At 39.0% G+C, this 57,671-nt stretch carries 50 protein-coding genes (1 of these 50 running past the window's edge); 33 read left to right on the forward strand and 17 right to left on the reverse strand.

Annotation, left to right across the window (positions count from 1 at the left end):
• Both KO513_RS00025 and KO513_RS00030 read right to left on the reverse strand, forming a co-directional pair.
• The coding region (locus KO513_RS00025; protein WP_215911765.1) for an Ig-like domain-containing protein at positions 1 to 5,213 on the reverse strand (5,213 nt) is incomplete at its 3' end.
• Positions 5,214 to 5,267: 54 nt separating this feature from the next.
• Positions 5,268 to 5,987: a hypothetical protein gene (locus KO513_RS00030; protein WP_215441328.1), complete on the reverse strand. Its 720-nt coding sequence runs from the start codon at positions 5,985 to 5,987 to the stop codon at positions 5,268 to 5,270.
• A 421-nt stretch (positions 5,988 to 6,408) separates the two neighbouring features.
• Here KO513_RS00030 and KO513_RS00035 point away from each other — a divergent pair, with 421 nt between their 5' ends.
• From KO513_RS00035 to KO513_RS00045, 3 genes are all read left to right on the forward strand, one after another.
• Positions 6,409 to 6,774 (forward strand): hypothetical protein, encoded by a 366-nt coding sequence (locus KO513_RS00035; RefSeq protein WP_215911766.1) that lies wholly within the window; start codon positions 6,409 to 6,411, stop codon positions 6,772 to 6,774.
• A gap of 189 nt (positions 6,775 to 6,963) precedes the next feature.
• On the forward strand, positions 6,964 to 10,107 hold the full coding sequence (locus KO513_RS00040; RefSeq protein WP_215911767.1) for a SusC/RagA family TonB-linked outer membrane protein: 3,144 nt from the start codon (positions 6,964 to 6,966) through the stop codon (positions 10,105 to 10,107).
• A 4-nt stretch (positions 10,108 to 10,111) separates the two neighbouring features.
• Entirely contained in the window at positions 10,112 to 11,569 is a 1,458-nt protein-coding gene (locus KO513_RS00045) for a RagB/SusD family nutrient uptake outer membrane protein (RefSeq protein ID WP_215911768.1), read from the forward strand.
• Between the two features lie 79 nt (positions 11,570 to 11,648).
• Here KO513_RS00045 and KO513_RS00050 read toward each other — a convergent pair whose 3' ends face one another.
• Both KO513_RS00050 and KO513_RS00055 read right to left on the reverse strand, forming a co-directional pair.
• The gene (locus tag KO513_RS00050; RefSeq protein WP_215911769.1) at positions 11,649 to 12,887 is read right to left on the reverse strand and encodes a hypothetical protein; all 1,239 of its coding nucleotides are present in this window, start codon (positions 12,885 to 12,887) and stop codon (positions 11,649 to 11,651) included.
• On the reverse strand, positions 12,887 to 13,354 hold the full coding sequence (locus KO513_RS00055) for a TlpA family protein disulfide reductase (protein WP_215911770.1): 468 nt from the start codon (positions 13,352 to 13,354) through the stop codon (positions 12,887 to 12,889). The genes KO513_RS00050 and KO513_RS00055 overlap by 1 nt, the downstream gene beginning before the upstream one ends.
• A gap of 272 nt (positions 13,355 to 13,626) precedes the next feature.
• On the opposite strand from KO513_RS00055, the gene KO513_RS00060 reads away from it, so the two are divergent.
• From KO513_RS00060 to KO513_RS19770, 3 genes are all read left to right on the forward strand, one after another.
• Complete coding sequence (locus KO513_RS00060; protein WP_215911885.1) at positions 13,627 to 14,361, forward strand: M15 family metallopeptidase; 735 nt, start codon at positions 13,627 to 13,629, stop codon at positions 14,359 to 14,361.
• Positions 14,362 to 14,398: 37 nt separating this feature from the next.
• Positions 14,399 to 15,163 carry a M48 family metalloprotease gene (locus tag KO513_RS00065; protein WP_215911771.1) on the forward strand — a complete coding sequence of 255 codons (765 nt, stop codon included), beginning with the start codon at positions 14,399 to 14,401 and terminating at the stop codon, positions 15,161 to 15,163.
• A gap of 208 nt (positions 15,164 to 15,371) precedes the next feature.
• Positions 15,372 to 15,539, forward strand: coding sequence for a DUF6747 family protein (locus tag KO513_RS19770; RefSeq protein WP_317195445.1), 168 nt, complete (start codon positions 15,372 to 15,374; stop codon positions 15,537 to 15,539).
• A 108-nt stretch (positions 15,540 to 15,647) separates the two neighbouring features.
• Here the strand turns inward: KO513_RS19770 and KO513_RS00070 are convergent, their stop codons facing one another.
• The gene (locus KO513_RS00070; RefSeq protein ID WP_215911772.1) at positions 15,648 to 16,040 is read right to left on the reverse strand and encodes an ankyrin repeat domain-containing protein; all 393 of its coding nucleotides are present in this window, start codon (positions 16,038 to 16,040) and stop codon (positions 15,648 to 15,650) included.
• A gap of 341 nt (positions 16,041 to 16,381) precedes the next feature.
• On the opposite strand from KO513_RS00070, the gene gpmI reads away from it, so the two are divergent.
• From gpmI to KO513_RS00085, 3 genes are read left to right on the forward strand one after another with little or no spacing between them, the layout of a single operon-like run.
• Positions 16,382 to 17,899, forward strand: a complete 1,518-nt coding sequence (gene gpmI, locus KO513_RS00075; RefSeq protein WP_215911773.1) for a 2,3-bisphosphoglycerate-independent phosphoglycerate mutase — start codon at positions 16,382 to 16,384, stop codon at positions 17,897 to 17,899.
• Between the two features lie 32 nt (positions 17,900 to 17,931).
• Entirely contained in the window at positions 17,932 to 18,750 is an 819-nt protein-coding gene (map, locus tag KO513_RS00080; protein ID WP_215441319.1) for a type I methionyl aminopeptidase, read from the forward strand.
• A gap of 42 nt (positions 18,751 to 18,792) precedes the next feature.
• Positions 18,793 to 19,563, forward strand: coding sequence for a class I SAM-dependent methyltransferase (locus KO513_RS00085; RefSeq protein ID WP_215911774.1), 771 nt, complete (start codon positions 18,793 to 18,795; stop codon positions 19,561 to 19,563).
• On the opposite strand, the gene KO513_RS00090 is transcribed toward KO513_RS00085, so the two are convergent.
• The 8 genes from KO513_RS00090 to KO513_RS00125 all read right to left on the reverse strand — a co-directional run bounded on the left by KO513_RS00090 (position 19,560) and on the right by KO513_RS00125 (position 27,155).
• The gene (locus KO513_RS00090) at positions 19,560 to 20,570 is read right to left on the reverse strand and encodes an FAD:protein FMN transferase (protein WP_215911775.1); all 1,011 of its coding nucleotides are present in this window, start codon (positions 20,568 to 20,570) and stop codon (positions 19,560 to 19,562) included. The genes KO513_RS00085 and KO513_RS00090 overlap by 4 nt on opposite strands.
• On the reverse strand, positions 20,563 to 20,931 hold the full coding sequence (locus KO513_RS00095; protein WP_215911776.1) for a Na(+)-translocating NADH-quinone reductase subunit F: 369 nt from the start codon (positions 20,929 to 20,931) through the stop codon (positions 20,563 to 20,565). Before KO513_RS00095 ends, KO513_RS00090 begins: the two co-directional genes overlap by 8 nt.
• A gap of 114 nt (positions 20,932 to 21,045) precedes the next feature.
• Entirely contained in the window at positions 21,046 to 22,353 is a 1,308-nt protein-coding gene (nqrF, locus tag KO513_RS00100) for an NADH:ubiquinone reductase (Na(+)-transporting) subunit F (RefSeq protein WP_215911777.1), read from the reverse strand.
• Between the two features lie 2 nt (positions 22,354 to 22,355).
• Positions 22,356 to 23,102: an NADH:ubiquinone reductase (Na(+)-transporting) subunit E gene (gene nqrE, locus KO513_RS00105; protein WP_215911778.1), complete on the reverse strand. Its 747-nt coding sequence runs from the start codon at positions 23,100 to 23,102 to the stop codon at positions 22,356 to 22,358.
• A gap of 21 nt (positions 23,103 to 23,123) precedes the next feature.
• On the reverse strand, positions 23,124 to 23,771 hold the full coding sequence (locus tag KO513_RS00110) for an NADH:ubiquinone reductase (Na(+)-transporting) subunit D (protein WP_215911779.1): 648 nt from the start codon (positions 23,769 to 23,771) through the stop codon (positions 23,124 to 23,126).
• Between the two features lies 1 nt (position 23,772).
• Positions 23,773 to 24,522 carry a Na(+)-translocating NADH-quinone reductase subunit C gene (locus tag KO513_RS00115; protein WP_215911780.1) on the reverse strand — a complete coding sequence of 250 codons (750 nt, stop codon included), beginning with the start codon at positions 24,520 to 24,522 and terminating at the stop codon, positions 23,773 to 23,775.
• Positions 24,523 to 24,524: 2 nt separating this feature from the next.
• Positions 24,525 to 25,799, reverse strand: a complete 1,275-nt coding sequence (locus KO513_RS00120) for an NADH:ubiquinone reductase (Na(+)-transporting) subunit B (RefSeq protein ID WP_215911781.1) — start codon at positions 25,797 to 25,799, stop codon at positions 24,525 to 24,527.
• A gap of 3 nt (positions 25,800 to 25,802) precedes the next feature.
• Complete coding sequence (locus KO513_RS00125; RefSeq protein WP_215911782.1) at positions 25,803 to 27,155, reverse strand: Na(+)-translocating NADH-quinone reductase subunit A; 1,353 nt, start codon at positions 27,153 to 27,155, stop codon at positions 25,803 to 25,805.
• 152 nt (positions 27,156 to 27,307) lie between these two features.
• Between KO513_RS00125 and KO513_RS00130 the strand changes: the two genes are divergently transcribed.
• From KO513_RS00130 to KO513_RS00150, 5 genes are all read left to right on the forward strand, one after another.
• On the forward strand, positions 27,308 to 28,552 hold the full coding sequence (locus KO513_RS00130) for a DUF5103 domain-containing protein (RefSeq protein ID WP_215911783.1): 1,245 nt from the start codon (positions 27,308 to 27,310) through the stop codon (positions 28,550 to 28,552).
• A 32-nt stretch (positions 28,553 to 28,584) separates the two neighbouring features.
• Positions 28,585 to 29,220 (forward strand): DUF3667 domain-containing protein, encoded by a 636-nt coding sequence (locus KO513_RS00135; RefSeq protein ID WP_215911784.1) that lies wholly within the window; start codon positions 28,585 to 28,587, stop codon positions 29,218 to 29,220.
• Between the two features lie 504 nt (positions 29,221 to 29,724).
• The gene (gene apaG / locus KO513_RS00140) at positions 29,725 to 30,111 is read left to right on the forward strand and encodes a Co2+/Mg2+ efflux protein ApaG (RefSeq protein ID WP_155597605.1); all 387 of its coding nucleotides are present in this window, start codon (positions 29,725 to 29,727) and stop codon (positions 30,109 to 30,111) included.
• Between the two features lie 208 nt (positions 30,112 to 30,319).
• Positions 30,320 to 31,948 (forward strand): L-glutamate gamma-semialdehyde dehydrogenase, encoded by a 1,629-nt coding sequence (gene pruA / locus KO513_RS00145; RefSeq protein WP_215911785.1) that lies wholly within the window; start codon positions 30,320 to 30,322, stop codon positions 31,946 to 31,948.
• Between the two features lie 118 nt (positions 31,949 to 32,066).
• Positions 32,067 to 32,579 carry a DinB family protein gene (locus KO513_RS00150; RefSeq protein WP_215441301.1) on the forward strand — a complete coding sequence of 171 codons (513 nt, stop codon included), beginning with the start codon at positions 32,067 to 32,069 and terminating at the stop codon, positions 32,577 to 32,579.
• A gap of 541 nt (positions 32,580 to 33,120) precedes the next feature.
• On the opposite strand, the gene rsmG is transcribed toward KO513_RS00150, so the two are convergent.
• A complete protein-coding gene (rsmG, locus tag KO513_RS00155) occupies positions 33,121 to 33,756 on the reverse strand; it encodes a 16S rRNA (guanine(527)-N(7))-methyltransferase RsmG (protein ID WP_215441300.1) in 636 nt (211 codons plus the stop codon).
• 107 nt (positions 33,757 to 33,863) lie between these two features.
• Between rsmG and KO513_RS00160 the strand changes: the two genes are divergently transcribed.
• On the forward strand, positions 33,864 to 34,967 hold the full coding sequence (locus KO513_RS00160; protein ID WP_215441299.1) for a fatty acid desaturase family protein: 1,104 nt from the start codon (positions 33,864 to 33,866) through the stop codon (positions 34,965 to 34,967).
• A gap of 94 nt (positions 34,968 to 35,061) precedes the next feature.
• Positions 35,062 to 36,270: a pyridoxal phosphate-dependent aminotransferase gene (locus KO513_RS00165; protein WP_215911786.1), complete on the forward strand. Its 1,209-nt coding sequence runs from the start codon at positions 35,062 to 35,064 to the stop codon at positions 36,268 to 36,270.
• A 124-nt stretch (positions 36,271 to 36,394) separates the two neighbouring features.
• Here the strand turns inward: KO513_RS00165 and KO513_RS00170 are convergent, their stop codons facing one another.
• Complete coding sequence (locus KO513_RS00170; RefSeq protein WP_215441297.1) at positions 36,395 to 37,885, reverse strand: TrkH family potassium uptake protein; 1,491 nt, start codon at positions 37,883 to 37,885, stop codon at positions 36,395 to 36,397.
• A complete protein-coding gene (gene trkA / locus KO513_RS00175; RefSeq protein ID WP_215911787.1) occupies positions 37,885 to 39,234 on the reverse strand; it encodes a Trk system potassium transporter TrkA in 1,350 nt (449 codons plus the stop codon). The genes KO513_RS00170 and trkA overlap by 1 nt, the downstream gene beginning before the upstream one ends.
• 203 nt (positions 39,235 to 39,437) lie before the next feature.
• Between trkA and ubiE the strand changes: the two genes are divergently transcribed.
• A complete protein-coding gene (ubiE, locus tag KO513_RS00180; protein WP_215911788.1) occupies positions 39,438 to 40,166 on the forward strand; it encodes a bifunctional demethylmenaquinone methyltransferase/2-methoxy-6-polyprenyl-1,4-benzoquinol methylase UbiE in 729 nt (242 codons plus the stop codon).
• A 77-nt stretch (positions 40,167 to 40,243) separates the two neighbouring features.
• Complete coding sequence (gene porT / locus KO513_RS00185) at positions 40,244 to 40,963, forward strand: type IX secretion/gliding motility protein PorT/SprT (protein WP_215441293.1); 720 nt, start codon at positions 40,244 to 40,246, stop codon at positions 40,961 to 40,963.
• 6 nt (positions 40,964 to 40,969) lie between these two features.
• On the opposite strand, the gene KO513_RS00190 is transcribed toward porT, so the two are convergent.
• Positions 40,970 to 41,692, reverse strand: a complete 723-nt coding sequence (locus KO513_RS00190) for a TrmH family RNA methyltransferase (protein ID WP_215911789.1) — start codon at positions 41,690 to 41,692, stop codon at positions 40,970 to 40,972.
• Positions 41,693 to 41,876: 184 nt separating this feature from the next.
• Between KO513_RS00190 and tamL the strand changes: the two genes are divergently transcribed.
• The 15 genes from tamL to KO513_RS00265 form a co-directional block, all read left to right on the forward strand.
• Entirely contained in the window at positions 41,877 to 44,489 is a 2,613-nt protein-coding gene (gene tamL, locus KO513_RS00195; RefSeq protein WP_252735623.1) for a translocation and assembly module lipoprotein TamL, read from the forward strand.
• Between the two features lie 207 nt (positions 44,490 to 44,696).
• Positions 44,697 to 45,764 carry a class II fructose-bisphosphate aldolase gene (gene fbaA, locus KO513_RS00200; protein WP_215911790.1) on the forward strand — a complete coding sequence of 356 codons (1,068 nt, stop codon included), beginning with the start codon at positions 44,697 to 44,699 and terminating at the stop codon, positions 45,762 to 45,764.
• Positions 45,765 to 45,797: 33 nt separating this feature from the next.
• Positions 45,798 to 46,673 (forward strand): acetyl-CoA carboxylase, carboxyltransferase subunit beta, encoded by an 876-nt coding sequence (accD, locus tag KO513_RS00205; RefSeq protein ID WP_215441341.1) that lies wholly within the window; start codon positions 45,798 to 45,800, stop codon positions 46,671 to 46,673.
• Complete coding sequence (locus KO513_RS00210; RefSeq protein ID WP_215911791.1) at positions 46,670 to 47,155, forward strand: hypothetical protein; 486 nt, start codon at positions 46,670 to 46,672, stop codon at positions 47,153 to 47,155. The genes accD and KO513_RS00210 overlap by 4 nt, the downstream gene beginning before the upstream one ends.
• Positions 47,156 to 47,260: 105 nt before the next feature.
• The gene (gene rpsO / locus KO513_RS00215; RefSeq protein ID WP_215441286.1) at positions 47,261 to 47,530 is read left to right on the forward strand and encodes a 30S ribosomal protein S15; all 270 of its coding nucleotides are present in this window, start codon (positions 47,261 to 47,263) and stop codon (positions 47,528 to 47,530) included.
• A 186-nt stretch (positions 47,531 to 47,716) separates the two neighbouring features.
• Complete coding sequence (locus KO513_RS00220; RefSeq protein ID WP_215911792.1) at positions 47,717 to 49,948, forward strand: polyribonucleotide nucleotidyltransferase; 2,232 nt, start codon at positions 47,717 to 47,719, stop codon at positions 49,946 to 49,948.
• Positions 49,949 to 50,112: 164 nt separating this feature from the next.
• Entirely contained in the window at positions 50,113 to 50,976 is an 864-nt protein-coding gene (locus KO513_RS00225) for a sigma-70 family RNA polymerase sigma factor (protein ID WP_215441282.1), read from the forward strand.
• Between the two features lie 221 nt (positions 50,977 to 51,197).
• Positions 51,198 to 51,437, forward strand: a complete 240-nt coding sequence (locus tag KO513_RS00230; protein ID WP_215441280.1) for a VF530 family DNA-binding protein — start codon at positions 51,198 to 51,200, stop codon at positions 51,435 to 51,437.
• Between the two features lie 8 nt (positions 51,438 to 51,445).
• Positions 51,446 to 51,898 carry a tRNA (cytidine(34)-2'-O)-methyltransferase gene (locus KO513_RS00235; protein WP_215441278.1) on the forward strand — a complete coding sequence of 151 codons (453 nt, stop codon included), beginning with the start codon at positions 51,446 to 51,448 and terminating at the stop codon, positions 51,896 to 51,898.
• A 126-nt stretch (positions 51,899 to 52,024) separates the two neighbouring features.
• Positions 52,025 to 53,044, forward strand: a complete 1,020-nt coding sequence (locus tag KO513_RS00240) for an adenosine deaminase (RefSeq protein WP_215911793.1) — start codon at positions 52,025 to 52,027, stop codon at positions 53,042 to 53,044.
• 97 nt (positions 53,045 to 53,141) lie between these two features.
• Complete coding sequence (gene rpe, locus KO513_RS00245; protein WP_215441274.1) at positions 53,142 to 53,822, forward strand: ribulose-phosphate 3-epimerase; 681 nt, start codon at positions 53,142 to 53,144, stop codon at positions 53,820 to 53,822.
• Complete coding sequence (locus tag KO513_RS00250) at positions 53,801 to 54,781, forward strand: YpdA family putative bacillithiol disulfide reductase (protein ID WP_215911794.1); 981 nt, start codon at positions 53,801 to 53,803, stop codon at positions 54,779 to 54,781. The genes rpe and KO513_RS00250 overlap by 22 nt, the downstream gene beginning before the upstream one ends.
• Positions 54,782 to 54,882: 101 nt before the next feature.
• Positions 54,883 to 55,377 (forward strand): hypothetical protein, encoded by a 495-nt coding sequence (locus KO513_RS00255; protein WP_215441270.1) that lies wholly within the window; start codon positions 54,883 to 54,885, stop codon positions 55,375 to 55,377.
• Positions 55,378 to 55,708: 331 nt separating this feature from the next.
• On the forward strand, positions 55,709 to 57,376 hold the full coding sequence (locus KO513_RS00260; protein ID WP_252735624.1) for a tetratricopeptide repeat-containing sensor histidine kinase: 1,668 nt from the start codon (positions 55,709 to 55,711) through the stop codon (positions 57,374 to 57,376).
• Positions 57,366 to 57,671, forward strand: partial view of a response regulator gene (locus KO513_RS00265; protein WP_215911795.1) — the start only. It continues 339 nt past the right edge of the window; the window shows 306 of its 645 coding nt (coding positions 1-306); the start codon lies at positions 57,366 to 57,368; its stop codon lies off the right edge, out of view. The genes KO513_RS00260 and KO513_RS00265 overlap by 11 nt, the downstream gene beginning before the upstream one ends.

Raw genomic sequence — 57,671 nt, forward strand, 5'->3', positions numbered from 1 at the left:
CCATCGGCGGCCAGTTCACTGCCTGGGATTGCTATACTATAAGCGCCTGCGCCATCTACCGTTCCCGTGTAATCGGTACCGTTGACCGTTAAGGTTACCGTGTCCCCTGAGTTAAAATCGCCACTCACGGTTCCGGTCACGTTGACGTTCCCGCCCGCTTCCGCGGCATTCAATACATTATCTGCAGTAATATCATCTATACTCAGTACAGGGACTGGAAGTGTAGCAATATGCTGAATATCTCTGGTTGCTTGAACAGCAGCAGTCCCCAAGCTGTTGGTAACATCTGCCGTTATAGTTTCCGTTGCACCTAATGCTTGTGCATCTATAGCAGGAATATCCAAAGTCCATGTATTACTAGAAACCGTAGTGGTATACGTTTCTCCATTTAAAATAACTGTTACCGTCTGTCCATCTTCAACATTGGTGCTTGTTCCGCTAATAGTTACCAGACTATCATCTTCTGTTGCATTGATGATATCATCTCCAGCCACTACATTAATTGCGATTGTTGGTGTTGGCACTACTGTAACATTTACCGTTGCTGTATCCGAATCATTGTTGGCATCCGTAATCGTATAGGTAAAGGAATCTGGTCCACTATACCCAGCTGCAGGTGTATACAATACCGTATCATCTGTTGGGTCTAATGGCGTACTATTATTATTAATAGAAACCGTTCCTCCATTTGTTGATGAAGCACTTGGAAGTGTAATTGCACCAGCATTTGGTCCATCTCCACCAAAATCATCAGGGCCATTACCATTATTTGCCAATACATTTAAATTATTGTTGTTCGAATCTTGTGCTACTGAAATAGCATCATCTTGAGCGGTTGGCAAACTATTTACGCCAACATTTACAGTAACTGTTGCTATATCGCAATTTGAAGGATTTGCGGCATCACAAATTTGATAGTTTACCGTGTATGAGCCCGTACCCGTGTTATTCGCTACATCTACAGAACCATCTCCATTTACCGTTAAAGGTCCGTTTGTAACCGGAGTTATGGTAACACTTGCAGGCGTGAGAATTACACCATTAAACTCATCGTTATCTAATACATTTAAAACGTCATTTACTCCAGTAAACCCTTCAACAGCAGTTATACCTGCCGAATCGTCAATAGCATCTACATTGTTTATAACTGTTAACGTAGCTTGTGCCTCTTCTGGACAAGAATTGTTTGCACTACTAACCAAAACCTTATAGATATTCCCATCCATGATGAGGGTAACATCTGAAATAGTTAAACTAGAATTAGTTGCTCCTGAAATGTTAGAAAACGTAGATCCAGAATTGGTGCTTACCTGCCATTGGTACGTTGGGCTAGCATTTACATCGTAAGTAGGATTTCCTGATGAGTAAGCCGAAGCATCTAAAACTGAAGCTGCTACTGTAAATGTAGCATCGTCACCAACTCGTTCTTCTTGGTCTGTTGGTGCTGTATCAATAGTTGTTTCTGATGCCGTTGTTACTCCGTTTGACGTACCTGTGTATGCCGTTGTAGCACCAGTTACTTGGCCGTTTGCATCGTACCCAGAACCATCTACTTCACCGTCGTTATCCTCGTCTAAATGACCGGCTTCTATAGCATCATTACAACCATCGTTATCGCTGTCTGTATCCACATTGTCCGTAAGGTCATCATCATCCGTATCTAAACAACCGATCGGTACAAAAGCAAATCCCTCATTTCTTGTCAAAACACTAGAGACCGTATGATAATCAACATTAAAAGGATAAGTAGCTCCATCAAGATTTAAATCTATATACCATTGTGAATCTCTTACAGCGCTACCTCCTGTGTCATAATCTAAAACAGTGCCTGAAGTAATGATTGCTCCGTGGGCATAATTTAAGATTTCATTTAATGGGTCATTAAGAACGGCTACATTTCCCCCTGGCCATGTAAGTGTAATTTCTTTTGTGGCATTTTGAGCGCCATATGTAGAACTTGGAGCATTGTTTCCTATTCGCAGAGAGAGTAGTTCTCCATTTTGAGCTTCATTTAAGGTGAGTGTCATATCAAAAACACTACCTGGGTTTATTGACCCTTCGTCCCAAATAACTAAAAGACCATCTGTAACTCCACTAGTAAAAACATTAAGTTCTACAGGTTCTGGCGAACCTAATGAAATTTCTACTTGGGAAGGGGATGTTAGGGAAAAAATCGTGTTCATGACTCCTGCTTCATATGAACCGGAAATTGTATTCGTTCCTTCTCCAGATATACCAGTAGCCAACAAAGGAACCCCGCATTCATCAGCATCTAAAATACCATCATTGTCATCATCTAAATCACAAAAATCACCTACTAGATCACCATCACTGTCTATATAAGAAGGGTGAGAAGGGTCACATTCACTACACTCATCTGCTTGTTGCGAGTTGTCTATTGCCGTTCCAATAGCCTGTGAAGTACCTCCTGGAAGACCAGCGCCATCTACAGTAGTCGTTAATCTATACTGAGCATCCAAATCTGCATAATCATAATTTGCCGCACCTTCAAGGGCATCTGGACATCCATCGCCATCACTATCGTTATCTAAATGATTAGGAGTTCCATCAGAATCTGTATCCAAGACTTGAAGCAATAAATCGGGATTGGATGGGCTTGAGTAAATATTGTAGGTACATGGGTCAAAATTAATTGAGAAAAGACGATTTACATTAGAGGTAGGGTTTGCTCCTATTCTCAATTTAAACTGGCTTCTGTCAAAATACCTAGCAGTAACCATAACATTGGTTGCATTTACGTCTATGCCTGTAGCCGCATCTAGAGACCCCTTGAATAATTTACCATAAGAAGTATTATAAATAGTAAGATCACTGGGATTTTCTACAGTTTGAACTGAAGCTCCATCAACATCTAACTCGACAAATTCTCGTCCTCCAACTCCATCTCCATCAACATCTATAGCTGTCAAATAGAATTGGGATATTTTAGTTGGGGTAGATGACCCCGTTAAAACAAATTGAAAATCGAATTCAACCAAGGAACTTTCAGTTTCTAATATGGGCTGAAAATTGGCTGTATTGGATGCATCATCATCAATAGTAGTTATTCCCGGATTTGGTGTTGAGGATACAATGGTAACCAATGCGTCTACACCCGTAGTAACCGATGCAAATCTATATACTGCCCCTGAGGTCAAATCAGTTCCACTTTCTAATGATGGTGAACTAAATGACAAGGCGGGGTAAGCATTACATACCTGAGATTGCATCTCATCTGTATCCAAAATACCATCATTATCATCATCTTCATCACAGTAATCTCCGATCAAATCTCCATCGCTATCGACATATAAAGGATTAGAACTATCACACTCACTACATGCTGTAGATTGCTGCAATTCATCTTGAGATGTACCTACACCCTGTGAAGTCCCTCCTGGAATGCCATTACTATCCGATGTGGCGTTTAAAGTAAAATCTTCATTTAAATCATTATAATCATAATTTGAGTTACCTTCAATTGCATCCGGACAGCCGTCATCATCACTATCTAAATCTAAATAGTTAGGTATGCCGTCATTATCATCATCAATCTGCTTACAGGCAAATACGATCATTTCAATGCCATCTGCGGTACCTGATGTGGTTGATGCGGATGGAAAGGTTAAAGTAAAAGTGCTAACCGTTCCCTGAATTTCCATACTACCCGCAGCCGTACCGTCTATATCATTCTGGGTAGATTCTGGGCTATATCCATTAGCCTGAATACCTGCAGTTGATCCCGCACCACCATCACTTGCTGTTGTAGAAGTCGCCAAAAAATCATCGGTACCTGCTAATTCTACCCAAGTTAATCCGTTTTGCAAAGTAATTCTTGCCGAATTTTGAACATTATCCGCCGAACCACCAATCCTATCAAAATGTATAATTGGGTTAGACACTTGTACAGGATTTCCAGAAGCATCCTCAAAACTTACAGTAACACTTTCCCCGAACAAAAAATCACATTGAATAGAGGAATCCCCTGCTAAATCTTCCGACCAAAACCCAGTTCCTCCAGGGTTAAAATTTCCTAGAGCAAAACCGTTTGTTGCCGCAGTGGTCATTCTAACTATTACCCCATTTCCATAATCATAGGTAACATTGTCAATAAAGCCTCCCCATGTACCTGATTGAATTGGAGTGCAAATACCTTCATCCGTATCTAAAATACCATCATTGTCATTGTCCAAATCATCTGCATTGGCTATACCATCCCCATCCAAATCTTCTGGAGTTCCCCCTGCAATAGTCCACGGTGAGAACTCAGCAACACCAGAAACACTAACTTTATTGCTGGCGAAATCAGAGGAACTAGCGCCTTTAGGTTCCCACTTATTTACTGTAGTATCATATCTATAGGAAGAAAGATTATTCTCTCCGTTACTAGGTACTTCTGCATCTGCATAAGAAAAAGTAAGGTTGGCAACCCCGGTTCCGGTTTTATCTAACTGCCAAAATCTATTAACCGAATTCCCGGATAAACTTTGATCATTAGTATCTACAATACTTGTTACATTTTCGGGTTGCGTAGGATATGGAGTCATATCCAGCCCCGTAGGATAAGTAGATACCGTAATTTCCCCTAAATTACCTGTGGCCCTTTCTACGGTTAAAGGAATACGTTCACCAGCAGCAGTACCAAAAGGAATGGTATAAGCGCCACCGGTACCGGAAGTTTGCCAAAGTACTTTACTTTGGTTCAATACATCTTCACTAATAATGTATCCTTCATCTGAAATAAGTGCCCCTATGAGTGAATTTGTAATCTGTAAAGTATTGGAATTTAAGTCTAGTCCCGAATTGTTAAGATCTATAACCCCTAAGTTCGTACCTGAAACCGAACCTCCTACAATGGTGTTCACCTCTAATGAAGCCTTATTTACTTCTAGAATTAAATTATAAAAAAGGGTTGTGGTTGTTCCGCCAACGGTAGTAACATCTGTAGTTTTGGTAAGGGTTACCGTTCCTTCGGAATCTGTTGTAAAAACTTGACTTGTACTATTGTTATTCAACCAGTTGCCGTCTACACTTATTGCAGATTCATTTTTTATTTCAGCATCTCCTGAAATTTGCAAATCTCCTTTATCTACGCGAATGCTTGCTCCTGAGGTTATTGAAATATTGGCTCCTGAAATAGTTAAGCCGCCCTGCGCAGATAGAGCAAAACAGTTTAAGATTAAAAGCAATCCAAATAAATGGTTGGTTCTCATACTAATGTGGTTATTTGTGAAAAGGGAAAATAATTTAGATAGTAAGCTAAACTGCTATCTAATTTCTAGCATAACTAGACCTAGGCCTGCCTGCGTAATGATTCCTCCGGTTGCCCGACCTACCAATCTAAGCTGTACATCTCCTTTAGCTGCAGTATCAATATCGGTCCATGGAGTTACAATTAAACCATCTACAGAAATTGACAATGCAGGCCCGAAACTACTGCTATTAACATAGGTCCAGTTAGACCCCCCATCAGTAGAGTATTGCAGTGCTATAGACAATTCGCCACCCAAACCAAGTGTTAAACCTGTAACATTAGCAACTATGCGAATTTCACTTGCATCGGATAGATCCATTTGAATGCGATGAACATCTAATCCTAAAAATTCTGTTAGAGATAAATTACCAATACTAGTCCAAAATGTGGGAGCTATTCCACTTAAAATTGTGATAACCGTACCTGCTGTTTTGTTATATAACTCGTATGGAACACCCTGCACGAACATCATGCTATTGTTCAAATCCGTATTATAGACCATGAGACCATCTGGTGGACTAACCAACGCATCCATTTCTACTGTAGTCATCCTAGGCATTAAGAGACCACCTGTTGTAGATTGAATATCCAATGCCGCAGCCGGGTCGGGAGTTAAAGTATTTATACCCACGGATTGAGCTTTAGCGGAGTATGAAAAAACTATGAGAAGAATGACTATGAAATAGTTCTTGAATAATTGGAATTCAGGTTTAAATACGGCTACTGATTTCATGTTGATATAAGATTTACAAGTTAGGTTGTTCAACTAATTTTAAAAGGTTTTCTGAATATACTTAATAATCCGCCAAAATTGTAAGATTATTACTATTTAATAATTACCAAAACAAAAGTATCATCTTAATTATTTAATGAAATAGAATGTTGTAAAACCTACTTAAAATTGATGTAAACAAACGATTTTTGTTATTTAAAAAAATTACAAATATCATTATATCAATTATTTAAATACCTATTTTAAAATTGACGAAATCGTTGTAGTTATCGGGATTTGTAGCAATTTTAACTGTGTTATTAGTAGGAATTTTTACATAACTATAAAAAACCATTTGTAAGAATTATTTTAACCCGCATAATTTGGGATAACTATGAAATAGCCCCTATTTTTGTCTCTTTGGTCCCAGAGAGGCATACTAATGAAGCACCTATTACTCATTTTAGCGGTATCTATGTTGTTAAAGCCTTTATGGCCTTTAATCAACTATGCCGTTAACTATGATTACATTGTTACCAACCTTTGTGAGAATCGAAATCAACCTATGCTTCGTTGTGATGGTAAATGTTTCTTAGCAAAACAGCTGGCCCAAGAATCTGAAGAAAAAGAGAAAAGCCCGTTTGAAAGCGAGCTTTCAAAACTGAAGTTACCCATTATAGATTGGTTCCAATCCTATCACTCCCAGTCCCTCCCATTAGATTCCGTACAAACCAATTACAAGCGATATCTTGCATTGGTCCCGTATGAACTTATTTCCGAAACCGGACAACCTCCCCAATTCATTTAGCAACACTCCGCTATTGCTGCAACGTTCACTTTCGCAATTTCCGAAGGTGTTCTTGTTATCCCATGAACACTGTTCACAGGACACTTGCGGCATAGAATTCAAATCATATTTTTTATTCAACCTGATTGCAAGACGAGATTGTTCTGCAATAGTTCTCTATCTCGCTATTGCTTTCAAAATGTAAAACCAATGAAATTTTTTACCGTATCCAAGAGACTTAAACCACCTTTTAGTCTATCCTTAAAAATAGGCTTAGCGCTGTTATTCACACAGCTTTCCTCTCAAGAAATAAAGGCTAAGACCGCTGTTCACCCATCAAGTTTTGTTCAAACCCATACTATTAACGGCTCCATTACAGATGAAAATGGTACGCCCCTACCTGGAGCCAATATTTTGGAAAAAGGTACTTCTAACGGAACCCTTTCCGATTTTGACGGAAATTTTTCTATGCAAGTTCCTTCTGATGCTGTTTTAGTTGTTTCCTACTTGGGTTATATCACCCAAGAAATAGACGTAAACCAACAATCTTCTATTTCTGTCCAAATGCATGAAGATGCCACGGGTCTGGATGAAGTTGTTGTTACGGCCTACGGAACATCCAGCAAAAGAAGCTTTACAGGGTCTGCTAAAAAAGTAGCCACCGAAACCTTAACGCGAACCTCAACAGCAAGTTTTGAAACTGCCCTACAGGGCAATGTTTCAGGCGTTAATATTTTCACTTCCGGACAACCCGGAGGTGCATCAACGGTGCAAATTAGAGGTGTTGGGTCCATAAACGGACTTACAGAACCTTTATACGTGTTAGATGGTGTGGTCATCAATACGGATAAAACACTGAGAGCTAACGGTTCCGGAGCTACAGCCTACAACCCGTTGTCCACCATTAATTCCCAAGATATAGCCAATATCACCATATTAAAAGATGCAGCAGCGGCTTCCCTTTACGGTTCCAGAGCGGCCAACGGTGTGGTTATTATCACTACTAAAAAAGGAAAAAATGGAGATACGGAAATTACGTTTGGTATGGAACTAGGTACTAGCCGAAACCTTACCCAAGAGAAAAACGTAAATAACGAGCAATTTAAAAGCCTGTGGCAAGAAGGACAGGTAAACCAGTACATTCAGAATAGTGAAAATGGGGAGTTTTTAAGAGTGTATGGCGATGATGCTCTTTATGCTTCGTATCAAAACCAAGCTCAAAGCGATTATGAGAGTATTTATGGCACCTCTGATGCCAACTCTGATTGGTTGGATGCCATTTACCAGCCGGGTACTCTTAGAAAATATAATCTATCCGCTAGAGGTGGAAGTGAGAAAACATCTTTTTATATCTCCGGGGATTACTTTGACCAAGACGGAACCATTATCACAACAGGCTTAAAACGGTATTCGGGAAGGGTTAATTTAGAAAACCAAGCCAAAGATTGGTTGCGCATTGGCATTAATCTATCCGTTGCTAAAACCGAAAGAAATGCCGGGAACTATGACAGCGGTTATGCTGGCGGACTCAATCCGTTATACATGGCGCGCGTATTACCTCCAGCTGCACCAATTTACGACCCTAATGGCTATGAGGGTATTGCAGACCTACCCAACGCCATAGAAAAAAATGCCAACCCTGTGGGGGTTCTTGAAGTAGGGAAATACTCCAATACCGAGTTTCGCACCCGTGGTGATATTTTTGCGGCTATAGACCTGACCAAAGACCTTAAGTTTAAATCAACTTTTGGGGTAGACCATCAATCTAACGCGGAAACCTTCTATGACAACAAAGAATTTGGTGCCGGTGGTGGTGTATGGAACGGTGTTCTCTACGTGGTTAAAAGTGAAGTTTTGCAGTACACAACTTCCAATCTACTCACCTATAACAAGCAACTGAACAGACATGGCTTTGGTGCGCTTCTAGGTCTTGAACTACAAGAGTCGGAAATGAGTTCAATTAACAATTCCGGGTATGATGTTCTAGACAGCAACTTACTTTCTTCCAGTTCTATTGGAACGCTTTGGTCATGGAACGGGTACAACGAAAACTATTCGCTTTTATCCTACTTTTCCCAGTTCAATTATAATTTTGATCAGAAATATTACTTAGCCGCTAGTTACAGAAGGGACGGCTCTTCACGTTTTGGCGAAGATTCTAGATGGGGCGATTTTTGGTCCGTTTCCGGAGGATGGATCGCCACGCAAGAAAAGTTCATTGACCTTAATGGTCTAGATTATTTTAAATTGAGAGGAAGCTACGGAACCAACGGAAACTTACCTCCGGAATTTTACGCTTCTTTAGCTTTCTTTGATACCAGCGGCAAAGGTTATGGCGGTTCTTCCGGACTTTCATACGGACAATTGGCCAACCCAGACCTTTCATGGGAGTTGAGTTACAATTTTAATATTGGTTTTGATGCGGTGCTTTTCAACAAGTTGAATATGACCGTTGAGTACTTTTCCAAAAATACAAAAGACCTATTGTTGAACATTCCTGTTTCCGGTACAACAGGTTTTAGCGACCAATTACAGAATTTTGGGGAAATGACCAATAAAGGCTGGGAACTTGAACTAGGCTACTCCCCTATTACAACCGATAGGTTCTCTTGGAATTCCAGGGTAAACTTAACACTTCTGGACAATGAAATCACTAAACTAAAAAGTGATTTAATTCCCAGCTACGGTTCACGATACGGGCAGGACCCGACCATTATAAAAGTAGGCGAAAGCCTGAACTCTTTTTACCTAAGAGACTATGCCGGTGTTGACAAAACCAACGGTAGCGCCCAATACTATGTTCTTGAGAACGGTGAGCGAACAGGCGCAATTACTACCAATGCAGAAGAAGCCGGTTTTGGTATTTTCGGAAAAGCGCTGCAAGATGTTCAAGGCGGTTTCTATAATCAATTTACGTATAAGGACTTTAGCCTTGACTTTCTTTTCACTTTTGGTATAGGTGGCAACGCGTATGATCGTACGCCATTTAAAAGGGACGATGACGGTTTTGCCCCACAGTTTACCAACACCGTAGCACAGTTAAATCCTTGGAATCCGAACAACCCGGACTCCAATGTGCCTATCCGTATAAACGGAAACACAAGTTTCTCCAATGACGTATCTACTAGACATTTGTACAGTGGGGATTATTTAAAATTGAGAAATCTAAAACTGAGTTTCAATTTACCGGAACTGAAGTTTATTAAAAGCGGAACGCTATATGTACAGGGCGATAATTTATTCCTTGCAACCGAGCTGGATGACTACGACCCTGAGGCGGTTTCCAATGGAGTTAACTTTTTTCAAGTACCAACGGCCACAAGTATTTTATTAGGTCTTCAAATAAAATTATAATCAGATGAAAAGTATCCAATATATAAAAATAGGCCTTTTGGCAGTCGTCCTTACAATCCAACAAGGTTGTAATGAAGATGTTTTGATCCAAGAACCAGATCACGTTATTTCGGAATCATTAGTGATTAATTCCGTAGAAAAACTTCAGGATTTATTGAACGGTTCGTACAGTGAAATTTCGGATGGTTCGTATTTAGGAAGAACCCTGTACAAAAGAGCGGCCGTAAAAGGCACGGATTTTAGATTTGTAAAAACTACGTTCAACCCAAGAGATTACGAGCAGACCGAATATCGTTACGAAGAAAGCAGTAACAACAACGGTAGCGCAGAAAGTATGTGGCTACAATGCTTCAAGGCAATTGGCAACCTCAACCTAATTCTTGATAATATTGAAACTGCGGAAGGCAACGATAACGAAAGACAACAAATTAAAGCACAAGCCCTAGCATTAAGAGGGATGATTTATTTTGATCTTACCCGTACCTTTTCTTACCCGTGGATACGTGAAGGTGCCAGTGCTCAAGGAATGCCGCTGAATTTATCCTCTACCGAAACTATTACCGAACGGAGTTCACTTGGAGAAACATACGAACAAATCATTGTAGACCTTAACGCGGCCCTAAATGAAATCGAAGACAATACTTGGGAACAGGGCAGTACAAAGTATATGACCAAAAGTGGCATTCATGCCCTTTTGGCACGTGTGTACCTGTACAAACAAGATTGGGAGAACGCACTCACCTATTGTAAAGAGGTGCTTAGGGTAAAAACCGAAGCGGATTTAATGGATATTTCCACCTATATTTTTGATGATTATACTACGGAATCTCTTTTTGAACTGAGCATAACTACAGATAACTCGGTAGGAAGTAACGGCCTTGGAGCACAATTTGATTTAAGGGATGGAGGCCAAGGAGATGTCATTGCCACCCAAACTTTTGTTGACCTTTTACAAGCATATGAAGGCGACCCACGTGCCGCTTTGTTACTTGAGGATAAAGAAGGTACCAATGCCGCATTCGTAAAATACATTAACCGAAGTGGTGGTAGCGGATTAAGTATTCACAACATTCCTATTCTACGCCTATCCGAAATTTATTTGATAGCTGCGGAAGCATGTGCCTACGGGGCAACCGGTGGTGACACCCAAGCTTTGGCTTATTTAAACACCCTGATCGCTAGACGTACCTCAGATTTTGACACCTATAAAGCAACAGAAACCGGCGAAGCCTTAAAAGCAAGAATTGCAGAAGAAAGAAGACGAGAACTTGCGTTGGAGGGCCACGCAGTATACGATTATATACGAACAGGAAAGAATATCAACAGACCTGAGTCCGACCACATAAATACGGGCGTAAACGTAAACAATCTTAACATTGAAGCTACATCGGCAAAAACCATCTATCCTATTCCTGCAAGCGAGATAGAAGCTTCACAAATGCAACAGACAAAAGGTTACTAAACACTATACCATAATTACCTTTTGAAAATAGCGGAGCAATGCTCCGCTATTTTAATTTTTAAACCCCATGTTCCCGGAACTAAAAATCGTTCAAGAATATGTAAGCCGTTTTTATGGTTGATAGGTCTTCGGTAACATCTGTCCATGCAAAATAAACCTTATCCCCGACTAAAGTCATCTGTGGAAATCCTGTTTTCCTAGAAGCACCAAGCTTACTCACAATAATCGCTTTTGACATTTCACCGGAACGATTCACCTTTGCCGTCTTAATCTGAGCTTCTTGGCCAACAGTCTCCATCCAACTAACAATAGCATTTTCCTTATCAAGTAAAATAAGGTCTACCCTACCCATAGTGGTGCTATCACTAATTAGAATAGGAGCATCAAAATTTTCACCTCCATCCAAAGAAAAAACCAGTTTAACCTTTGGTTCATTGTTTACCGCAGTAAACCAAGCAACGGCTAGGTTATTATTAATAGCATCGGCCTTGGGACCATTAACTGGACACCCGTTTATCTCCCATCCGTCATCAAAAATAAATTTAGGCTCCGTCCATTTTCCATTTACCTGTCTCGTAATGGCTATATCCCTTATTTCAGCATCCGTTCTATCCCTATATAAAACAACCGGGCCATTATCTGTAATTGCCGCTGTAGTTTGGCAGCAACTACATGTTTTGGCATCCAAAAGCACCTCATTACTGACCGTGCCATCTACTGCTACTTCCGCAGCGCGAATATTCATGTTCCCTTCATGACCATGGCCTCCACCTCCGGTGTTTCTACCATCTAACCACGTAACAAAAAATGCATCTTCGTTATATGGCAACATGGTTACAAAACCGTGTTCCGTTTTAGTACCGTCCGTATGCAAGGGTAGATTCGTACGCCAAGAAACATAAGTATTAGACTTTAGATGTAACTGAATGTCATACGAAAAAGTTTCTTTGGAAGATTTTTTTAGCACGTGCGATAATAAGTTTCCGTTGTTTTCCGCAATTGTTGGAAAATCGGCCCAATTAATAAACCAATCGGAACCTTGAACAATGGTTTCCGGTTCCGACCATTCGCCTGCAGATAATCGGGCAAATTTAAACTCGGCCAAAGAATCATTTAGTTCATGAACCCATGACAGTAAAGCTCCGTCATTGGCAGTAAATAAACTAGGTAATGAACTACCGCTCTTTACTGGCGAAACCAGAGGGTTTACAATTTCCTTCTTGCTTTCCGTATTACTAACCTCCTCTTGCTTGGGAACCTCTTTACAAGAAACCAGCAAGACCATAATACCCATTGCGGCATACCCTACACTTTTCATTACTCTATAGCTTTTAATTTTTTGATTATTTCCGGTCTATCCCACGTAGTGGTACCTATAATTTCATGAACCTTTTCCCCAGATTCGCTGAAAATAAAGGTAGTAGGAAGTGCGCGCACATTAAATTGGACCAATCCTCCTGTATACCTTAGATATTTAAATTTGTACGATACAGTCTGTTTAAATTTCTGAATTGCTTTCAGAGATTCTTCCGAAGCCAAAAGAATAACATACCCTTCTTTTTCCAAAACGGATTTTGCTTGCATTAAACTGGGCATTTCCTGAATACAGGGTTTACACCATGTAGCCCAAAAATTAAGTAAAATACGTTTCCCTTTAAAATCGGACAACGAAACGCCATTCCCCTCCAAATCCATGAATACTGCCTCCTGTTGTTCAGTTACAACAGAAATCTCTTGACTTTTTTCGGCTGGATTCTTCTTTTTACCTATCTTCTTACAAGACATCGTCCATAATAGACAACCTACTAAAAACATCAAACGTATCTTCATTCTTCAGTTACGGAATATAGATTGTAAAGATACCTAAAGTCTGTAGCCTAGCGGAAGTCATTTTCCTAAAAATAGTACAGAAGAAAATAATTTTTAAATAGTAAATAGGTTCATTACACGATAAATGCACCTATGAACGTTATCAATATAACTACAATCTAATCTTGGCACCAAATTTGGGTATCTTTGTTTGGATTGTGAACACGATTAAATTCAAAAATGGTATGATGGAACGACGAGCATTCATAAAAAAAAGTGGAATTGCAGGCATTACTTTAGCAGCATTGCCCAATTTGGTATTCTCCAAAGATTTTGAGTATAGCATCTTAGAATTAATGGGCAAAACAGATATAAAGCTTTACGGAAAAGGCATAAACTTGCGCAAAGAGGCCCATGATGCTTTTATTGAAATGAAAAAAGCCGCGTACAGTGATGGCATTGATTTAAAAGTGGTTTCCAGCTACCGCAATTTTGAGCGTCAACGCTCTATTTGGGAACGTAAATATTTAAAATATACAGACGACAACAATATGGAACCTTTAGAGGCCATTGACAAAATTATAGAATACTCTACCATACCCGGGACCAGCAGACATCATTGGGGAACGGATATTGACATTGTTGATGGAAACAGAAATGTAAAAGGAGACATGCTCGTGCCTTCCAAGTTTGCCGAGGGCGAACCTTATGCCGATTTTAAAAAATGGATGGACGAAAACGCAAAGAGTTTTGACTTTCATTTAGTATACACCGATGTTCCCGGACGAAGAGGATTTAAATACGAGCCATGGCATTACAGCTACGCCCCTATTTCCGTACCTATGTTAACCGAATTTCGCAGAAAGAACATTATGCAGTTGCTAAAAGACGAAGATTTTTACGGCAGCGAACATTTTACCGAAGGCTTCTTAACCAGCTATATCCAAGACAATATCTTGGATATCAATACCGAACTTCTGTAGGTCTTTTGTATATTGAGCTACAAAAGAACACTATACCATGCGAAGAGGAAGTTGGAAAATCAGGATATTCATTGGCTTGGCCATTGTTGCATTCGCCTTTATTAAGCGTTGTAGCAGCAAAGAAGAAAACCCATATACAGGAAGGGTACAGACCATAAACATGAGTGCCGAACAAGAGATCGCTATCGGTCTCCAAAGCACTCCGGAAATCGCACAACAATATGGCGGTCTTTATCCAGACGAAAAACTACAGGCTTATGTAGACCTGGTAGGCAACAAACTTGTACAAAACAGTATAGCGCGGGAAACTCCCTATCAGTATGATTTTCATTTATTGGCCGATGATCAAACCATTAATGCCTTTGCATTGCCCGGCGGCCCTATTTTTATTACCTATGCCCTATTCAAACAACTAAATGAAGCACAATTAGCCGGTGTACTTGGTCATGAAATAGGCCATGTTATTGGTAGGCATTCCGCAGAACGTATTGCAGAAAGTGAACATTGGCAATTACTTGCCACCGGTGCCTCCGTGGGTGCAGATGCAGGCAATCTTATTGGTGGTATTGGGCAGAACATTCTTTTAAAAAATGGTCGCGGCGATGAATTGGAAAGTGATGATCTAGGGGTTCTCCTCATGATGAATTCCGGCTACCAGCCAGAAGAAATGATCAAAGTAATGGAAATTCTAAAAGCGGCCGCAGGCCCAAACCGGGTTCCCGAATTTCAAAGCTCTCACCCTGACCCAGAAAATAGAATAGAAAAGATAGAGGAATCCATAGAAAAATACAAGAACCAATAAGTTTCTTAGAAAGTCTTCTAAAGCCTTTATTTTTTTATTTTACAAATCCCTTGAACGGTTGTTAAATTCGTTGAAATGCAAGGGCTTGTGTGCTAATTTAACTATCTTTACGGCTCCCAAATACTACCGTTGCTAACGCAGCAATTTAACTCCTTATAGCTTTTAAATTAACCGATGTCCCTAGACAAGACATCTAAAATAAAACTATATGGGAACACTATTGCATCTTAAAAATTTGTATACCGAAGCATTCGAGAACTGCAAGCCTGAATTAGTAGTACTACTTTTAAAGGTTTACTCGGTATTTTGTGGATTAATGTTGTTTATGGCTGTTTACGCGTTTGTACACAGAGCCCTGAACGGATTTGAATTTTAATTCGCACCGCTTTACCGCTCTTTTACGAGATACTATATGAAAAAAACCCGACCATATGTTTATGGTCGGGTTTCTCGCTTTAAAGAGCAATTAGCTAATTCAAAATGTTTAGCTTCCCATAGCTGTTTCAATAACCCTTAGGGCATCTGTAGCATTGGAAAGTTCTGCGTATTTTTTAACAGAGTATCCTTTATCACTTTTAATTTTAAGATTAGCCCCGTTGGCAATCAAAAGTTCTAAAATCTCTGCTTTGTTATAACGTGCGGCAAAAATTGCTGGTGTCATGCCCATAGATTTTTTGTTAACATCCTCTCCTAGCTCTATAAATTTCTTTACAGTATCCAAATCTCCCTGCATAATTGCTTTACAGAAAGAACTTAGTTCTACGGTTCTGAACATTTCATAAGTTGAAGTGTTCATGGTCGTAATAGTGTCATTTGCCATTATGGCGGAAGTTCCGACCAAACAGGCCGTTGCGAAGGTTAAAAACGTTTTTCTCATGATGAATGATTTAAATTGATGAATTGTATTTGATTGTATAAAGTAGACTGGAGAATTCAGATTTTGTTACAGGAAAAAACAGACGATAACTTAACTTTAACATTTAGGACGCCCCAAAAACTAAGTAAAACACTGACGATTAGCGACTTAAACCAAGTCCTAAAATCCTTTTTTTATATCCACTTAAATTACGGGCATATTCTATTTCCATTAAAAATATTCACCAATTTCCCTAAAATGTGGCATCTCTAACAAAGCTAAAATCACTTTAAAAAAGCCCTTTTATAATTGGCATTTCCTCTTAGATCACTGTACTTTTGAAAATCTAATTTATCATAGCCATGAACAAAAAAGTAATACTTATGATTCTTGATGGTTGGGGCAAATCACCCAATCCCGAAGTCTCCGCCGTAGATAATGCAAATACTCCATTTGTAGATTCCCTATATAAAGACTATCCAAATGCAAACCTTCTTACGGATGGTATGAACGTTGGCCTTCCAGAAGGTCAGATGGGAAATAGCGAAGTAGGTCATATGAACCTAGGCGCCGGCCGTATCGTATATCAAGATTTGGCAAAAATTAACTTGGCCGTAAAGGAAAACACTTTAAAAGATGAGAAGGTCCTAAAGGATGCTTTCACCTATGCAAAAGAAAACAACAAACCTGTACATTTCTTAGGTTTGGTGAGTGATGGCGGTGTTCACAGTCACATAAACCACATAAAAGGTCTTATTGAAGCCGGTAATGAGTCCGGAGTAAAAAACATGTACGTTCATGCCTTTACGGATGGCAGGGATGTTGACCCCAAGAGCGGGAAAAAATTCTTGACCGAACTTAGTGCATTTGGCGCCGATAAAAATGCCCAATTAGCCTCTGTAGTGGGAAGATATTTTGCTATGGACCGTGATAAACGTTGGGAACGCGTAAAAAAAGCATACGATGTTATGGTAAATGCCGAAGGCGAAAAGACTACGGACATTGCTGCTAAAATGCAAGAAAATTACGATAACGACATTACCGATGAATTTATAGAGCCTATTGTCATGACCGATAGTAACGGGAACCCAGTTGCTAAAATCACGGAAGATGATGTGGTTATTTTCTTTAATTTCAGAACAGATCGCGGCCGAGAACTTACTGAGGTATTGAGCCAAACAGATATGCATGAACAGAACATGCACAAACTAAAACTGTACTACGTTACTTTAACCAACTATGATGCTTCTTACAACGGTGTTCATGTGGTTTATGACAAAGCAAATATTGAAGATACTCTTGGTGAAGTCTTAGAAAGGGCCAATAAGAAGCAAATACGTATTGCAGAGACTGAAAAATACCCACACGTTACTTTTTTCTTTAATGGTGGTCGTGAGGAACCTTTTAATGGTGAACAGCGCCTATTATGTCCTTCTCCAAAGGTTGCTACATACGATTTAAAACCGGAAATGAGCGCTTATGAGATTAGGGATGCTATTATTCCCGAACTGAAAAAAGGCGAGGTAGATTTTGTTTGCCTGAACTTTGCCAATCCGGATATGGTAGGGCATACAGGTGTTATGTCTGCCGCTATTAAAGCATGCGAAGTAGTAGACGAATGTGCCAAAGCGGTTGTAACTGCAGGTCTTGAAAATGGTTATACATCCATTGTTATAGCTGATCACGGTAACTGCGAAACTATGGTCAACCCAGATGGTAGCCCTAACACTGCACACACCACTAATCCAGTTCCACTAATCTTGGTAGATAAGGATATAAAAGAAATTAAAGATGGTGTTTTAGGTGATATTGCCCCTACCATTTTAAAATTACTGGGCGTACCACAACCGGAATTAATGACGAGAGAAGCTCTTGTATAAAGAATACATCAATTATTTTTACCTTTGCCGCTATGATCAAATTAAAAACACCCGAGGAAATAGAACTAATGCGCGAAAGTGCCTTAGTCGTATCAAAAACTTTGGGCATGCTGGCATCGGAAATCAAACCAGGTGTCAACGCCCTATATCTTGATAAACTAGCAGAAGATTTTATCAGGGAACAGGGCGCTGAACCAGGTTTCTTAGGTATGTACGATTTTCCGAATACACTAAACATGAGCCCTAACGCTCAAGTGGTTCACGGTATACCTAATGCAGAACCTTTAAAAGAAGGCGATATAATTTCTGTGGATTGTGGTGCACTAAAAAACGGATACTATGGTGATCATGCCTACACCTTTCCTGTTGGTGAAATTGCACCGGAAACCGCAAAACTTTTAAAAGTAACCAAAGAATCCTTATACCTTGGTATTTCGGAATTTAAGGCTGGAAATCGCGTTGGCGATGTTGCTTTTGCCATTCAGAATTACTGTGAGAACCACGGGTACGGTGTTGTTCGTGAGTTGGTAGGACATGGTTTGGGCAAATCATTGCATGAAGGCCCGGAAATGCCCAACTACGGTAAACGAGGCCGCGGCAAGCAATTTAAGGAAGGTCTGGTAGTAGCTATTGAACCTATGATCAATATGGGAACCAGACGTATAAAACAACTTAAGGACGGTTGGACCATCTTAACTGCAGATGGCAAACCAAGCGCGCACTTTGAGCACAATGTGGCTATTGTAGATGGTAAACCTGAATTGCTCTCTACGTATCAGTACATTTACGATGCTTTAGGCATTGAAACTGATGAAGAAGACAATTTCCGAAAGGAAAAATTGGTTCTTTAAGTTAGGGTGAACAAAGCTAATTTGTGCTAATTGATGTAATAGGTGTCCAAAATTTTCAAGTTTATTCTAAATGCCGTTCCTAGGCCCTTACTTATTAAACTAAGTTACCTGGTGAGGCCATTATTGGGTTTATGGATGCGCGGAAATCGTTATGAGGACCCTATTGACGGTAAAAAATTCAAGAGTTTTCTACCCTATGGATATGAAAGCCCTAGAGAGAACGTACTGTCTCCTTTTACTTTGTCCTTAGAAAGACATCGGCTGTTATGGCTCTATCTAAAAAACGAAACTAATTTCTTTACCAAGAGACTAAAAGTGCTTCACTTTGCACCTGAGCAGGCTTTTTACAAACGTTTCAGAAAACTTAAAAACTTAGAGTACGTAACTACCGATCTTTTATCTCCTTTAGCAGATGTAAAAGCGGATATTTGCAACCTTCCCTTTGAGGATAATTCCTTTGATGTAATTCTTTGCAACCACGTACTTGAGCACATTCCGGACGATACAAAAGCTATGCAAGAGCTATACCGTGTATTAAAAAAAGACGGATGGGCCATATTGCAAATCCCTCAAGATCTAGAACGCGAAACCACATTTGAAGACGATTCCATTACCGATAAAAAAGAGCGCACCAAAATATTTGGACAATACGATCATGTACGTATTTACGGCTGGGATTATTTTGAAAAATTGAGAAGTATTGGTTTTATTGTGGAGGAAGTAGATTACACAGCCATCCTTTCTCCCGAAACCATTGATAGGTATCGTTTGGCCAAAGGCGAAATAATCCCCTTAGTTAAAAAACCACTTTAATTCTTGGTCACCAACTCTTTAAAGCCAGGACTCATAAACTCATCTGTTTCCCCCTTTTCATTTATAAAAATAAGATAAGCCTCAAGTTCGGGATTAAGGGTCAATACTTTGGACACTTGGTCCAAATCCATAGCCATGAACGAAGTGGCAAAAGCATCTGCCTTAGCACAATTATCTGCAAGAACCGTAGCCGCAAGTGTATTGGCATTTTTGGTAAAACCCGTTATAGGGTCAATAGTATGTACATACTTGAATCCGGTGACCGGGTCCTTTCTAAAATGCCTGTAATTGCCCGATGATGCCAAGGCCCTGTTCTCTAATCGGATGGTTGCCTTTAACTTTCTTTCATTTTCAACCGTTGGATCATCAATACCAACGATCCAAGGCTTTTGCTTTATTTGATTTTGTCCCTTTGCTACCAGCTCCCCTCCTACTTCCAACAAATAATTATCAATTCCATTTGCGTCCATTAACTTTGCCAATCGATCTATGGAATATCCTTTTGCAATTGCATTGAAATCAAAGTAGATGTTAGGGTCGGATTTTTTTATTCTATTTTCTGCTGTAAGTTCCACTTTATCAAACCCCACATATTGCAACAAACTATCCACACGGGTGCTATCCATCTGAATTTGCTTGCCAGGCCCAAAACCCCAAGCGTTTACCAGTGTACCTACAGTAGGGTCAAAATACCCGTTTGTAGCACCATACACTTCCTGTGAGAGCTCAAAAACCTCTTTGAACATATGATCAACAACCAAAGTAGAATCGCCTTTATTGATCTTAGAAATGTCCGAAGCCGAAATATATGTAGATAATGAATGATTAATAACGTCAAAAACGGAGTCTACCTGCTTTTGAAGGTCCAGATTTTCTTTGGATAGGTATATTAGGTTATAGGAAGTTCCTAGAGCAGCTCCGGAACTTTCATTTCTCACCATGCCGGCTGGATTACCTCCACAGGAGCATAACAACAACATGCCAAAAAAAACTAAAAATCTATTCATCCTTTATTTCAATTAAACCGATATAATCCACAGCATAAGGCTCATTCAAATACACCGGTAATTCTGGATTCTCAGCATTAGAAAGTCCCACACCAGCGTAATAAGTCCGGGCTTCGTGCTTGTTCGCATGGTTCTTCATTTTTAACATTAGAGCCTCATCATACACATGAGGATTTTGTGGATATGCTATATGACGCACCACAATAAAATGCAATATTTTATCCTTTAAGCAAACAAACTGCGGATTCCTTTTAGGTTCGCTATTGACTCCCATAAAATCATATCCTTGTGCCTCAAGCTCCTTGCCTACAATATTCATGGCTAGGTTATGCAGTTCACGCTCAGTTAATGGTTTTCCCATAACGCTAGAAAAATTAGATCAAAAAAAACCGATGCGTAAACATCGGTTTTTCTATTTATTCGTTTTGCTCGGGAGCCAGATTCAACCTGAACTCCTTTGACAATAAAAATCGTATTATCCACCGAAATCATCAAAACGGATGTGCTCATCGGGAATACCAAAGTCTTCACCCATTTTTTGCACAGCTTTGTTCATCAATGGAGGACCACAGAAATATAATTCAATATCTTCTGGTGACTCATGGTGGCTTAAGTAGTTATCAATAACACAGTTGTGAATGAAACCTACAAAACCATCTCCAGGAGCATCTATGTTCTCCTTAACTTTCCAATTATCCTCTTCTAACGGTTCGGACAATGCTAGGTAGAACTTAAAGTTTGGAAATTCTTCTTCAAGCTTATAAAAGTGATCCAAATAGAACAACTCTCTTTTTGAACGACCACCGTACCAATAGGTAACTTTTCTATTGGTCTTTAATGTTTTGAACAAGTGATATAAATGAGAACGCATTGGGGCCATACCTGCACCACCACCTACATATAACATTTCTGAATCAGACTCATTGATAAAGAACTCACCATAAGGTCCAGAAATGGTACATTCGTCACCAGGCTTAAGGTTAAAAATGTATGACGAAGCAATACCTGGGTTTACATCCATCCATCCATTTTTAGCACGATCCCATGGTGGCGTAGCAATACGTACGTTTAACATAATCTCTCTACCTTCTGCAGGAAAAGAAGCCATGGAATAGGCTCTTTCAACCGTTTCCGGGTTTTTCATAACCAATGGCCAAAGGTTAAACTTGTCCCATTCGGCTTGGAATTTATCCGGAGTCTCGTGTTCTTCCGGGTGTGCAGTAATATCTATATCCGCATATTTTACCTCACATTCTGGAATTTCAATCTGGATGTAACCACCAGCTTTGTAACCCATATCCTCTGGGATCTCTACTACAAATTCCTTAATAAAAGAAGCAACGTTGTAATTACGCACTACTTTAGCTGGCCATTTCTTAATACCGAATACCTCTTCAGGAATGGTAATTTCCATGTCCTGCTTCACTTTCACCTGACAGGCCAAACGAGCACCAGCGTTCAATTCTCTTTTAGAGAAGTGAGGTGTCTCAGTAGGAAGCGCTTCTCCACCTCCCGAAAGAACGTGACACTCACACTGAATACAAGTACCACCTCCACCACAGGCAGACGGTAAAAATACTTTTTGGTTACCTAAGGTTGAAAGTAACGAACTTCCCGAACCAACTTCTATTTTCTTTTCTCCGTTTATTGTAATGGTAACCGGCCCTGATGGAGACAGTTTTTCTTTGGTGAACAATAAAAGGGCCACCAATACCATCAATAGTATCATAAAGGCGACAACGGTAATTAAAATCGTTCCTCCAGTGCTTGTAGCTAATAGCATATCTATTTGTTTATGGCGTCGTTATAAGAGACCTCTTTACTATCGATCTCTTCTTTATTCTCTTTCTCTTTATTTTCGGATACCTTATCGTAATCCATACGTTGTTCCTCCACAGGAGGAGCATCGTCACCTCCTGTTAACATACCTCCAAAACTTTGAAAACCGATACCCATTAAACCTGTAATGATAAAAGTAATACCCAAGCCTCTTAACGGAGCGGGTACATTTGAATATCTAATTTTCTCACGAATAGCAGCTATGGCCAAAATAGCCAGGAACCAACCAATACCAGAACTAACACCATAATTAAGTGCCAGACCTAAAGTTTGAATATCCCTTGCCTGCATGAACAGAGAACCACCCAAAATAGCGCAGTTTACCGCAATTAATGGCAAGAAAATACCCAATGAGTTATATAATGATGGAGAAAACTTTTCTACTACAATTTCTACCAATTGAACCATTGTTGCAATGGTTGCGATAAAAAGAATAAACGAAAGAAAGCTCAAATTGTAATCTGCATATTCAGGCCCTAACCAGACTAAAGCACCATCTCTTAATAGATATTGATCTAACAACCAGTTCAACGGTACGGTAACAGCAAGTACAAAGATTACAGCCGCCCCTAAACCTACGGCAGTAGCTACTTTTTTGGAAACCGCTAGGTAAGAACACATCCCCAAGAACACGGCAAATACCATGTTATCTATAAAGATGGATTTAAAAAATAATTCTATATGCTCTAACATAATTCTATCTTTTTGCCTTAATTAATTATCTTCTACAAGTGCAGGATTCCTTGAGCGCTGTACCCATATGATAATACCCACAACAATAAGTGCTGCCGGTGGAATAATCATAAATCCGTTGTTCTCATAGCCTGTTGCGTATAATCCGGTTTTGGCAATTGGATCACCTAAAACTTTATACCCCAAAAGAGTTCCTGAACCTAAAAGCTCTCTGAAAAAACCTACGATTATTAAAATAACACCGTATCCCAGTGAATTTCCTATACCATCCAAAAAGGATCTCCATGGACCGTTAGCCAAAGCAAAAGCTTCAAAACGTCCCATAATAATACAATTGGTAATAATTAAACCAACAAATACGGATAAGGTTTTACTAAGCTCGTAAGCAAAAGCCTTAAGCACTTGGTCAACCACAATCACTAAAGTAGCAACTACAATTAACTGTACGATAATCCTAATTTTTGAAGGAATAACATTTCTCATTAAAGAGATGACCACGTTACCTAAGCCCAGTACGAACATTACAGCAACAGCCATTACAATCGAAGCCTTTAGTTCGGCGGTAATTGCCAAGGCGGAACAGATACCCAATACCTGAATAGTAATCGGGTTATTATCCGCTAACGGATCCGTTATTAAACTTGCATCTTTTTTTGTTAATAGTGCCATATTATTTTGCGCTAACGGTTTGTAAATAGTCCTTGTAGAGATTTAGACTCTCTTTGATCATAGCAGAAACACCGTTACCCGTAATTGTGGCTCCAGCTAAAGCATCTACTTCATTATCATCCTTAGTATTGTTCAACGGGTCATTATTACCCTTTGCAACAGCAATACCAGCATATTCGGTTCCTTTAAGAATGCTTTCACCTGTGAAGTCATCCATAAAATAACGTTGCTTGATGTTTGCACCCAAACCTGGAGTTTCCCCCTTGTGATCAAAGTAAACACCTTGTACAACCATTTTATCATCCAAAGCAATAAAGCCCCAAATAGCATCCCAAAGCCCTTTTCCGTACATAGGAATGATGTAGTATTTTTTACCATCCTTCTCTCCTATCATTAAAGGAAGCTTAGGGGTCTCGCCTTTTCCAGCGATTGCCATTTGCTTTTTCATGTCTATTAAATAAGCTTCATCATTTTCAGTGATTTTATCACCTTCAATAACCAACTGCTCTTTAATATAGTTTTTAAACTCTCCCTCTACCTTATCGGTCGAAACAAAATTTACACTACCCTCATCAACATTATCGTTTACGCCCATGGCATAAAGAATGTTCTGTTGTTTTTCGAACCGTTCGTTCTCGGTAATTCTATCTTTTAAGCTCGAAGACATAAAAGCAAGAATAGACCCTACGATCACTACCATAACGGCAGCAAAAATAACGGTGTATGAATTTTTATCTGTATTGATTGCCATGATTATACGGTTTCTACGTGAAGTTCATTTGCCTTGCCAGCTGAATCTTTTGGCAAGATGGTTGCATTTTTCAATCGTTTCATTCTACGTTTTACGTTTCCACGAACCACATAATGGTCAATTGTTGGTGCAAATACGTTCATTAAGAGAATCGCTAAGAAAACACCTTCTGGATACGCTGGGTTAAATACACGGATCATTACCGAAAGGAAACCGATAAAGAAACCGTAAAACCACTTACCACGGTTGGTCTGTGCACCCGTAACCGGATCGGTTGCCATATAGACAATACCAAAAGCCAAACCACCAACAATAAGATGCTGCCAGAAATCAAAACTCATTAAACCGTAAAATTTACTGGTTTCTCCAATCCAACCCGCATCAACTACGCCGTTAAATATCAAGCCCATTACCAAAGAACCTATAACGGCACTTAACATAATACGCCAGCTAGCAATTTTACTAAAGATCAAGAACAACCCTCCTAAAAGAATCAAGAATGTTGAAGTTTCACCTACTGAACCAGGAATAAAACCAAAGAACATATCAGAGATAGAATACGACATTTCCGCCCCTTTATTCTGTGCCAAATAACCTAATATAGTTTCACCTGAAATAGCATCTGGGCCACCAGCACGCTCAACAGCTTCATAGACCCAAACTTTATCTCCACTCATCCAAGTAGGATAAGCAAAGAACAAGAAAGCCCTAATCGTCAACGCTGGGTTAAGAATGTTCATTCCCGTACCACCAAATACTTCTTTACCGATTACCACACCAAAGACTACGGCTACAGCCAACATCCAAAGTGGTGTATCAATAGGAACGATCAACGGCACCAACATACCAGTAACCAAGTAACCTTCCTCTACCTCATGGCCTTTAATAACGGCAAAAATAAATTCGATCAACAGACCTACCCCGTAGGATACAACTACTAACGGAAGTACTTTTATAATTCCGATCCAGAAATTGTCCCAAGTAAGAAAATCGTTCATTAACGAAAATTCCGCAGGAAAACCGTTAATAGCCGAATAATGCTGATACCCTGCATTGAACATTGAAAAAAGCAATACCGGAACCAAGGCCATAATAACCGTGTTCATGGTACGCTTTAAATCATCTGCTGCCCTAACATGAGAACCCGAATGTGTGGTTTCATCTGGAGCAAACAAAAATGTGTGCAACGCATTAAATGCAGGAGCCATTTTTTTGCCCCTATAATGGTGCTTTAAAATGTGCAACCTTTTTTTGAAAGTCAGTTTTTTATCACTCATCTTTTATCCTATTTCTTTATGCAATAGATCTAATCCTTCTCTAATAATCTGTTGATGTGGTTGCTTGGAAACACAAACAAACTCAGTCAACGAGAAATCTTCCGGCGCTACTTCATAAAGCCCCAGTTGCTCCATCTCATCTAAATCCTTCACCATACAAGCCTTAAGCAACTGCATAGGAAAAATATCCAACGGAAATACTTTTTCATACATTCCGGTAACCACAAAAGCACGGTGCTCTCCGTTTGTATTTGTAGTAAGGTCGTATTTTTTATTCGGTTGCATCCAAGAGAACGTTAATGCCCTTGTAGCCGATATTTTATTGAAGATTGGCTTATTCCAGCCAAAAAACTCATAATCATCACCTTCAGGAATAGCGGTCACTGTATTGTTATAATACCCTAAATGACCATCAGGAGCTGATTTTGAACCCGTAAGCACATCACCATTTATCACCCTAAAGTTATCACCTTCTACACCGCTACCATATAAAAAGGTAGAAATCTCAGTTCCAATTTTAGTTTTGTAATATTTTGGCGCTTTAACCGAAGAACCGGCCAAGGCAACAATACGCTCTGCATTAAATTTCCCGGTCAATAGTAATTCTCCTATTATCACTAAATCCTGAGGTGTTACGGTCCAAACCGTTTCCCCTTTATTGATCGGGTCTATTTTATTTATCTGCGTTCCTACCAAACCAGCGGGATGCGGACCCGAAACTTTATGCAGTTCCACACCGTTTAAACCGGCCAATGGCGAGTTTTCAGATTTTCCAACGGAAACATGAACCTTACCGGGCGTTAATTTACCCAAAGCGGTAATGGCCGCCTGAAGTTCCTTTTCTTTTCCTTGCAAAGCATAATTCAAGTCGGCTGCCAAAGGAGCGGTAACATAGCCCGAAACGAAAATCGCTTTTGGATTCGTATCCGGATCTGCGATAATATCGTACGGACGTTGCTTAATAAAAGGCCAGCACCCTCCTTTTAAAAGGTATGCTTTCACTTCTTCTTTAGAAGCACCTTCTACGTTCAACAAATCATGCGCAATACCCGTTTGCTCTTTGTCCGCTAAAATTTTCAATGAAAGAATGCGTCTTCGCGCTCCTCTTACAATCTCAACCAGCTCGCCACTAACAGGCGAAACGAAAAGCATGCTTTCCTTGTTTTTATTGTAAAAAAGTGGTTCTCCCGCTTTGACTTCAGCACCTTGCTTAATTAGCATTTTAGGTGTGACTCCGTGAAAATCGTTTAAGTCTATTGCATAAACGTTACTTAAAACGGCTTTTGAGGTAGTTTGCTCTGCAGCTCCAACAAGTTTTATGTTCAAGCCCTTTTTAATCCTGATGTCTTTAGACATATTGTTCTAGACCTTAGGTTAACAAAATTTCGAGCAAAAATAATACTAAAAGGATTGTTTTCATAATAAATGCCTAGAAATTTGGACAACACACCGATCTAAATTTTTTAGGTACGCTTTTTGTTTACCTTTACAGCAAAAAATAGCAGGTAATGCGCTTGAATATTATATTGGTTTTTCTCCTTACCCTAACTTCATCTTTATACGCTCAGGTTCAAACGGAAGTTAACCCGCCCGAAAATATTAAGACAGTTATTTTTGGCGGACCTACGGAAGACCAATTTCCTGTTGTGGAGCTCGGAGAGACCATAAAACTGGAGTTTGATGACACAACAGCCTCCGAGAGCGACTACTATTACAAAATCATACATTGTAATTACGATTGGCAACCCTCCCAACTTTTAAAATCGCAATACTTGAACGGTGTAGACAACCAACGCATCATTAATTACGAGAACAGCTACTCAACACTACAGTCCTACTCCAACTACAAATTATCCATTCCTAACGAAAATGTAGGCCTAAAAGTTAGCGGAAATTACGTTCTAGAGATATATAATGACAGTTATGAGCTTCAATTTTCCAGACGCTTTGTTGTGTTTAAGGATATCGTTACCGTAGGCGGAAGCATTAAACGTTCCCGTGATTTCAATTTTATAAATGAAAAACAAGTTGTTCAGTTCAACATTAACGCCGGCAACTTTCAACTGGTAAACCCTAAAAAAGAAGTGAAAGTAGCTATTGTGCAGAATCACCAATGGGAAACCGCTCTTTATGATGTGGCCCCGCAATACACAATAGGTACAGAACTGGTATACAAATATGATCAGGAAACCAGTTTTTATGGAGGCAACGAATTTTTAAATTTTGACACCAGCGACCTGAGGGCTCCAACTTCTCAAATTTCAAGAATAGAAATCAACGATCTTTACAATCACTATTTATTTGCGGACAGCTACCGATCAGACCACCCCTACACCTATTATCCGGATATTAACGGAGACTTTGTAATTCGCACGTTACAGGGCGAAGACAATTCTAGAGAAGCCGAATACACCATGGTTCATTTTTCGCTACCTTATGATGAAAGGTTGGAGCTAGACGAAGTTTATATTTACGGAAAGTTCAATAACTACGACTTGTCCGATGAAAATAAGATGACCTACAACGAGGACAACGGCATGATGGAGGCCCAAATAAAATTGAAACAGGGCTTCTACAACTACAAGTATGTTATTAAGCGTGAAGACGGTACTATTGAAACCAATACAATTGGCGGTAACTTTCACTTTACCGAAAACAACTACCTTATATTAGTTTACTATAGAAATTTTGGCGATTTATACGACAGTATTATTGGCGTTGGTTCTGCAAACTCAAGAAATATCAGTAATTAGATTATATTTATCCTTGAATACCCTTTGGATAAATGACCAACAAACCCACCGTCTCCGGAAAAGGAAGATATAATTTAAACTACCGAGGCACAGAATGCCTTAACTGCGGACACCCTCTAGACCTGAGCGATAAATACTGTCCTAATTGCGCGCAGGCGAACAGTACAAAGAAAATTACCATTAAAGATTACCTTGACGAGTTTTTTGGGACGTTAATTTCCTATGACTCCCGATTGCTTCGCACACTGTCTACCTTACTGATAAAACCGGGAAAAATCACTAAAAGTTATATAGACGGCAAACGCATTTCGTACACAAACCCTTTTCGGTTTTTATTAAGTCTAGCCATAATCTATTTCTTGATCATAAACTTTAGCAGTAATTTCTCAAAATACGACAAGTACGGTTCTCAAGACTTTTCAAAAGCGGAAAACTTGGTCTATGAATGGGCCAATGAAATAAACGAAGAAGACACTGCTGAACTTTCCGTAACAATAGACTCTCTTAGAAAGATAGTGCACTATGACAATTATATAAAACAAAAACGGAAGCGCGATTCTACAATACTTTTAGACCCCATAGTGTATTTCAAAAAAATAGACCAAGGTTCTTTAAGTGACCGCAACAACAAAAAAACGGGAGTTTTTTACCACGCTCTTAAAAAATGATACCATATATGACTTCCAAGACGTGACGGACACATATCAAATTCCCCACACCTTTGAAAATAAAGCAATTTTCAACATTGCAAACGGATTTTTAAAGTTCCAGAGGTCTCCCGGAACTTTTCTAAGCACCCTAATATCTAAATTACCATTTGTCATATTTTTCTTTTTACCCGTGTTTACCCTGTTTATTTGGCTGATGTATATCAGAAAAAAATATAGTTATACCGATCATTTGATCTTTAGTTTTCACAACACGGCGTTATTGTTTATCTTGCTCATTATTAGCTATTTGATTGACTCAATTTTCAAAATTCAGAGCAATTGGATTTTCTTAATGATTTTTTCGACATACCTCTTTGCAGCTATGCGAAATTTTTACGGTCAGAGCATATTTAAAACTATTGTTAAATATCTATTTCTGAACACTATTTTTTTTATATTGGCTATATTATCAACGGTACTACTATTTACCGGTAATATTATCACCTTTTAGAAGGAAAACATATGATAACACAAGTAACCAAGGGCATTAAAATTTCGGTAAACACTAGTTTTGAAGGTACATTCTTCAAGAACTATAAAATGCATTTTGCTTTTGGCTACACAATTACCATAGAGAACCAAAGTAAGGACTCGGTTCAACTTACTTCCCGTCATTGGAAAATTTACGATGCGTTAAACGAGCTAGAAGTTCTAGATGGCGAAGGTGTAATTGGCAAAAAGCCGGTTATTAAACCTGGAGAATCGCACACCTATACTTCTGGGTGCCTTTTAACTTCTCCTATAGGAGCCATGAAAGGCCATTATAATATGGTCAACTTTAGCTCTACCGAAAAGTTCAGGGTATACATCCCCACTTTTAAATTCCATGCACCTTTTGCATTAAACTAGGCCTTCTACTTTCAATATTTATAGTGATTTTGATTCTTGCCTAACAATCTGTTAGCAGACTGCTTACGCAACAAGAACAAAAACATTTGCCTTTAATTTTATTAAGTTTTTTTTAGCACTTTTCATGTGATTCATTAGTGCTTCAGCAATTTTTTATTCGCTTTAAGAATCCTACCTTTGGACTCTATTAAAACTTAATTATAGTATTATGAGCAAAGGTTTTTTTCATGTACCGACAGCGATTAACGAACCCATAAAAAGTTATGCGCCGGGCTCTCCAGAAAGAGAAGAAGTCCTAGAACAGTACCGTTCTTATTTTAACGGCAACGAGGATATACCATTATATATAGGTAGCGAAGAAATTAAGACGGGCAATACCAAGCCAATGTCTCCCCCGCACGACCATAAACACGTTGTAGGCCACTATCATGTTGCAGAAAAAACACATGTGACCAAGGCAATTGACAACTGTTTAGCATCAAGATCCGCATGGGCAGACCTAACTTGGGAGCAACGTGCCGCTATTTTCTTAAAAGCCGCCGAATTGATTGCCGGACCTTACCGTGCAAAAATCAACGCGGCAACAATGATCGCACAATCAAAGAACATTCACCAAGCAGAAATTGATTCGGCATGTGAGTTGATTGATTTCCTTCGTTTTAACGTAGAATATATGTCACAAATCTACGAGGAACAACCTGATTCCGCAGAAGGGATTTGGAACCGTGTAGAATACAGACCTCTTGAAGGTTTTGTATATGCCATTACCCCTTTTAACTTTACCGCTATTGCCGGAAACCTTCCTGCAAGTGCGGCTATGATGGGTAACGTTGTGGTTTGGAAGCCCAGCGATAGCCAAATTTTCTCCGCAAAGGTTATTGTTGACATCTTTAAAGAAGCCGGTCTTCCTGATGGGGTTATTAACGTAGTTTACGGTGATCCCGTAATGATTACCGAGACTGTATTGGCCAGCCCAGATTTTGCCGGTATACATTTTACAGGTTCAACCCACGTATTCAAAGAACTTTGGAAACAGATAGGAAACAACATTCACACCTACAAAACATACCCAAAAATAGTTGGTGAGACCGGTGGAAAAGATTTTATCATAGCACATCCTTCGGCCAAACCTCAACAAGTAGCTACAGCTATTGTTCGTGGAAGTTTTGAGTTCCAAGGTCAAAAATGTAGTGCCGCATCTCGCGTTTACTTGCCAAAATCCCTTTCAGAAGAGATTCTTGAATCAGTAAAGAAAGACATAGCATCTTTCAACAAACCGGGAAGTCCAGAAGATATGTCCAACTTTATAACGGCGGTTATTCATGAAGGTTCTTTTAATAAATTGGCCAAATATATTGACCAAGCCAAGAAGGATGACAATGCAGAGATTATTGCCGGTGGAAACTATGACAAATCCAAAGGTTACTTTATTGAACCAACTGTTATTTTAACTACAGACCCCAAGTATACAACTATGGAAACCGAACTATTCGGCCCTGTTGTTACTATATATGTATATGAAGATAAAGATTGGTCCAAAACTTTAAAACTAGTTGACGAAACCTCTGAATATGCCCTTACTGGTGCCGTATTAGCCACAGATAGGTACGCAATTGACGAAGCTACAAAAGCACTTCAGAACTGTGCGGGTAACTTCTACATTAACGATAAGCCAACAGGCGCCGTAGTTGGTCAACAACCGTTTGGCGGAGCAAGAGCATCCGGAACAAATGACAAAGCCGGTTCTGCACAGAACTTATTAAGATGGGTTTCACCTAGACTTATAAAGGAAACATTTGTAACCCCAACGGACTACAGATATCCTTTTTTAGGATAAAAAACCATTAAATAATTCTGACCATAAGAAAACTATGGTCAATTTTAATTAAATTCCCCAATCCCATTTTTTAAAAAGAAGGATTGGGGAATTTTTATAACCACTAAAACTTAAAAAAATGAAAAAATTGGCAGTGATTGCATTTTTCATGGTAGGCGCCATGACCTATGCACAAGAAAAATTGACACAGAACACCATTCAAGGTGTATTACAAGGTAACCAAGGACAAGTAGTTGCTCTAGCGGAAGCATTTTCCGAAGAACAATACGACTGGAGACCTACCGAAGGAGTTAATTCCGTTGCAGAAGCACTATTACATGTTGCCGGGGCAAACTACTACTTAGCTTCAAAAATGGGATTCGCCCCACCAGAAGATGTTGACATGATGAACCTGTCCAAAATAACAGGAAAAGAAAATATTATTGCCGCACTTAAAAAGTCCAATGAATTTGTTCTTGAAAAAATCGTTCTAGTAGAAGATGATCAATTTGCCAACGAAGTAGATTTTGGCTTTGCTAAAATGAATATGCTTGGCGGACTTCTTGCCATGATGGAACATAATGGAGAACACAAAGGGCAGTTAATAGCCTACGCACGCTCAAACGGAGTTACTCCGCCTTGGAGTAAATAAGAACATGAAAAAGAACTAAAAGCCCCTGCCGTATAATTATACTTCAGGGGCTTTTTTATGTCCTGTTTTTAAATTTTACCGACAAACTGCACAATTTAGCCCTCTAGTTAACGTTATATTTACATTAAAATAACAAACACACTACATATCGCAATTCAAAAATTGCAACAATGAAGAACTTTTAAGTAGTAAACTACTGATTTACAATTTATTAAATCACTATCCTTTTAAGCATAGATTTGGTTTTTAATATCAAACACAACGTGAAAAAGTAGTCTATAAAGCTGATTTTCAGTTCTAAATTGAGTAAAAAATCAGCAAAACATACTTTTAGTGTAAATTTAACGTTAAGTAATTGTAAATTAAACGTAATAATTACGTACTTTGTAGTAACTGTAAAAAATGAAGATTATGGACATGCAGAAAACATACAGTAGATCACGAATGATAGCAGACTGTCTAATCATACACGTATGGGGACATTTAAAAATTTATGCTAGAAAATACAGAAAGGCGTATTATCACCTATTGAGCTTATAGGCTAACCCTTAAATTTCATAGGTAAATAGACCACTTTTTTAGTTTCAAAAAAAGCTTCATCAAAATAACTCGTAAGGTCATACATCTCTATGGCCTTATATTCTTTAAGTTCTTCGGATAAATCTCCTCCTTTTAAATAAAGAATTCCGTTTCGTCTTTCATGTTGTGACTCCTTCTTTATTTTGCCCTTTACCCAATGTACAAAAGTTGGCATCGCCGCAACCGCCCTGCTCACAATAAAATCGTACTGGCCTTTTACCTCTTCTACTCTAGAGTTCACTGTAGTGACGTTATCAAGCTCTAACCCATCAACAACCTCATTGACCACTTTTATTTTTTTTCCGATAGAATCTACCAAAGTAAATTGTACTTCGGGAAACAAAATCGCCAAAGGAATACCGGGAAAACCACCCCCAGTGCCAACATCCATGATGGAAGAACCTTCCTTAAATTGCTGAACCTTAGCTATTCCGGTGGAATGAAGAACATGCCTTAGATAAAGTTCATCTATATCTTTCCGGGAAACAACATTTATCTTTTGGTTCCAATCTTTGTACAATTCTTCAAGTAAGATGAAACGTTTTTGCTGTAGATCTGATAAATTGGGAAAATATTTAAAAACTAATTCGGCAGTCATGTGTATATTTGTATGGTTGCAAAACTACTATATTCATCGATGAAATAATATTTTATCGATAATTAAAGCTTTACATTTCTACGATATCTATCAATAATATTATTCATATGGACCAAAAAACAGTACGATTCTCCAGAAAAGATTCCGCACAGTTCTTTAGAACCCTGAACAAGCGGGTCAACGATTATTTTAAGGAGAACAAGATAAAAAAGACAGGCAACTGGCGCTTGCACCTTAAAACGGTAATTATGTTCGCCATTTTCCTAACACCCTATTTCCTGATACTAACCTTAGGTTTGCCTACTTGGGCCAATCTTCTCCTTACTATTGTTATGGGGGTTGGTATGGCCGGTGTTGGCATGAACGTAATGCATGACGGAAACCATGGTGCCTATTCCAATAAAAAATGGGTGAACAAACTTATGGGAAGTAGTATATACATCCTAGCGGGAAATGTCTATAACTGGCAAGTGCAACATAACGTGCTGCACCATACCTATACCAATATTCATGAGCATGATGAAGATATGGAAGCAGGACGTATTCTGCGTTTCTCCAAACATGCAGAATGGCAAAAGCATCATAAATTTCAACACTTTTATTCTGTTTTCCTGTATGGGCTTTTAACTTTTAACTGGGCCATAACTACAGATTTTCAACAGATGTACCGCTACATGAAACGAAAGCTTTCATACGGTAAATTACCTAATCCGGTCGTAAATTGGAGTACTTTGGTAATTACAAAAATACTCTACATAACTATATGGATTGTTCTACCCCTTATTTTTGTTGATATGGCTTGGTGGAAAATACTTATTGGCTTCTTTATCATGCACTACGTTGCCGGTGTTATTTTAAGTGTAGTATTTCAATTGGCACATATAGTTGATGATGCAGACACCCCACTACCTGATGAAACAGGTACGATGAAAAACACATGGGCCATACACCAGTTATTCACTACGGTAAATTTTGGCACTAAAAATAGGATTGTAAATTGGTTTACTGGTGGATTGAACCATCAAGTAGAGCATCACATTTTCCCAAATATTAGCCATGTACATTACACAAAAATTGCAGAAATTGTGAAAGAAACGGCAAAGGAGTTTAATTTGCCTTACCACGAGTATGAAACTACCCGAAAAGCTATAATTTCGCACTTTAAACATTTAAAGGAACTGGGTAAAAGACCTGCCCTGAACCTGCAATAAACGTAATTTAAGAAACTTTATTAGCACAAGTAATTTAGAGAGTAACGGTCTATGAGTTATTTAATTTGCTTCGTGCACAAACCTTAGTTTTATTATGACACCATCAACTGCCACAAAAAATCAACTTTCTGACCGTATCAATAGCCTTACTCCTTCGGCTACTTTGGAAATGGCCGCTAAAGCGCGTGAATTACGTGCTGCGGGAAAAGATATAATCGGTTTAAGTTTGGGCGAGCCTGATTTTAACACTCCTGATTACATCAAGGAAGCCGCCGTAAACGCCATAAACCAAGACTATAATTCCTATACACCTGTAGACGGATATTTAGACTTAAAAGATGCCATTATCACTAAATTCAAGAGAGATAACGGTATTAGCTACGAACCTTCTCAAATTGTAGTATCTACAGGAGCCAAGCAAGCTTTGTACAACATTGCACAGGTGGTTCTAAATGAAGGCGACGAAGTTATTCTACCTTGTCCTTACTGGGTAAGTTATAGTGATATTGTAAAATTAGCGGACGGTGTTCCTGTTGAAGTTGCTACAAGCATAGAGAGCGACTTTAAAATGACGCCCGAGCAATTAGAAGCTGCTATTACACCAAAGACCAAAATGCTTTGGTACAGCTCTCCTTGTAACCCAAGTGGTTCTATCTATAGCAAAGAAGAGTTACGCGCATTGGCAGATGTTTTACAGAAACACCCACAAATCATAGTCGTTAGTGATGAGATATACGAACACATTAACTACGGAGTAACCAAGCATGCCTCTATGGCCGCTTTTGAAGATATGTTTGACCGTACGGTTACCGTAAACGGAGTTGCAAAAGCATTTGCCATGACCGGATGGCGTATTGGTTACATTGGAGGTCCTACCTACATAGCCCGTGCCTGCAACAAACTACAAGGCCAAGTTACTAGTGGTGCAAACTGTATTGCACAGCGTGCCGTTATTACCGCATTGGTTGAGTCTCCAGACCGCATAAAATATATGGTAGACGAGTTTAAGGAACGTAGAGCTATTATCCTTGAGCTATTGAACGGTATAGAAGGATTTAAATGTAACGAACCTGACGGAGCGTTTTATGTTTACCCTGATGTTACCGCCTATTTTGGAAAAACCTTAAATGGTGTTACCATTAACAACGCTTCGGATTTTGCCATGTACCTATTGGAATATGCAAATGTAGCTACTGTTACCGGAGATGCCTTTGGGAACGGCAACTGTATTCGTATTTCTTACGCTGCCGCGGAGAGCGAAATTAGAGAGGCTATTTCTAGAATTAAAAAAGCACTTCAATAGAAGTAACTTAAAAATTTTTTGAAACCCCGTTAATAGTTACTATTAACGGGGTTTTTTTATATCTACTCTTTCAGCGGAAAGATATTTAACCTATAGCTTCCGTAAAAAAGGACTTATCATTTAACTAAGTACGTTTCCAGAAATAAGGGGTCAGTAGAATAAGAACCGTAAAAAGCTCCAACCTACCTGCTAGCATAAGAAAGCCACACCACCATTTTGCAGCATCCGGCAGACCGTTAAAATTACTTAGCGGGTATAATCCCCCAAAAGCTGGACCAACATTCCCCAGAGAAGATGCAGAACCACCAATAGCCGTCACAAAATCGATACCCATGGCACCCAACACCAAAGCCCCTATGATGAACAACAACATATAGAGTACGAAAAAAGCAATGATATTATACACAATTTGCTCCTTTACCGTCTTATTATTGTACCGTACAGGAATTATTCCGTTAGGATGCAATGTTCGCTTAAACTCCAACAATCCGTTCTTAATAATAAGAATATGGCGCATTACTTTTATTCCTCCCGAAGTAGAACCGGCAGAACCGCCCAGAAACATCAAACCAAAAAAGAAAACGGTTAAGAAAGGAGTCCAACTTGTAAAATCGGCCGAGACAAAACCTGTAGTAGTTATTACAGAAATTACCTGAAACAAGGTATGTCTAAAAGCACTTTCCCCACTTCCCAGAACCATAGGATGGTATTCCGTGACAGGAACTTCGGCTTTCAAATAAACCACTAGGGCCGCAATTATCGTAAACACAATAACAAAACCACCGTAATACCTAAACTCCTCATCCTGTAACACACGCTGTACCTTACCCTTAAAAGCAAAATAACTAAGTACAAAGTTACTTCCGGCAAGAAACATAAATAAGATTATAATATACTGTATAAGAGGTTGGTCATTCCAATAGGCCACACTTAGGTTCTTAGTAGAGAAACCACCTGTAGACAAAGTAGCTAAAGAATGGTTAATGGCATCAAAAAAGCTCATACCGGCCAATTTCAAAAGCACGGTTTCCGCTAAAGTATACCCTACATAGATTAACCAAAGTCGCTTTGCGGTATCCGTAATTCGGGGATGTAACTTATCGGCACTGGGGCCAGGTGCTTCAGCTGCAAACAACTGCATTCCTCCAATACCCAACAAAGGCAAGATTGCAATGGCTAAAACTATAATCCCCATACCTCCTATCCAATGGGTAAGACTACGCCAGAACAACAAACCTTCCGGTAAAACTTCTATATCATCTAAAATTGAAGCCCCGGTGGTGGTATAGCCGGAAACCGTCTCAAAAAAGGCATTGGTAACGGTAGGTATTTCACCTGAAAACAAATAAGGCAGCATACCGGAAAAAGACATCACTAACCAGCCAAAAGTAACAATAATATACCCTTCTCTTCGCTTTACTTCTTTCTTATGCCCCCTAGTATAGAACATAGCAAAGGTACCCACGAACATGGTTGTAATAGCCGCCAGCGCAATACTTAAAGTTGCACCATCATCATAGATGCCACTTACTAACGCTGCTAATAGCATAAAGCCCCCGTTGCACAACAACAGCAGCCCCATGATATGAAATATTATTTTTGAGTTTAACTGCATTAAAGAAACAATCGTTCTATTTTAGGAATAGCCTCTGGCAAACAACAAACCACAACGCGGTCTCCCGCTTGAATTTCAAATCCCCCTAAGGCAATAATTCCTTCCTCTCCGCGAATGACCCCGCCAATGGTAGCCGCTCTCGGAAACTTAAGTTCACGAATAACACTACCCGTTACCCTTGAATTGGGCTTAACCACAAACTCTAGGATTTCTGCGTTCAGGTTGTTTAAACGCATTAACGCCACTACCTCACCTTTACGGATATGTCTAAATATATTATTGGCGGCAAGTAGTTTTTTGTTTATTAAGGTATCTATACCAATGGAATGCGATAACTGAAAATAGTCCATATTTTCAACCATAGCAATGGTTTTCTTGATATGCTTGGACTTTGCCACCAAACAGGACATGATATTAGTTTCTGAATTTCCGGTAACTGCAATAAAGGCATCCATAGATTCCAGACTTTCTTCCTCAAGCAATTCAACGTTTCTACCATCGCCATTAATTACAAGGGCATTGGGCAGGTCATCTGCTAGGTCAAAGGCTTTTTCTTTGTCCTTCTCTATCAACTTTACGTTAAACTTGCTCACACAAAGATCACGAGCCGCTTTAAACCCTACTTTACTACCCCCAAGAATCATTACATTTCTAATAGATTCTTTCTTTTTACCGGTAAGTTTGTACAACTGCTCAACACCTTCCTTAGTGGTAATAAAATAGACCTGATCACCATGTTTAAAAACGGTATCACCCCTAGGCACAACCGTATACTGGGTTCCGGTTCGCTGTAAGGCTATTGGCATAAAGTTGAGTTCCGGAAACACCCTTGCCGCTTCTTTTACCATTTTCCCCACAAAAGGCGCGGAAGCAGGTAAGGAAACACCCACCATAATTAGTTTACCCTCCTCAAATTCATAAGTATCGTTAAAGGCCGATTTATTTAACAACAGTTGTATTTCCGTTGCGGCCAATTCTTCCGGAGATATCACTTCATCAATACCAAGATTAGCAAAATTAATATCTTCTTGATTTTCTATGAATTCCGTATTGGAAATCCTGGCAATAGTTCTTTTACATCCCAATTGCTTTGCCAACATACACAAAGTAATATTGGTTGTTTCTGAAGACGTAACCCCAATTACCAATCTGGAATTTTGCACATCTGCATCCCTCAAAACAGAAATAGAAGTAGCATCACCACGTAACACGCGAATATCCAAGTGAGTATCGGCATAGGCCAAACTCTCCTTTCTAGTATCAATGAGTGTAATATCCTGGGATTCGTAAGATAGCAGTTTAGCCAAGTGAAAACCAACTTCACCAGCACCTGCGATAATAATTTTCATTTATCAGCAACTTAATTCGGGTCTGCAGTTTATAAACCCTTTATGAATGTAAAAACTACATGGCTGTTTATATTTTGCTGCGCAAAATTACATAATATTTTGGTTGCCTATTTAAAATGGCGATAAAATGCACTTTCATTCATTTGTTGGCTTGAAGGTTTACTTGAAACGATATTGTATCTTTGCCCAAAAAATTGCCCATTATGGCCAAAAAGGTTACACCCTACAAAGATTCTGAACTTGGCAAGAAAGACCAAGTTACCCAAATGTTTGATAATATATCGGAAAACTACGATGGCCTAAACCGTGTAATTTCGTTTGGAATAGATATTAAATGGCGGAAACGGGTGGTTGCCATTTTAACGGCCAAAAAGCCCAACTCCATTTTGGATATAGCCACAGGAACAGGTGATTTAGCCATAAATTTAGTTGAAACAGGAGCTAAAAAGATAGTAGGACTAGACATTTCTCCGGGAATGTTAGAGGTTGGCAAAAAGAAAATAGCACAGAAAAGTTTGGACAACACCATTGAAATGGTTGTGGGTGATAGCGAGAACCTACCTTTTGAAACCGGTAGTTTTGATGCCATTACCGTAGCTTTTGGCGTTCGTAATTTTGAGACATTGGAAAAAGGCCTTGCTGAAATACACAGAGTGCTCGCTCCGGGCGGTACTTTTGTTGTTCTGGAGACTTCCGTTCCTACCAAAACACCTTTTAAACAGGGTTACAATCTCTATATAAAATATATGTTACCTGCTATTGGAAAATTGTTTTCAAAGGATAAATCTGCCTACACCTATTTAAGTGAATCTGCTTCTGTTTTCCCCCACGGAAATGCCTTCAACAATATTTTACGGAAAATCGGGTTTATAGAGGTAGAGAACAAGCCCCAAACATTTGGGGTTGCATCTATATATGTTGCTACAAAATAATTTCGCAGCCGAAAGGCCAGTAAAAATAGCGGTTCTACTTTTTTGACCAGAAAAGCGAACGGATAATATTTTTTTGAATGAAAAGATTTTTTTTGCTTTTGGGAGGTATTTTATTCCTATCCCTACCGGCGAATGCCCAATTTAACTCCAACCCCGTTCTTAATATTGAGAACAAGGATAAAAAACTTCTGAACTACGGATATTTTCTGGGCTTTAATAGATATGGGTTTAAATTTGATTACAAACAAGATCGTGGCAACCAAGGCACTGATATACAAGTTTTGGAGTCAACGGGCTTTAATGTAGGTCTTATTGGCGAGCTGCGTTTAAATGAATTTCTTGATGTACGTTTTGAACCAGGCCTGTATTATAACGCACGTACTTTAGGTTTCCCTGGCTTTACCGCTACGGAAGAAGGAGAACGCGATGCCATTACCGAAGTAAAATCTACCTACATTAATTTTCCTGTTCTGTTAAAAGTAGGAATGCGCCGTTTTGGCAATTTTAAACCATTTTTAGTAGCCGGACCTTCTGCTTCCCTAAACCTTGGAAGTAATGAAAAGAGCCTTGACGACAACAGCAGCGGCACATTTAGAATGAAAAAGTGGACCTACAATTACGAGCTCGGTTTTGGAATTGACTTTTATCTGGAATATTTTAAATTCACCCCTTCCATACGTGGTGTTTTTGGGCTAACGGATGAAATCATTAGAGACAACGACCCCAATAGCCCATGGACAGGAAACATAGAATCTATGAAAACCAGAGGCTTGTTCATAAACTTTACTTTTGAATAACCATCTCTAACCCCGTCTAATTTCATTCAATAAAATAGCGGTAGCCGTAGCTACGTTCAGGCTTTCGGTAGTACTCCTCCCAAATTGGGGAATACTAATTTTTTTAGTCACCATAGCTTCCACTTCCTTGGAAATGCCATTGGCCTCATTACCCATTACCAAAATTCCAGAACTAGGCAACTCTTGCCCATATACGCTCTCACCTTCCATAAAAGCACCAAAGACATCTACCGGAGCATCCTTTAAAAAACTTAAAATATCCGTATACCCAATATTTACACGAGAAATGGAACCCATTGTAGCCTGTAAGGTCTTGGGGTTATAACAATCTACTGTATGGGAAGAACATACTAAATGCTCTATACCAAACCAATCGCACAACCTAATTATAGTTCCTAAATTTCCAGGATCACGAATATCATCCAAAACCACCACCCAGTCGTCAAAATTAGGTCTTTGAGTCTCGGGTATTTCAAACACGCCCAAAATCTTGTTTGGAGTAGTAAGCGCACTCATTTTTTTTAAATCGGCCTCACTAACTATCTCGATAACATCCTCGGTTCCCAAATCAATATGCGCATCCGTACTAAAGAGGGCATTAACCTTAAAACTAGAATGCACTAACTCCTGAACAACCTTTATACCTTCGGCAACGAAGAGATTATGACGATTTCGGTACTTTTTTTGATGTAGACTTTTTACAAGTTTGACTTGATTTTTTGAAACCATAGTAATCTATACTTCTATCCGATGATTTTTATTTGTGTAAAAATGTTATTTTACCCCTTATATTCACGCTATACTAGAAAAATAAGTTCTCAAGACTGCCTAAAATGACTCATCCCTTAGAAAAACTTATATTTTCAGCTTCAAATAAAAAAGTTTAAATGAAATCAATGTATTTTTGGTCTCTATGGGCAAAATGTTACGCTTTACTAATACCGCTGCTAAAATAAGCCTATTATTTGTAGTTCTGATAATCAACTCTTGTAACACGTTAAAACGGGTTGACGAAGATGAATTCTTGCTCAAAAAAAATACAATCTTTGCAGATAGTGTAGAAGTAAAAGATGAGGATATTGAAAGTCTTATCATTCAAGAGCCCAACACCACCCTTCTTGGCTACCCGCTACGCCTTAACCTTTATAATTTAGCAAAAAAGAACCCGGATTCTTCATATCAGGCCTGGCTGGATAAAAACGAAAAAAGAGAACGACGGCTAAACAACATTCTATCAAAAAAACAAGTTGACCGCCTTGGGGAATCTTTTCTAGTGAGCGGACTTAGCGAATGGCTTAAAAAAGTAGGCGAGTCTCCCGCTATACTGGACACCACAAAAACAAAACGCACCTTAGAAAGATTAAGCGCTTATTATGGTAGTAAAGGCTATTTTAACAACAATACGCGCTTTGAAATTGATAGTCTAGTAGAAAAAAGAAGAGCTTCCGTATCCTACAAAATTGATTTAGGAGAGCCATTTATTATCGATTCCATATCAAGAAAAATAGAATCAAAAGCCATAGATTCTATCTACCTGCTGAACAAAGACGATGCGTTCGTAAAGGATGGAGACCAATTTGACCTCTCTAAATTTGCCAATGAGAGAGAACGTTTAAGTACAATTTTTAGAAATTCCGGTATCTATAATTTTCAAGAAAGCTCTATTTCCTATGATATAGCCACAGATACCACCAAGTTGGCCAATGACCAAAAAATGAACATTGAGCTCAACATTGACAATTTTAAAAGACGAGGAGACAGCGCGGTAACCAGTGCCGAGTATAAGGTTTATAAGTTTGATAAAATCAATATTTATACGGATTTTCTATATGACGAACGCGACAGCGAACAGAAATTTATACGCTACGGAGACTACACCATATTTTACAGGAACAAGCTAAGATTTAAACCTAAGACCTTGGCCAATGCCGTATTTTTTGAAAAAGACAGTATTTATAAAGATATAGACCGTACACGTACCTACAGACAGATTACCAACCTAGGTGTTTTTAAGTACCCTACTATAACGTCTACCCCAACAGACAGTTCCGCAACATTAGATGCCAACATCTATCTAGCGGCACGCCCCAAATACTCATTGGGAACATCATTTGAAGTTACAAGATCCAACATTCAGCAGGTAGGATTGGCTCTAAGCCCCTCGTTACAGGCACGAAACCTTTTTGGCGGAGCCGAAAACCTAAATTTAGCAGGCAGATTAAGTATTGGCTCCTCAAACGACCCCAGCATTATTGATAGTAGGTTTTTTAACATACAAGAATTTGGTGCAGACCTAACACTGGATATCCCTAGAATCTGGCTACCTTTTATCAACACTAATAAAATTATACCCAGTTACACCCTGCCCCGAACACGTATTTCCATAGGTACAAGCTTTCAAAAAAATATAGGTCTGGATAAGCAGGCTTTCAATACCGTATTAGGATACAATTGGGTTCCCTCGGATTTTATAAAACATGATGTTGAACTCTTGAACATACAGTTCGTTAGAAACGTTAACCCAGACCGTTTTTTCAACGTTTACGGCAATTCATATAACCAACTTGATGATGTTGCAGATAGTTTTGACAGCTATAACGATGCGGTAGACTACCCTGAACTAACCCGATATTTTGAAACTTCAGAGAACTCGGATAATCCACGCCTACGTATCCCCTCCGGAACTACAGAGTTTACAGAAGCAGTTCTTAACGGAGATGTACCAACTACTACGGATGAATTCCAAACCGTAAGCCGTATTGAAGAAAGAAGACAACGCCTTACTGAGAACAACCTTATTTTTGCCAGTAATTACAGTTTTAACCTAAACAACAGAAAAGGCCTGACGGACAACAACTTCTTTCAGTTTCGTTTTAAACTAGAAAGTGCCGGCAATGCCCTATCCTTACTTTCAAATATAATTCCGTTTAACGAAAATGATAATGAGGACCAACTAGTATTTGGCGTTCCTTATAGTCAATATATAAAAACGGAATTCGATTATGTAAAATATTGGGCCACTTCTAGGACCAACGTTTTAGCATTCCGCAGCTTTTTTGGTATTGCCATTCCGTATGGCAACTCCAACAACATTCCGTTTGTACGGAGTTACTTTGCAGGAGGTGCCAATGATATTAGGGCTTGGTCTCCGTATTCCCTTGGGCCGGGCCGTACGGATGCAATTAACGATTTTAACGAGGCAAACCTAAAAATTGGCCTTAATCTAGAATATAGATTTCCTCTTTTTGGTAATCTTAAAGGAGCACTTTTTGCGGATGCCGGTAATATTTGGAATGTTTTTGACAACGTAGAAGACCCCGAAGCCACATTTACCAGTCTAAAATCATTAGAAGATATTGCCTTGGGCACAGGTTTTGGCCTTCGTTATGACTTTACCTATTTTGTATTACGTGCAGACTTAGGATTTAAAACCTATAATCCTGCGGAAGTAATCTCAAAAAGATGGTTCAGAGATTACAATATAGCCAATTCCGTACTGCAAATTGGAATTAACTATCCTTTCTAAAGGAGCAGACCAATGCGGTATGTACTTCAATAGAAAATGAACGTATCTCGGTAAGATTTCGCGTAAACAATGGTTATAGCCCCTTTAATTTATAACAATTTTACGGCGTAAAATTCAGAAACTTATAAACACCAATCTTTTTAGACCTATTTATTTTATTACATTTGTCCTATTCATTTTTTACAAATAACATAGACTAGAAACATTATGGCTCACAGTATAAAACCAGGTGTCGCAACAGGTGACGAAGTACAAGCAATCTTTAACTATGCCAAAGAAAAAGGGTTTGCCCTTCCAGCAGTAAACGTTATTGGTTCTGACACGATTAACGGTGTTCTAGAAACAGCAGCAACCTTAAATGCTCCCGTAATCATTCAATTTTCAAACGGAGGTGCCCAGTTTAACGCAGGTAAAGGCTTATCCAATGACGGCCAAAAAGCAGCTATTCTTGGTGCTGTAGCAGGAGCAAAACACGTACATCAATTGGCCGAAGCCTATGGCGCTACCGTAATTCTTCACACAGACCACTGTGCAAAGAAATTGTTGCCTTGGATAGACGGACTTTTAGATGCCAGTGAAAAGCATTTTGCCGAAACCGGTAAGTCTCTTTTCAGCTCACACATGATAGACCTTTCAGAAGAACCTCTTGAAGAGAATATTGAAATCTGTAAAGGATACCTAGAACGCATGAGCAAAATGAACATGACGTTAGAAATAGAACTTGGTATTACAGGTGGTGAAGAAGATGGTGTTGACAATTCAGATGTTGATGATTCTAAATTATATACACAACCAGAAGAAGTAGCTTATGCTTATGAAGAGCTATCAAAAGTAAGCCCAAAGTTTACCATTGCAGCAGCTTTTGGAAACGTTCACGGTGTTTACAAGCCAGGTAACGTAAAACTGACTCCAAAAATTCTTAAAAACTCTCAAGAATACATTTCTGAAAAATATGGAGTAGAACACAATCATATTGATTTTGTTTTTCACGGAGGTTCAGGTTCTACCGTTGAAGAAATTAGAGAAGGTATTAGCTACGGCGTAATTAAAATGAATATTGATACTGATTTACAGTATGCATTTTTAGCAGGTGTACGTGATTACGTTCAAGACAATAAAGATTATCTTCAATCACAAATTGGTAACCCAAAAGGAGCTGACGAGCCAAATAAAAAGTTTTACGACCCAAGAGTTTGGTTACGTGAAGGTGAAAAATCTTTTGTAGAGCGACTAAAAAAGGCTTTTGAAGACTTAAACAATGTAAACACCTTATAGTAAATTGCATCCCCAAAACTAATTATGGAAGATATGACGGCTTGGTTCAGAAGAAAGGAAAAGGGAATACAGACAGCTACCGAAGAGAAAAAAGACACCCCAAAAGGGCTGTGGTACAAATCTCCTACGGGAAAAATTGTTGAATCAGAAGTACTTGCCAAAAATTTTTACGTAAGTCCTGAAGACGATTATCACGTTCGTATAGGCAGTAAAGAGTATTTTGAAATACTTTTTGATGATAACAAGTTCAGGGAACTGGATGCCAAATTAACATCTAAAGACCCTTTAAAGTTTGAGGATACCAAAAAATATTCTGAACGTTTAAAGGCAGCCCAGAAAAAAACCGGACTTAACGATGCCGTTAGAACCGGTTTTGGTAAATCCTTAGGCAAGGATGTTGTAATTTGCTGTATGGACTTTAACTTTATTGGAGGTTCTATGGGTAGTGTGGTAGGTGAGAAAATTGCACGAGGTATAGATTATGCCATAAAAAGAAAGGTCCCTTTTGTAATGATCTCAAAATCCGGTGGTGCCCGTATGATGGAAGCAGCCCTATCTTTAATGCAATTGGCCAAAACATCGGCTAAATTGGCGCAATTGGCAGAAGCCAAACTTCCTTATATATCACTTTGTACGGACCCAACTACGGGAGGTACAACAGCATCTTATGCCATGCTAGGAGACATAAACATCTCCGAACCTGGCGCTTTAATTGGTTTTGCCGGTCCTAGAGTTGTAAAAGAAGCTACAGGAAAAGATCTTCCTGACGGTTTCCAGACTGCAGAGTTCGTAAAAGAACATGGCTTTCTAGATTTCATCTCACATAGAAGGGATTTAAAAAAGAAAATCAACCTGTATATAGATTTAATTCAGAACAACCCTATTAGAAAGGAAAAAGCCTCCGCATGAAACCTTTAGTTTACACACTAGTTTCATTTTGGTTTTTATGTTGTTCAACAGATAAAGAAAAAGTGCTTGCCGCAGAATCTGACGCGGCAGGCATTTTATTTGATACCGCGGGAGTAATTGAAATTGAAGTTTCTGGTGAAGAAAATGCCTATACTTTTAACACAACCGTAATTAGCCCTGACACTGGTTGTGACCAATATGCAGATTGGTGGGAGGTTATCGATTTAAAAGGAAACCTTATTTACCGCAGAATTTTAACCCACAGTCATGTAGACGAACAACCTTTCTCTCGTTCAGGAGCAAGCATACCTCTGGCAGAAGATACTCAAGTCTATGTTCGGGTGCATATGAACTCTCTGGGCTACGCATCTGAAGTTCAAAAAGGATCTGTAGAAAACGGATTTATGAAAGCTGAATTAGATAGTGAATTTGCCAAAGAATTAGAAAAAGTAGAACCGCTTCCTACCGGTTGTGCTTTTTAAAGAACATATTGCACCTTCTCTTAAATATTATCAATAATAATTGTATATTTGCCGCTTGATTGAAAATCAGTCATATACATAAAAATCATTTAAAATAATATTGGAATGTATTTAACAAAAGAAGTAAAAGCCGAAATCTTTAAGAAATACGGCGGTAGCGCAGAGAACACAGGTTCTACTGAAGGTCAGATTGCATTGTTTACACACCGTATCAATCACCTAACTGGTCACTTAAAGAAAAACCACAAAGACTTTAACACAGAGCGTTCATTGGTAAAGCTCGTAGGTAAGAGAAGAAGCCTACTAGATTATATGATAAAGAATGATATTGTAAAGTATCGTGAGCTTATCAAAGAATTAGGTATTAGAAAATAAGTATTTACAAAGGGCTGAAAATTTCAGCCCTTTTTTATATATATTAGTCATCCTAAGTATTAGGATTTTTTACAAAAAGCTGCACCCAGTTTTTCATTGGTCAACACAACACAACAACTTCGGCCATAACACGCCGATAAGACCATTGTTTAACAATTCGCCGGCTGGCGTATTTAATTAAAATTTATGATTCCAAAAGTATTTAAAGAGGTCATAGACCTTGGTGACGGTAGGGAAATTTCTATCGAAACCGGAAAATTGGCAAAACAGGCCCACGGTTCTGTTGTTGTTCAATCAGGAAAATGTATGCTATTGTGTACTGTTGTTTCCAACTACAAACAAAGTGATGTTGACTTCCTTCCGTTAACGGTAGATTACCGCGAAAAATTTGCAGCTGCGGGACGTTACCCAGGTGGTTTCTTCAAAAGAGAAGCAAGACCTAGTGATGGTGAAGTATTGACAATGCGTTTGGTGGATCGTGTTTTACGTCCACTTTTCCCAAAAGATTATCATTCTGAAACTCAGGTGATGATTCAATTAATGTCTCATGATGATGAGGTAATGCCAGATGCAATGGCCGGTTTGGCTGCATCTGCGGCAATTCAATTATCGGATTTTCCGTTTGAATGCGCTATCTCGGAAGCAAGAGTTGCCCGTGTAAACGGTGAATTCGTTATAAACCCAACCAGAGCTCAACTAGATGAATCTGACATTGATATGATGATCGGTGCTTCTGCTGATTCTGTTATGATGGTTGAAGGTGAGATGGACGAAATTTCTGAAGAAGAAATGACCGAAGCCATCAAATTTGCACACGAAGCCATTAAGGTTCAATGTGCAGCTCAATTAAGGTTGGCCGAAGCTTTCGGAAAGAAAGATGTACGTGAATATGAGCCAGAAAGAGAAGATGAAGATCTGGCCAAGAAAATTCATAACATGGCATATGACAAGGTATACGCCGTTGCCAAAGCAGGTTCTGCCAAACATGAAAGAAGCGCTGCCTTCTCCGAAATAAAAGAAGAAATCGTAGCTTCTTTCTCCGAAGAAGAACAAGCCGATTTTGGTGGTATGATTTCTAAATACTACAACAAAGCTGAAAAAGCTGCCGTTCGTGACCTTACCTTAAATGAAGGTTTACGTTTAGACGGTCGTAAGACAGATGAAATCAGACCTATCTGGTGTGAGGTAGATTACTTACCATCTACTCACGGTTCTGCCATATTTACACGTGGGGAAACTCAAGCATTGGCTACCGTAACATTAGGTACATCTAGAGATTCGAATAAAATAGATATGCCATCTTACGAAGGTGAGGAGAATTTCTATTTACATTATAACTTCCCTCCTTTTTCAACAGGTGAGGCAAGACCTATACGTGGTACCTCTCGTAGAGAAGTAGGGCACGGTAACTTGGCACAACGTGCATTAAAAGGAATGATTCCTGCAGATTGCCCTTATACGGTTCGTGTAGTATCAGAAGTATTGGAATCTAACGGTTCTTCTTCTATGGCTACCGTTTGTTCCGGTACAATGGCTTTAATGGATGCCGGTGTTCAACTAAAAAAACCGGTTTCAGGTATTGCCATGGGACTAATTACGGATACTGAATCTGGAAAGTACGCTGTATTATCGGATATTTTAGGTGATGAAGATCACTTAGGCGATATGGACTTTAAAGTAACCGGTACTGCCGATGGTATTACCGCTTGCCAAATGGATATTAAAGTAAAAGGTCTTTCTTACGAAATCTTGGTAAATGCCTTGAAACAAGCAAGAGACGGCCGTTTACATATTCTTGGAAAATTGACGGACACAATAGCTGCACCAAATGCAGATGTGAAGCCTCATTCTCCAAAAATGGTTACACGTACTATTCCTAACGAATTCATTGGTGCCCTTATCGGACCTGGTGGAAAAGTAATTCAGGAACTTCAGAAAGAGACGGATACTACCATTGTTATCAATGAAGACCCTGTTACCGAAGAAGGTATTGTTGAAATTTTGGGTACGGATCAAAACGGTATTGATGCTGTATTAGCAAAAATCGATTCGTTGATGTTCAAACCGGAAGTAGGTAGTGCTTACGAGGTAAAAGTTATCAAAATGCTAGATTTTGGTGCTGTTGTAGAATATGTTGATGCCCCAGGCAACGAAGTATTGTTACACGTATCCGAGCTGGCATGGGAAAGAACTGAAAACGTTTCCGATGTTGTGAACATGGGCGATGTTTTTGATGTAAAATACTTTGGTATAGATCCTAGAACCCGTAAGGAAAAAGTTTCTAGAAAAGCATTATTACCTAAGCCAGAAGGTTTTGTAGAAAGACCACCACGTAATGATAAAGATCGTGGCCGTGGTAGAGATGATAGACGAGGTGGCGGTAGAGATAACCGTGACCGTAAACCTAGAAGAGACTAAGACTTCTAAAGTTTAACACGCATTTTAAGCCTCAACTTGTTAAGTTGAGGCTTTTTTATGCGACTCATCTAAAAAATGAAGTTTTTTTAGCCCGTTTGTAACATTTCTGGCTTTTTTACGTATAAGTATATGCAGTCTATGCAAACTGAACCTAATTTATTTACATGAGACAGCTTAAAATTACAAAACAGGTCACCAATAGGGAGACCGCATCTTTGGACAAGTACTTGCAAGAAATAGGCAAAGTAGACTTGATTACAGCAGATGAAGAAGTAGAATTGGCACAACGCATCAAGGCAGGCGATCAGGTCGCTCTTGAAAAACTCACAAAGGCCAATCTTCGATTCGTTGTATCGGTAGCCAAGCAGTACCAAAACCAGGGACTTACTTTACCCGATTTAATTAACGAGGGTAACCTTGGCCTTATTAAGGCCGCACAACGTTTTGACGAAACAAGAGGATTTAAGTTTATTTCTTATGCCGTGTGGTGGATTCGTCAATCTATATTACAAGCTTTGGCAGAACAATCTCGTATTGTACGTTTGCCATTGAACAAAATTGGTTCGATCAATAAAATCAATAAGACTTTTGCCTTTCTTGAGCAAGCACACGAACGTATGCCTTCTCCTGAGGAAATTGCAAAAGAACTGGATATGACGGTTGAGGATGTAAAGCAATCACTTAAGAACTCCGGTCGTCATGTATCTATGGATGCTCCATTGATCGATGGTGAAGATTCTAACCTTTATGATGTACTTCGTAGTGGAGAATCTCCAAACCCGGACAAAGAGTTGTTGCATGAATCTTTGCGTACCGAGATTGAGCGCGCATTGGAAACCTTGACACCTAGAGAAGCAGACGTAATCCGTTTGTACTTTGGTCTGGCTGGACAGCACTCCATGACCCTTGAAGAAATTGGTGAGACTTTTGACCTTACAAGAGAAAGAGTTCGCCAGATTAAGGAAAAGGCTATTAGAAGATTAAAACACACTTCTAGAAGTAAAATCCTTAAAACGTATTTGGGCTAATAGCCCTAAAATTACACGTTAAATAATCCTTAAATTGGAAATTTGGCATATATATTGTAATTTTAATACTGACAACAGTTTATCATGACTGTTCGTTTTTTGATTGATGAATAAACTCCGGCTGATTACCGGAGTTTTTTCATTTATAACAGACCCTCAAAATCTTTTAAAACCCCTATATTTAAAGGGTTCATTTAAAATAACGCACGCAACACTTTACTATGGAATCTGACAAAAAAACACCCAACACCCAACCTAACAACCCGTTACACGGTGTAAAATTAGTGGACATTTTGGAACAGTTGACTGAAAAGTACACTTGGGAAGAATTGGCAGACCGTATAAATATTAATTGTTTTAAAAGTAATCCTACCATCAAATCTTCGCTTAAATTTTTAAGGCGTACACCATGGGCAAGAACCAAGGTAGAACAGCTATATTTGAAATCTTTTCACAAATAGATTAGATTATGCCATTCAACATTGTTCTTGTAGAACCAGAAATACCCAACAATACCGGAAATATTGGCAGACTTGCGCTGGCAACGGGCTCTACACTTCATCTTGTAAAACCTTTTGGATTTGAATTGGATGACAAACGTGTAAAACGGGCCGGTCTTGACTATTGGCAACATTTAGATTTATGTATTTACGAAAGTCTTGAAGATTTTTTATCCGAACACGGCAACAAAAATTTGGCACTATTTTCAAGTCATGGTGCGGAAAATCATTGGTCTATACCTTTTGAAGACGGGCAGTTTCTTGTTTTTGGCAAAGAGTCGGTAGGTTTGCCCTCTTCCCTACTCTCCTTGTATGAAAATGATATCTATAAAATTCCCCTTTATAGCAACCATGTACGTAGTCTAAATTTGGCCAATGCCGTGGGTATTGCAGTTTATGAAGGGTTGAAACACTTACTGTAAAACCAACATTCATTGGGGAACCGAAACATAATTCCCCAATAGACCTTGTTAAAAGCCTATATTTTTATAAAAAAACGCTTAAATTGGTGGTAACCGCTCGTTTCTATATAAAAACATAACCGCTCTATGAAAAATTCTGTCCTTTACAACTTTATCTCAGGTCTACCCAAAACAGAATTACACTTACATATTGAGGGTACTTTTGAGCCGGAGCTCATGTTTAAGATTGCAAAGAGAAACAACGTTAAGATCAAATATGCCAACGTAGATGAAGTTAAAAAAGCATATAGTTTCAACAACCTGCAAGAGTTCTTGGATATCTACTATGCAGGAGCATCGGTATTGCTTAAGGAAGAAGATTTTTACGATCTTACTTGGGCCTATTTAACAAAAGTTCATGAGCAAAATGTTAAGCACGTAGAAATATTTTTTGACCCTCAGACCCATACTGATCGTAATGTTCCTTTTGACTACGTTTTAAATGGTATTTACAGTGCTCTAGAAGATGGTCAAGAAAAACTGGGCATCAGCTTTAAGTTAATTATGAGTTTTTTAAGGCATCTAGATGAAGCATCGGCCTTTAAAACTCTAGAACAAGCTTTACCCCATAAAGACAAAATTGTAGCGGTTGGACTAGATTCCTCTGAAGTAGGCAATCCGCCTTCAAAATTCAAAAACGTCTTTCAAAAGGCACTTGAAGAAGGATTTTTAACCGTTGCCCATGCAGGTGAAGAAGGTCCATCCGAATATATTTGGGAAGCACTGGATTTGCTTAAGGTTACACGTATTGACCACGGCAATCGCTGTCTGGACGACCCTAAGCTATTACAGAGGTTGGCCCAAGAACAAATGCCCCTTACCCTTTGTCCTCTATCAAATTTGGAACTTAAAGTAATTCAAGATTTAAAGGAATATCCGCTGCTTACAATGATGGAGCACAACCTCTTGGTTACCATCCACTCAGATGACCCAGCCTATTTTGGCGGATATATGAACGAAAATTTCTGGGGTGTAGCCAATGCCTTAAACCTTTCTAAATCTCAAATCGCGGAACTGGCAAAAAACGGATTTAAAGCTAGTTGGTTGTCCGATCAGAAAAAACAGGAGTTCATTAATGAAATTGATCTCTACTTACAAAACCATTAGCCGCTATTCTTATAAGTAGACGTCTTTTGCCTATATGCGTTACCCCGTACAATCACAATTCATTACTTTTGTATAAATTGTATTTAACTGACACAAAATGAGCAAAACAAAAATTGCACCATCCCTTTTGGCTGCCGACTTTGGCAACTTGCAGCGTGATATAGAAATGGTTAACAATAGTGATGCAGATTGGCACCATATTGATGTAATGGATGGTGTTTTTGTACCTAATATATCGTACGGTATGCCTGTGGTTAAAACTATTGCCGAGCACGCTACAAAACCATTGGATGTGCATTTAATGATTGTTGACCCTGACCGTTATATCAAAACTTTTGCAGAGTTGGGTGCCACACATCTAACCGTTCATTATGAAGCCTGCACACATTTACACAGAACTATACAGGCCATCAAGGCCGAGGGCATGAAAGCCGGAGTTGCCTTAAACCCACATACCAATGTTAACCTGCTCAAAAATGTTATCAAGGATATAGACATTGCCCTTATCATGAGTGTAAACCCTGGTTTTGGCGGACAAAGCTTTATTGAGAATACTTACGAGAAAGTTTACAACCTTAAAGAATTGATAAAAGAGTCCGATGCTTCTACCTTAATAGAGGTTGATGGCGGGGTAAATTCTAAAAATGCCAAAGCCCTAATCAAGGCCGGTGCCGATATTTTAGTTGCGGGCAGCTTTATTTTTAAGACCGAAGACCCAATAAAAACAATTCAAGAACTTAAAAAATCTACCGATAGATGGAGCATTTTCGAGTTGTAATTATAGGAGGAGGACCTATAGGAATTGCATGCGGACTTGAAGCCAAGAAAAGAGGATTGAGCTATGTTATTTTGGAAAAGGGGCCTATTGTAAATTCCCTTTTTAATTATCCGCAGAACATGCAGTTCTTTTCTTCTTCGGAAAAATTGGAAATAGACAACATTCCTTTTATAAGCACCGAAGCTAAACCCAAACGTAACGAAGCCCTGGAATACTACAGGAGAATCGTTACTTCTAACGATCTTAATATTAAGCTTTTTGAAAAGGTAGATAAGGTTGAAAAGACTAAAAATGGTTTTTCAATAGCATCTAGCAAGAATAGCTATACCGCGGACAAGGTAATCGTGGCCACAGGTTTTTATGATTTACCCAACAAGCTTAATATACCTGGCGAGGACCTTCCTAAAATAGCACATTACTATGACGATCCACATTTTTACGCCAGTCAAAAACTGGCCGTTGTAGGTGCCAGTAATTCTGCTATTGACGCTGCTTTGGAGTGCTGGCGAAAAGGTGCTGAAGTAACTTTGGTGATAAGAGGAGATGAAGTAGGGCCTCGGGTAAAATATTGGGTTAGACCGGATATTATAAACCGCATAGAAGAAGGTAGCATAAAAGCGTATTACAATTCTACGCTAAAAGAAGTGCGCCAGAATGAAATTGTTATTGATACCCCAGAAGGCGCCATAACCCTAGATAATGACTTTGTTCTAGCTTTAACCGGCTATATGCCCAATTTTAATTTCTTGACCCAGATGGGAATTGCACTCTCTGACGATGATAAGAAATTGCCTCAATATGACCCTGAAACTATGGAAACCAATGTATCCGGAATTTATTTGGCCGGTGTAATCTGTGGTGGCATGGAAACTCATAAATGGTTCATAGAAAATTCAAGGATACATGCTAAAATAATTATCACATCCATTCTTAAAGAAATAGAGGTAAGCAAAGTTTAAAATTTACATACCCCCGTTTTCAGGGGGTATTATTTCACTGTTACGGGTATAGTTCTCTGAAGTACAAACCACGAAATTTGTATCAACCAAGAACCTGAACAATGAAATACATTTATCCAAAATTGCTTTTCGTTTGTCTATCCGTAGCTATCTATTGCAACAATAAATCCCAAAAAAGAGACCAGCTTTCCAACTTGGAGCATACCAATCATTATTCTTTGTTGGTCCAAAGGGGTGCGTTTCATTTTGATTCGTTCAAAATCGTAAAAAATAAAATTTCCCACATTCCGGGAATTTCGTCCAATTTTGAAACCGCTACCTATAATAAAAACAGCCAAAGCTTTTTAGATACGCTGCAAACCTTAGGTTTTTTCAAGAAAATAGAGGCAAAAGGCTTTTGGGACCTAAAGCCCCATTACGGTTCAGAAACTTCATGTAACAGTCAACTTATTGTTACCCTGACCTCCAACGGAAAATCAAAAACCGTAATTTGCGATGATTACCAAACCAATTGCCCTGACCTCATAAAATATATAGAGAAAAAAGTTGTTGAATTGGAAGGAAACGATTTAAAACGGATTAACCTACCAGGATAAAACCATACCACTGAAAACAAAACGTAAATTTCACACCATAAAAGCCCTAAGCCTTTTAAACCTATTAGGCCTACTACTTTTATGTGGTACACCAAACCTCTACGCCCAAAAACACAGTGTAGATTCTACCAATGTAAATACGCAACAGCGCATTACGTTTTCCACTATTCCAAATAACAAGGAGGCATCATTAGAACCCTACTACAAAGCTTTAAAAAATGCTGATTTCGGGAGTCAAAGGTTCTCCGTATTTGAACAACTAGCAGAATTACACATCCAAAAAGGAAATACAGATTCTATCCTACATTATGGCAACCTCTATGTAAAGGAATTGGGCAACTGGGACAAACCGGAAACCAACAAACAGTTGCATTATGCCAAAGCCCATTACTTTCTGGGCATAGGTAGTCATTTTAACGGTCTATTGGACAAATCTATAGAATGGCATATTAAAGGCCTACAAGACGCAGAAGCCGGCAATTCAGATGAGCTTCAGTACAAGAACAAAATAGGTCTTGCCCATAATTATATTCTAAAATCAGAAAGTGACAAAGCCCTTGAGGTACTCACCAAAGCCATTTTAGATTTTGGCACTACGTTTCCGGACCTGACCATGCAAGCAATTATCTATATGGGTAACGCACACTTGGTAAAAGGGGAATTTGAATTGGCCAAAACTCAGTTTGATGAAGCCCTGCGCGTGGCCACGGATTTTAAAAATTTTGAAAAGGAACTGACCGTAAAGTTAGAACTCGCCAAATTAGCGGAAGCTCAGGAAAATTATGAAAAGGCATTTCAGGACTATGAATCCATCCGAAACCAGGCCTTGACAAACGGATTTACCGCCATCTACTTTGAAGGCTCGTTACGTTTGGCCAAGCTCTGCTATAAAGAAGAAAAATATGAAATGGCCAACATAGCCTTAAGTTTTGCCTATATAAACGCTATTGACCGCGAGAACTTACAATTCCAAAAAGAAGCTCTAGTAATACAGGCCAGAAGTTTTGCCAAATTGGAGGACTACAAAAATGCCTATGCCGTAATGACCCAACTGTTTGGTGTCAACGGCCAAATCAACAGCAAGCAACAGCGGGAAATTATTAAAGAACTGGAGATACAATACGAAACCCTAGAAAAGGAAAAGGCTATTTCTTCTTTAGAGGAGGAACAAATAGCGAAGAACGCGGAACTGGAACGACAGAAAACCATTAAAAATGCCTTTCTAATTGGCTTCCTGATTATATTGATTCCCATAATAGCTTTGCTGTATGTGTATTACCAAAAAATTCAGACCCAAAGCGAACTTTCTAAAAAACAAGAAGAAATAAATCTTCAGAAAGTAGCGTCCTTAAAACAAAAACAAGAACTGGACCTGATCAAAGCTTCAATGGAAGGGCAAGATGAAGAACGAAAAAGAATTGCCCAAGAGCTACACGATAGTATTGGCGGAAATCTTGCAGGAATTAAGCTTCAGGTATCTACAATGACATCGGAGTCCAGCAAATGGAAAGAAATAAACGGTCAATTAGACGAGACCTATCAACTGGTAAGAGATATATCACACACCCTTATTCCCAAGAAATTTAAACAACACGCTTTCTCGGATTTAATCAGAGAGTACATTGCATCAATTTCAAGAAGCGGAAAATTAAAAATAGGTTTTCATCCACACCCGGAGGTTGATGTAAACGGATTGGACGAAAAAATTCAAATGGAGCTCTATAAGGTCATTCAGGAGTTAATGACCAATACGTTAAAACATGCCCAGGCCAGTACCGTAGATATACACTTAAACTTACTTAACGCAGAGCTATCCTTACTTTTTGAAGACAACGGAAAAGGATTTGAAGCTTCCGAAATAAAAGAAGGAATAGGGTTTCAAAATATTCGCAGTAGAATCAAGGAACTGAACGGTTCGCTCCATATAGACGCTTCTAAAAATAGGGGTAGCGTAATCTCTATAGAAATCCCCTTAAAAAACTCATCTCATGAAATATAACCTCATCATTGCCGATGATCATAAAATGTTCATAGACGGACTACTAAGCATATTGAACGACGCTCCGGAATTCTCGGTTTCAACAACGACCAAAAACGGGGCACAGGTCATCAAATATCTGGATATTAACGGTACAAAAGACCTTCATCTTTTGATTACCGACCTCAGCATGCCCGAAATGGACGGTATTGAACTTAACCGTACCGTTAAAGAAAAGTACCCCACCTTAAAGACATTGATCGTAAGTATGCATATTGATGGTGGTATGATCGAGAAACTCATCCAAAACAATGTA

This window comes from Zobellia sp. B3R18 (assembly GCF_018860715.1).
GTDB classification, from domain to species: domain Bacteria; phylum Bacteroidota; class Bacteroidia; order Flavobacteriales; family Flavobacteriaceae; genus Zobellia; species Zobellia russellii.

Coding starts and splice junctions, on each gene's coding strand:
- KO513_RS00030 (WP_215441328.1), bottom strand. CDS start 5,987: ATGAAATCAGTAGCCGTATTTAAACCTGAATTCCAATTATTCAAGAAC.
- KO513_RS00035 (WP_215911766.1), top strand. CDS start 6,409: ATGAAGCACCTATTACTCATTTTAGCGGTATCTATGTTGTTAAAGCCT.
- KO513_RS00040 (WP_215911767.1), top strand. CDS start 6,964: ATGAAATTTTTTACCGTATCCAAGAGACTTAAACCACCTTTTAGTCTA.
- KO513_RS00045 (WP_215911768.1), top strand. CDS start 10,112: ATGAAAAGTATCCAATATATAAAAATAGGCCTTTTGGCAGTCGTCCTT.
- KO513_RS00050 (WP_215911769.1), bottom strand. CDS start 12,887: ATGAAAAGTGTAGGGTATGCCGCAATGGGTATTATGGTCTTGCTGGTT.
- KO513_RS00055 (WP_215911770.1), bottom strand. CDS start 13,354: ATGTCTTGTAAGAAGATAGGTAAAAAGAAGAATCCAGCCGAAAAAAGT.
- KO513_RS00060 (WP_215911885.1), top strand. CDS start 13,627: ATGGAACGACGAGCATTCATAAAAAAAAGTGGAATTGCAGGCATTACT.
- KO513_RS00065 (WP_215911771.1), top strand. CDS start 14,399: ATGCGAAGAGGAAGTTGGAAAATCAGGATATTCATTGGCTTGGCCATT.
- KO513_RS19770 (WP_317195445.1), top strand. CDS start 15,372: ATGGGAACACTATTGCATCTTAAAAATTTGTATACCGAAGCATTCGAG.
- KO513_RS00070 (WP_215911772.1), bottom strand. CDS start 16,040: ATGAGAAAAACGTTTTTAACCTTCGCAACGGCCTGTTTGGTCGGAACT.
- gpmI (WP_215911773.1), top strand. CDS start 16,382: ATGAACAAAAAAGTAATACTTATGATTCTTGATGGTTGGGGCAAATCA.
- map (WP_215441319.1), top strand. CDS start 17,932: ATGATCAAATTAAAAACACCCGAGGAAATAGAACTAATGCGCGAAAGT.
- KO513_RS00090 (WP_215911775.1), bottom strand. CDS start 20,570: ATGAATAGATTTTTAGTTTTTTTTGGCATGTTGTTGTTATGCTCCTGT.
- KO513_RS00095 (WP_215911776.1), bottom strand. CDS start 20,931: ATGGGAAAACCATTAACTGAGCGTGAACTGCATAACCTAGCCATGAAT.
- nqrF (WP_215911777.1), bottom strand. CDS start 22,353: ATGCTATTAGCTACAAGCACTGGAGGAACGATTTTAATTACCGTTGTC.
- nqrE (WP_215911778.1), bottom strand. CDS start 23,102: ATGTTAGAGCATATAGAATTATTTTTTAAATCCATCTTTATAGATAAC.
- KO513_RS00110 (WP_215911779.1), bottom strand. CDS start 23,771: ATGGCACTATTAACAAAAAAAGATGCAAGTTTAATAACGGATCCGTTA.
- KO513_RS00115 (WP_215911780.1), bottom strand. CDS start 24,522: ATGGCAATCAATACAGATAAAAATTCATACACCGTTATTTTTGCTGCC.
- KO513_RS00120 (WP_215911781.1), bottom strand. CDS start 25,799: ATGAGTGATAAAAAACTGACTTTCAAAAAAAGGTTGCACATTTTAAAG.
- KO513_RS00125 (WP_215911782.1), bottom strand. CDS start 27,155: ATGTCTAAAGACATCAGGATTAAAAAGGGCTTGAACATAAAACTTGTT.
- KO513_RS00130 (WP_215911783.1), top strand. CDS start 27,308: ATGCGCTTGAATATTATATTGGTTTTTCTCCTTACCCTAACTTCATCT.
- KO513_RS00135 (WP_215911784.1), top strand. CDS start 28,585: ATGACCAACAAACCCACCGTCTCCGGAAAAGGAAGATATAATTTAAAC.
- apaG (WP_155597605.1), top strand. CDS start 29,725: ATGATAACACAAGTAACCAAGGGCATTAAAATTTCGGTAAACACTAGT.
- pruA (WP_215911785.1), top strand. CDS start 30,320: ATGAGCAAAGGTTTTTTTCATGTACCGACAGCGATTAACGAACCCATA.
- KO513_RS00150 (WP_215441301.1), top strand. CDS start 32,067: ATGAAAAAATTGGCAGTGATTGCATTTTTCATGGTAGGCGCCATGACC.
- rsmG (WP_215441300.1), bottom strand. CDS start 33,756: ATGACTGCCGAATTAGTTTTTAAATATTTTCCCAATTTATCAGATCTA.
- KO513_RS00160 (WP_215441299.1), top strand. CDS start 33,864: ATGGACCAAAAAACAGTACGATTCTCCAGAAAAGATTCCGCACAGTTC.
- KO513_RS00165 (WP_215911786.1), top strand. CDS start 35,062: ATGACACCATCAACTGCCACAAAAAATCAACTTTCTGACCGTATCAAT.
- KO513_RS00170 (WP_215441297.1), bottom strand. CDS start 37,885: ATGCAGTTAAACTCAAAAATAATATTTCATATCATGGGGCTGCTGTTG.
- trkA (WP_215911787.1), bottom strand. CDS start 39,234: ATGAAAATTATTATCGCAGGTGCTGGTGAAGTTGGTTTTCACTTGGCT.
- ubiE (WP_215911788.1), top strand. CDS start 39,438: ATGGCCAAAAAGGTTACACCCTACAAAGATTCTGAACTTGGCAAGAAA.
- porT (WP_215441293.1), top strand. CDS start 40,244: ATGAAAAGATTTTTTTTGCTTTTGGGAGGTATTTTATTCCTATCCCTA.
- KO513_RS00190 (WP_215911789.1), bottom strand. CDS start 41,692: ATGGTTTCAAAAAATCAAGTCAAACTTGTAAAAAGTCTACATCAAAAA.
- tamL (WP_252735623.1), top strand. CDS start 41,877: ATGGGCAAAATGTTACGCTTTACTAATACCGCTGCTAAAATAAGCCTA.
- fbaA (WP_215911790.1), top strand. CDS start 44,697: ATGGCTCACAGTATAAAACCAGGTGTCGCAACAGGTGACGAAGTACAA.
- accD (WP_215441341.1), top strand. CDS start 45,798: ATGACGGCTTGGTTCAGAAGAAAGGAAAAGGGAATACAGACAGCTACC.
- KO513_RS00210 (WP_215911791.1), top strand. CDS start 46,670: ATGAAACCTTTAGTTTACACACTAGTTTCATTTTGGTTTTTATGTTGT.
- rpsO (WP_215441286.1), top strand. CDS start 47,261: ATGTATTTAACAAAAGAAGTAAAAGCCGAAATCTTTAAGAAATACGGC.
- KO513_RS00220 (WP_215911792.1), top strand. CDS start 47,717: ATGATTCCAAAAGTATTTAAAGAGGTCATAGACCTTGGTGACGGTAGG.
- KO513_RS00225 (WP_215441282.1), top strand. CDS start 50,113: ATGAGACAGCTTAAAATTACAAAACAGGTCACCAATAGGGAGACCGCA.
- KO513_RS00230 (WP_215441280.1), top strand. CDS start 51,198: ATGGAATCTGACAAAAAAACACCCAACACCCAACCTAACAACCCGTTA.
- KO513_RS00235 (WP_215441278.1), top strand. CDS start 51,446: ATGCCATTCAACATTGTTCTTGTAGAACCAGAAATACCCAACAATACC.
- KO513_RS00240 (WP_215911793.1), top strand. CDS start 52,025: ATGAAAAATTCTGTCCTTTACAACTTTATCTCAGGTCTACCCAAAACA.
- rpe (WP_215441274.1), top strand. CDS start 53,142: ATGAGCAAAACAAAAATTGCACCATCCCTTTTGGCTGCCGACTTTGGC.
- KO513_RS00250 (WP_215911794.1), top strand. CDS start 53,801: ATGGAGCATTTTCGAGTTGTAATTATAGGAGGAGGACCTATAGGAATT.
- KO513_RS00255 (WP_215441270.1), top strand. CDS start 54,883: ATGAAATACATTTATCCAAAATTGCTTTTCGTTTGTCTATCCGTAGCT.